The sequence below is a fragment of the Bradyrhizobium sp. Leo114 genome, from assembly GCF_055229415.2.
This window is the reverse complement of the sequence record NZ_JBUYEN020000046.1, coordinates 1-54,393: the sequence shown is the minus strand read 5'-3', so window position 1 is coordinate 54,393 and position 54,393 is coordinate 1. Positions and strand designations below refer to the sequence as shown.

The 54,393-nt window shown below is 64.2% G+C and carries 55 protein-coding genes and 1 pseudogene; 24 read left to right on the top strand and 32 right to left on the bottom strand.

Going from position 1 to position 54,393, the window contains the following annotated elements:
- Positions 1-121 (top strand): annotated as a pseudogene (locus tag ACZIRK_RS36365) (ISAs1 family transposase); the annotation flags it as partial.
- A gap of 28 nt (positions 122-149) precedes the next feature.
- Here the strand turns inward: ACZIRK_RS36365 and gpt are convergent.
- Both gpt and ACZIRK_RS36355 read right to left on the bottom strand, forming a co-directional pair.
- Positions 150-671 carry a xanthine phosphoribosyltransferase gene (gene gpt / locus ACZIRK_RS36360; RefSeq protein ID WP_208828533.1) on the bottom strand — a complete coding sequence of 174 codons (522 nt, stop codon included), beginning with the start codon at positions 669-671 and terminating at the stop codon, positions 150-152.
- Positions 672-701: 30 nt separating this feature from the next.
- Entirely contained in the window at positions 702-1,439 is a 738-nt protein-coding gene (locus tag ACZIRK_RS36355) for a competence/damage-inducible protein A (RefSeq protein ID WP_474419165.1), read from the bottom strand.
- A 228-nt stretch (positions 1,440-1,667) separates the two neighbouring features.
- Here ACZIRK_RS36355 and ACZIRK_RS36350 point away from each other — a divergent pair, with 228 nt between their 5' ends.
- From ACZIRK_RS36350 to ACZIRK_RS36300, 11 genes are all read left to right on the top strand, one after another.
- Positions 1,668-3,089, top strand: coding sequence for a circularly permuted type 2 ATP-grasp protein (locus ACZIRK_RS36350; protein WP_474419164.1), 1,422 nt, complete (start codon positions 1,668-1,670; stop codon positions 3,087-3,089).
- Between the two features lie 14 nt (positions 3,090-3,103).
- The gene (locus tag ACZIRK_RS36345) at positions 3,104-4,048 is read left to right on the top strand and encodes an alpha-E domain-containing protein (protein ID WP_474419163.1); all 945 of its coding nucleotides are present in this window, start codon (positions 3,104-3,106) and stop codon (positions 4,046-4,048) included.
- A 144-nt stretch (positions 4,049-4,192) separates the two neighbouring features.
- A complete protein-coding gene (locus tag ACZIRK_RS36340; protein WP_474419162.1) occupies positions 4,193-5,032 on the top strand; it encodes a transglutaminase family protein in 840 nt (279 codons plus the stop codon).
- 73 nt (positions 5,033-5,105) lie between these two features.
- Positions 5,106-5,375 (top strand): hypothetical protein, encoded by a 270-nt coding sequence (locus ACZIRK_RS36335; RefSeq protein ID WP_474419161.1) that lies wholly within the window; start codon positions 5,106-5,108, stop codon positions 5,373-5,375.
- 175 nt (positions 5,376-5,550) lie between these two features.
- Entirely contained in the window at positions 5,551-7,860 is a 2,310-nt protein-coding gene (locus tag ACZIRK_RS36330; protein ID WP_474419160.1) for a TonB-dependent siderophore receptor, read from the top strand.
- A 4-nt stretch (positions 7,861-7,864) separates the two neighbouring features.
- The gene (locus ACZIRK_RS36325) at positions 7,865-9,028 is read left to right on the top strand and encodes a PepSY-associated TM helix domain-containing protein (RefSeq protein WP_474419159.1); all 1,164 of its coding nucleotides are present in this window, start codon (positions 7,865-7,867) and stop codon (positions 9,026-9,028) included.
- 114 nt (positions 9,029-9,142) lie between these two features.
- Positions 9,143-10,357: an acyl-CoA dehydrogenase family protein gene (locus ACZIRK_RS36320; RefSeq protein ID WP_474419158.1), complete on the top strand. Its 1,215-nt coding sequence runs from the start codon at positions 9,143-9,145 to the stop codon at positions 10,355-10,357.
- Positions 10,358-10,430: 73 nt separating this feature from the next.
- On the top strand, positions 10,431-11,279 hold the full coding sequence (locus ACZIRK_RS36315; RefSeq protein WP_474419157.1) for an alpha/beta fold hydrolase: 849 nt from the start codon (positions 10,431-10,433) through the stop codon (positions 11,277-11,279).
- Between the two features lie 247 nt (positions 11,280-11,526).
- Entirely contained in the window at positions 11,527-12,288 is a 762-nt protein-coding gene (locus tag ACZIRK_RS36310) for a proteasome-type protease (RefSeq protein ID WP_028166309.1), read from the top strand.
- Positions 12,289-12,299: 11 nt separating this feature from the next.
- Positions 12,300-13,058: an SDR family oxidoreductase gene (locus ACZIRK_RS36305; protein ID WP_474419156.1), complete on the top strand. Its 759-nt coding sequence runs from the start codon at positions 12,300-12,302 to the stop codon at positions 13,056-13,058.
- Positions 13,059-13,270: 212 nt separating this feature from the next.
- Positions 13,271-14,530, top strand: coding sequence for a NupC/NupG family nucleoside CNT transporter (locus ACZIRK_RS36300; protein WP_474419155.1), 1,260 nt, complete (start codon positions 13,271-13,273; stop codon positions 14,528-14,530).
- 119 nt (positions 14,531-14,649) lie between these two features.
- On the opposite strand, the gene ACZIRK_RS36295 is transcribed toward ACZIRK_RS36300, so the two are convergent.
- Together ACZIRK_RS36295 and ACZIRK_RS36290 are read right to left on the bottom strand one after the other, a co-directional pair.
- Positions 14,650-15,180: a cupin domain-containing protein gene (locus tag ACZIRK_RS36295; RefSeq protein ID WP_474419154.1), complete on the bottom strand. Its 531-nt coding sequence runs from the start codon at positions 15,178-15,180 to the stop codon at positions 14,650-14,652.
- Positions 15,181-15,270: 90 nt separating this feature from the next.
- Entirely contained in the window at positions 15,271-15,561 is a 291-nt protein-coding gene (locus ACZIRK_RS36290; RefSeq protein ID WP_474419153.1) for an usg protein, read from the bottom strand.
- Positions 15,562-15,949: 388 nt separating this feature from the next.
- On the opposite strand from ACZIRK_RS36290, the gene ACZIRK_RS36285 reads away from it, so the two are divergent.
- Both ACZIRK_RS36285 and groL read left to right on the top strand, forming a co-directional pair.
- A complete protein-coding gene (locus ACZIRK_RS36285) occupies positions 15,950-16,264 on the top strand; it encodes a co-chaperone GroES (RefSeq protein ID WP_474419152.1) in 315 nt (104 codons plus the stop codon).
- Between the two features lie 43 nt (positions 16,265-16,307).
- Positions 16,308-17,948 carry a chaperonin GroEL gene (gene groL, locus ACZIRK_RS36280; protein WP_028166315.1) on the top strand — a complete coding sequence of 547 codons (1,641 nt, stop codon included), beginning with the start codon at positions 16,308-16,310 and terminating at the stop codon, positions 17,946-17,948.
- An 88-nt stretch (positions 17,949-18,036) separates the two neighbouring features.
- Here the strand turns inward: groL and ACZIRK_RS36275 are convergent, their stop codons facing one another.
- From ACZIRK_RS36275 to ACZIRK_RS36230, 10 genes are all read right to left on the bottom strand, one after another.
- On the bottom strand, positions 18,037-18,801 hold the full coding sequence (locus ACZIRK_RS36275; RefSeq protein ID WP_474419151.1) for a substrate-binding periplasmic protein: 765 nt from the start codon (positions 18,799-18,801) through the stop codon (positions 18,037-18,039).
- Between the two features lie 8 nt (positions 18,802-18,809).
- Complete coding sequence (locus ACZIRK_RS36270; protein WP_474419150.1) at positions 18,810-19,157, bottom strand: c-type cytochrome; 348 nt, start codon at positions 19,155-19,157, stop codon at positions 18,810-18,812.
- A 63-nt stretch (positions 19,158-19,220) separates the two neighbouring features.
- Positions 19,221-20,945: an outer membrane protein assembly factor BamB family protein gene (locus tag ACZIRK_RS36265; RefSeq protein WP_474419149.1), complete on the bottom strand. Its 1,725-nt coding sequence runs from the start codon at positions 20,943-20,945 to the stop codon at positions 19,221-19,223.
- A 414-nt stretch (positions 20,946-21,359) separates the two neighbouring features.
- A complete protein-coding gene (locus tag ACZIRK_RS36260) occupies positions 21,360-21,647 on the bottom strand; it encodes a GIY-YIG nuclease family protein (RefSeq protein WP_474419148.1) in 288 nt (95 codons plus the stop codon).
- 141 nt (positions 21,648-21,788) lie between these two features.
- Positions 21,789-22,946: a DUF2778 domain-containing protein gene (locus tag ACZIRK_RS36255; protein WP_474419147.1), complete on the bottom strand. Its 1,158-nt coding sequence runs from the start codon at positions 22,944-22,946 to the stop codon at positions 21,789-21,791.
- 272 nt (positions 22,947-23,218) lie between these two features.
- On the bottom strand, positions 23,219-23,914 hold the full coding sequence (locus ACZIRK_RS36250; RefSeq protein WP_130228397.1) for a DUF899 family protein: 696 nt from the start codon (positions 23,912-23,914) through the stop codon (positions 23,219-23,221).
- A gap of 200 nt (positions 23,915-24,114) precedes the next feature.
- Positions 24,115-25,617 carry a glycosyltransferase family 39 protein gene (locus ACZIRK_RS36245; protein WP_474419146.1) on the bottom strand — a complete coding sequence of 501 codons (1,503 nt, stop codon included), beginning with the start codon at positions 25,615-25,617 and terminating at the stop codon, positions 24,115-24,117.
- Positions 25,618-25,624: 7 nt separating this feature from the next.
- Positions 25,625-26,758, bottom strand: a complete 1,134-nt coding sequence (locus tag ACZIRK_RS36240) for a glycosyltransferase (RefSeq protein WP_130228399.1) — start codon at positions 26,756-26,758, stop codon at positions 25,625-25,627.
- Positions 26,759-27,006: 248 nt separating this feature from the next.
- A complete protein-coding gene (locus ACZIRK_RS36235) occupies positions 27,007-27,204 on the bottom strand; it encodes a hypothetical protein (RefSeq protein WP_028166323.1) in 198 nt (65 codons plus the stop codon).
- A gap of 240 nt (positions 27,205-27,444) precedes the next feature.
- Entirely contained in the window at positions 27,445-27,804 is a 360-nt protein-coding gene (locus ACZIRK_RS36230) for a hypothetical protein (protein ID WP_474419145.1), read from the bottom strand.
- 138 nt (positions 27,805-27,942) lie between these two features.
- On the opposite strand from ACZIRK_RS36230, the gene ACZIRK_RS36225 reads away from it, so the two are divergent.
- Both ACZIRK_RS36225 and ACZIRK_RS36220 read left to right on the top strand, forming a co-directional pair.
- Positions 27,943-28,758, top strand: a complete 816-nt coding sequence (locus tag ACZIRK_RS36225; protein ID WP_028166325.1) for a DUF72 domain-containing protein — start codon at positions 27,943-27,945, stop codon at positions 28,756-28,758.
- 11 nt (positions 28,759-28,769) lie between these two features.
- Positions 28,770-29,231 carry a DUF488 domain-containing protein gene (locus tag ACZIRK_RS36220; RefSeq protein WP_474419144.1) on the top strand — a complete coding sequence of 154 codons (462 nt, stop codon included), beginning with the start codon at positions 28,770-28,772 and terminating at the stop codon, positions 29,229-29,231.
- A 125-nt stretch (positions 29,232-29,356) separates the two neighbouring features.
- Here the strand turns inward: ACZIRK_RS36220 and ACZIRK_RS36215 are convergent, their stop codons facing one another.
- The 16 genes from ACZIRK_RS36215 to ACZIRK_RS36140 form a co-directional block, all read right to left on the bottom strand.
- Complete coding sequence (locus tag ACZIRK_RS36215; protein WP_474419143.1) at positions 29,357-30,271, bottom strand: PhzF family phenazine biosynthesis protein; 915 nt, start codon at positions 30,269-30,271, stop codon at positions 29,357-29,359.
- 9 nt (positions 30,272-30,280) lie between these two features.
- Positions 30,281-31,582 (bottom strand): adenylate/guanylate cyclase domain-containing protein, encoded by a 1,302-nt coding sequence (locus ACZIRK_RS36210; RefSeq protein WP_474419142.1) that lies wholly within the window; start codon positions 31,580-31,582, stop codon positions 30,281-30,283.
- A 119-nt stretch (positions 31,583-31,701) separates the two neighbouring features.
- Positions 31,702-32,868 carry an ABC transporter permease gene (locus tag ACZIRK_RS36205; protein ID WP_474419141.1) on the bottom strand — a complete coding sequence of 389 codons (1,167 nt, stop codon included), beginning with the start codon at positions 32,866-32,868 and terminating at the stop codon, positions 31,702-31,704.
- Positions 32,869-32,874: 6 nt separating this feature from the next.
- Positions 32,875-33,822 carry an ABC transporter ATP-binding protein gene (locus ACZIRK_RS36200; protein ID WP_474419140.1) on the bottom strand — a complete coding sequence of 316 codons (948 nt, stop codon included), beginning with the start codon at positions 33,820-33,822 and terminating at the stop codon, positions 32,875-32,877.
- Positions 33,819-34,604 (bottom strand): HlyD family secretion protein, encoded by a 786-nt coding sequence (locus ACZIRK_RS36195; protein ID WP_028166331.1) that lies wholly within the window; start codon positions 34,602-34,604, stop codon positions 33,819-33,821. The genes ACZIRK_RS36200 and ACZIRK_RS36195 overlap by 4 nt, the downstream gene beginning before the upstream one ends.
- Positions 34,601-35,314: a TetR/AcrR family transcriptional regulator gene (locus tag ACZIRK_RS36190; RefSeq protein ID WP_474419139.1), complete on the bottom strand. Its 714-nt coding sequence runs from the start codon at positions 35,312-35,314 to the stop codon at positions 34,601-34,603. Before ACZIRK_RS36190 ends, ACZIRK_RS36195 begins: the two co-directional genes overlap by 4 nt.
- Positions 35,315-35,467: 153 nt before the next feature.
- Positions 35,468-36,493, bottom strand: a complete 1,026-nt coding sequence (gene adhP, locus ACZIRK_RS36185) for an alcohol dehydrogenase AdhP (RefSeq protein WP_028166333.1) — start codon at positions 36,491-36,493, stop codon at positions 35,468-35,470.
- 226 nt (positions 36,494-36,719) lie between these two features.
- Positions 36,720-37,121: a DUF4189 domain-containing protein gene (locus ACZIRK_RS36180; protein WP_130229683.1), complete on the bottom strand. Its 402-nt coding sequence runs from the start codon at positions 37,119-37,121 to the stop codon at positions 36,720-36,722.
- Positions 37,122-37,346: 225 nt separating this feature from the next.
- Entirely contained in the window at positions 37,347-38,951 is a 1,605-nt protein-coding gene (locus tag ACZIRK_RS36175) for an NTP transferase domain-containing protein (RefSeq protein WP_130229682.1), read from the bottom strand.
- Positions 38,948-39,649, bottom strand: a complete 702-nt coding sequence (locus ACZIRK_RS36170; protein ID WP_464344993.1) for an XdhC family protein — start codon at positions 39,647-39,649, stop codon at positions 38,948-38,950. Before ACZIRK_RS36170 ends, ACZIRK_RS36175 begins: the two co-directional genes overlap by 4 nt.
- A gap of 2 nt (positions 39,650-39,651) precedes the next feature.
- Positions 39,652-39,975: an XdhC family protein gene (locus ACZIRK_RS36165; protein WP_027582816.1), complete on the bottom strand. Its 324-nt coding sequence runs from the start codon at positions 39,973-39,975 to the stop codon at positions 39,652-39,654.
- 13 nt (positions 39,976-39,988) lie between these two features.
- On the bottom strand, positions 39,989-41,191 hold the full coding sequence (locus tag ACZIRK_RS36160) for a vWA domain-containing protein (RefSeq protein WP_474419138.1): 1,203 nt from the start codon (positions 41,189-41,191) through the stop codon (positions 39,989-39,991).
- Between the two features lie 145 nt (positions 41,192-41,336).
- A complete protein-coding gene (locus tag ACZIRK_RS36155) occupies positions 41,337-42,245 on the bottom strand; it encodes an AAA family ATPase (protein WP_474419137.1) in 909 nt (302 codons plus the stop codon).
- A 37-nt stretch (positions 42,246-42,282) separates the two neighbouring features.
- The gene (locus ACZIRK_RS36150) at positions 42,283-43,089 is read right to left on the bottom strand and encodes an FAD binding domain-containing protein (protein ID WP_130229677.1); all 807 of its coding nucleotides are present in this window, start codon (positions 43,087-43,089) and stop codon (positions 42,283-42,285) included.
- A gap of 50 nt (positions 43,090-43,139) precedes the next feature.
- Positions 43,140-43,625: a (2Fe-2S)-binding protein gene (locus tag ACZIRK_RS36145; protein WP_028166340.1), complete on the bottom strand. Its 486-nt coding sequence runs from the start codon at positions 43,623-43,625 to the stop codon at positions 43,140-43,142.
- 170 nt (positions 43,626-43,795) lie between these two features.
- On the bottom strand, positions 43,796-44,242 hold the full coding sequence (locus tag ACZIRK_RS36140) for an SRPBCC family protein (protein WP_028166341.1): 447 nt from the start codon (positions 44,240-44,242) through the stop codon (positions 43,796-43,798).
- A 191-nt stretch (positions 44,243-44,433) separates the two neighbouring features.
- On the opposite strand from ACZIRK_RS36140, the gene ACZIRK_RS36135 reads away from it, so the two are divergent.
- The 3 genes from ACZIRK_RS36135 (at position 44,434) to ACZIRK_RS36125 (ending at position 47,300) form a co-directional block, all read left to right on the top strand.
- Entirely contained in the window at positions 44,434-45,792 is a 1,359-nt protein-coding gene (locus tag ACZIRK_RS36135; RefSeq protein WP_474419136.1) for a 3-carboxy-cis,cis-muconate cycloisomerase, read from the top strand.
- 141 nt (positions 45,793-45,933) lie between these two features.
- A complete protein-coding gene (gene pcaD, locus ACZIRK_RS36130) occupies positions 45,934-46,716 on the top strand; it encodes a 3-oxoadipate enol-lactonase (RefSeq protein ID WP_028166343.1) in 783 nt (260 codons plus the stop codon).
- 191 nt (positions 46,717-46,907) lie between these two features.
- A complete protein-coding gene (locus ACZIRK_RS36125; RefSeq protein ID WP_456644434.1) occupies positions 46,908-47,300 on the top strand; it encodes a carboxymuconolactone decarboxylase family protein in 393 nt (130 codons plus the stop codon).
- On the opposite strand, the gene ACZIRK_RS36120 is transcribed toward ACZIRK_RS36125, so the two are convergent.
- Together ACZIRK_RS36120 and ACZIRK_RS36115 are read right to left on the bottom strand one after the other, a co-directional pair.
- Entirely contained in the window at positions 47,280-47,807 is a 528-nt protein-coding gene (locus ACZIRK_RS36120) for a hypothetical protein (protein ID WP_028166345.1), read from the bottom strand. The genes ACZIRK_RS36125 and ACZIRK_RS36120 overlap by 21 nt on opposite strands.
- Before the next feature lie 191 nt (positions 47,808-47,998).
- Complete coding sequence (locus ACZIRK_RS36115; RefSeq protein ID WP_165435551.1) at positions 47,999-48,160, bottom strand: hypothetical protein; 162 nt, start codon at positions 48,158-48,160, stop codon at positions 47,999-48,001.
- A 267-nt stretch (positions 48,161-48,427) separates the two neighbouring features.
- Between ACZIRK_RS36115 and ACZIRK_RS36110 the strand changes: the two genes are divergently transcribed.
- From ACZIRK_RS36110 to ACZIRK_RS36090, 5 genes are all read left to right on the top strand, one after another.
- Positions 48,428-49,345, top strand: coding sequence for an ABC transporter permease subunit (locus tag ACZIRK_RS36110; RefSeq protein WP_028166346.1), 918 nt, complete (start codon positions 48,428-48,430; stop codon positions 49,343-49,345).
- Positions 49,346-49,356: 11 nt separating this feature from the next.
- Positions 49,357-50,682, top strand: a complete 1,326-nt coding sequence (gene livM, locus ACZIRK_RS36105) for a high-affinity branched-chain amino acid ABC transporter permease LivM (RefSeq protein WP_130229673.1) — start codon at positions 49,357-49,359, stop codon at positions 50,680-50,682.
- A complete protein-coding gene (locus ACZIRK_RS36100) occupies positions 50,679-51,512 on the top strand; it encodes an ABC transporter ATP-binding protein (RefSeq protein ID WP_474419135.1) in 834 nt (277 codons plus the stop codon). The genes livM and ACZIRK_RS36100 overlap by 4 nt, the downstream gene beginning before the upstream one ends.
- Before the next feature lie 214 nt (positions 51,513-51,726).
- Positions 51,727-52,467 (top strand): ABC transporter ATP-binding protein, encoded by a 741-nt coding sequence (locus ACZIRK_RS36095; RefSeq protein WP_474419134.1) that lies wholly within the window; start codon positions 51,727-51,729, stop codon positions 52,465-52,467.
- 160 nt (positions 52,468-52,627) lie between these two features.
- Complete coding sequence (locus ACZIRK_RS36090) at positions 52,628-53,746, top strand: branched-chain amino acid ABC transporter substrate-binding protein (protein ID WP_474419133.1); 1,119 nt, start codon at positions 52,628-52,630, stop codon at positions 53,744-53,746.
- Positions 53,747-54,393: the final 647 nt, after the last annotated feature.

The window sequence follows — 54,393 nt, the reverse complement described above, 5'->3', positions numbered from 1 at the left end:
GCGCAGGCTCGCGCTCAACATCCTTCGGTCTTGTCCTGGTCCCACCTCCATACGTCGAAAAATCAAGCGCGCCGGCTGGGACGACAGCTTCCTCCTCACCTTGCTCGGCCATATGCGATAGCCCTGCCGCCTGCGGGGAGAGGTAAGGGCTACGCCGCGCCGTCGCGGATCGGAGGTTGGAACGAGAGCGCGGTGTCCCAGGGGAAGAAGATCCAGGTGTCCTGCGACACCTCGGTGATGAAGGTGTCCACCAGCGGCCGGCCCTTCGGCTTGGCATACACCGTGGCGAAATGGGCATCGGGCATCATCTCGCGCACCATCTTGCCGGTCTTGCCGGTGTCCACGAGGTCGTCGACGATCAACAGCCCCTTGCCGGTGCCATTGCCAAGCTTGGCGGTTGCTTCGGAAATGCCTTTCAGGACCTGAAGGTCGCCCTGTTTGTTGTGGTCGTAGCTCGCGATGCAGACGGTGTCGATCACGCGCACGCCGAGCTCGCGCGCCACGATTGCCGCCGGCACCAGGCCGCCGCGGGTGATCGCGATCACCGCCTGGAATGGCCCGACCTCATTGAGCCGCCAGGTCAGCGCCCGGCAGTCCCGGTGGAACTGGTCCCAGGACACCGGGAAGGCCTTGCCTGCCCGTTCCTGTACGCTGAGGTTCGTATCCGCCATCTTTCTCTCCGAGAAGTCCTTCTCGCCGCTTTAACGCGTCACCTGCAGGTTCGCCAGCATCTCCTTCACCGCCCCCATTGCGGCGGCGAGCTTGTCCGGATCGCGGGAGCGGACGACCAGATTGGTGTTGGGACGCTGCTCTTCGTCCATGAACGGATAGCTGCCGATGATGGTGTCGGGATGGGCGATCGCGATCTCCTTTAAGGGTCCGCCGATGTCGCCTTCCCGCGCATTGGCGCGGACCGAATCAGAAAGCATCCGCACGCCCGACTTCAGGCGCGGCGCGACGATGTCCATCATCGCCTGCATGATGGTGGGTATGCCCGCCATCACGACGACATTGCCAAGCTTGAAGCCCGGCGCAAGGATGGTCGCGCTCTGGATCAGTTCGGCACCGTCAGGAATGCGTGCCATGCGTAGCCGCGCCTCGTTCAGGTCCTGGTCGCTCCAGCGCTCGCGGAAGCGCGCCACCACCTCCGGATGGTGATCGATGCCGACTCCGAACGCCTTTGCCACGGCATCGGCGGTGATGTCGTCGTGGGTCGGGCCGATGCCGCCGGTGGTGAAGACATAGCTATAGCGATGGCGCAGCGCATTCAGGGCTGCGACAATGTCATCCTCGTCGTCGGCGACGACGCGCACTTCCTTCAGGTCGATGCCGATATTGGTCAGGTATTCGGCAATGAAGCCGATATTCTTGTCCTTGGTCCGGCCGGACAGGATCTCGTCGCCGATCACCAGAAGGCCCGCCGTGACGATCTCGCTCATGGTCTCTTCCTCACCCTTTTCCGCCCCCCGGGCCCTGCCGAAGCAGCGCCTTGAAGTCGCAGGTTGTTGCTGCCGAAATAAGCAGGTGGCAGCCGGTTTTTCGAGCAGCCCCTTGAGACACCCATACCAAATGTCGCCAGCCAATGCATATCCTGCTGGCCCGCCCCTTGCTACCATCCCGGCAAGTCATGCACTGTGGCGTATGGTTTCGGAGGACGTTCAGGATTTATGGCAGTTGCATTCGATGAGATGAACGGCCAGGGCGGCACCGAAATCCGCCAAGCCTACCAGGAGCTCTCCCGCTGGCTGACGGAGACGCCCCCGGATGCGCTGGAATATCGCCGCCAGGAGGCGGAGCTCCTGTTCCGCCGCATCGGCATCACCTTTGCGGTCTATGGCGACGCCGCAGCCCAGGAGCGGCTGATCCCCTTCGACGTGATCCCCCGCATCCTGTCGGCCAGGGAATGGGCGCTGCTGGAAAAAGGGCTGAAGCAGCGCGTGCTCGCGCTCAACATGTTCCTGCGCGACATCTATCACGGCCGCGACATCCTGCGCGCCAACATCATCCCGGAAGACATGATCTTCCAGAACCCCGTCTTCCGCCCGGAGATGAACGGCCAGGACGTGCCGCACGACGTCTATGTGCATATCGCCGGCATCGATATCATCCGGACCGATCCGGAAAACTTCATCGTATTGGAGGACAACGCGCGCACGCCCTCGGGCGTATCCTACATGCTGGAAAACCGCGAGATCATGATGCGGCTGTTTCCGGACCTGTTCGCCCGCCACCGCGTCGCGCCGGTGGAGCGCTATCCGGACGAGCTGCTGGCCGCGTTGCGCTCCGTCGCGCCGCGCGGTGCCGCGGCCGAGCCGACGGTCGCGCTGATGACGCCCGGCATCTACAATTCCGCCTATTACGAACATTCCTTCCTGGCCGACAAGCTCGGCATCGAGCTGGTCGAAGGGCGCGACCTCATCGTCAAGAACGATGAAGTCTTCATGCGCACGACCGAGGGTCTGAAACGCGTCGACGTGATCTACCGCCGCGTCGACGACGATTTCCTTGATCCCCTGACCTTCCGCCCGGACTCCGCGCTCGGCGTGCCCGGGCTGATGTCGGCCTATGCCGCCGGCAATATCACGCTCGCCAACGCAGTCGGGACCGGGATCGCCGACGACAAGGCGATCTATTCCTACATGCCCGACATCGTGAGATTCTATCTCTCCGAAGAGCCGATCCTGAAGAACGTGCAGACCTGGCGCTGCCGCGAGCCGCAGGATCTCGCCTATGTGCTCGACCATCTCGACGATCTCGTGGTGAAGGAAGTGCACGGCTCCGGCGGCTACGGCATGCTGATCGGACCGGCTGCGACCAAGGCAACGATCGAGGCGTTCCGCGACAAGCTCAAGCGCGAGCCCGAAGGCTTCATCGCGCAGCCGACATTGGCACTGTCGACCTGCCCGACCTGCACCGACAAGGGGCTGGCGCCGCGCCACGTCGATCTGCGCCCGTTTGTGCTGACCGGCAGCGAGCACGTCACCATCGTGCCGGGCGGACTGACGCGGGTGGCGCTGAAGGAAGGCTCGCTTGTGGTCAATTCCAGCCAGGGCGGCGGCACCAAGGACACCTGGATACTGGCCGACTGAAGGTTATTGTTCGCATGCTATCGCGCACCGCCGAAAACCTGTACTGGCTCGCCCGCTACGTCGAGCGCGCGGAATATCTCGCCCGCACCATCGACGCCACCTTGCGCGTCACGGCGCTGCCGGCTGCCTATATCGGCAAGACCAATGAATGGGACTCGGCGCTGCTGACAGCCGGCGTCGGCGAGAGCTTTTACGGCCATTATCAGGAAGCCAACGAGGCCAACGTCGTCGAATATCTGTCGTTCGCACCGGACAATCCCTCCTCGATCAGGAACTGCATCGAGGCGGCCCGGCTCAATGCGCGCTCGGTGCGGACAGCGCTGACCAGCGAGATGTGGGACACCATCAATTCGGCCTGGATCGAATTGCAGGCGGTGTGGTCGAAGGGCACCGGGAGCCGCGAGGACCTGGCCAAGTTCCTGCGCTTCGTGCAGGAGACGTCGCTGCGTTTCGACGGCTCCGCCTATCGGACCATGCTGCGCAACGACGCCTACTGGTTCTCGCGACTGGGCGTGCATCTGGAGCGCGCCGATAACACCGCGCGCATCCTCGACGTCAAATACCACGTGCTGCTGCCCGAGGAGGAGCATATCGGCGGCCCGCTCGACTATTACCAGTGGACCTCGATCCTGCGCTCGGTGTCGGCGCTGACGGCCTATCACTGGGTCTACCGCGAGACGCTCAAGCCCTGGCTGATCGCGGACCTCCTGATCCTCAACGACACGCTGCCGCGGTCGCTCGCAAGCTGCTACGGCAATCTGGTGCGCAACCTCGACCAGATCGGCGTCGCCTATGGCCGCCAGGGCGCCGCCCAGCGCCACGCCCGCGGCATCCGCAACCGGCTTGAGCACAGCCATATGGACGATATCTTCCAGCACGGCGTGCATGAATTCATCCAGGAGTTCATCGCAGACAATTCACGCCTGGGTGAGATCATCACCAAGCAATATCTGATTTGATGGGCTAAGATGCCCGCAACCACACGCCCGTCATGGCCGGGCTTGTCCCGGCCATCCACGTCTTACTATGCCGGCCAAATGACGAGGGCGTGGATGCCCGGGACAAGCCCGGGCATGACGATCCCAACCTGATGTTGGTACGCCATGCGCCTGCGAATTGCCCATACCACGACCTATCGCTACGAGCCCCAGGCTTCCGGCGTGATCCAGATCCTCCGGATGACGCCGACGAGCCATGACGGGCAGTATGTGGCGGACTGGCAGATCGACGTCTCGACCGACTCCAGGCTCGACGCGCATGAGGACGCGTTCGGCAATGTCACGCATGTGCTGACCCACGGCCCGCTCGCCGACCTCACCATCCATTGCGAGGGGCAGATCGAGACCCACGACACCGGCGGCGTGCTGCGCGGCACCGACGAGCGCTTTCCGCCGAGCCTGTTCCTGCGCTCGACCGCGCTGACCGAGGTCAATCCGGCGATGGCGGCCCTCACCCGCGAGTCGCGCTCGGAGGCCGATGGCGACGTGCTCGGTTTCCTGCACGCGCTGATGGTGCAGATCTATGAAGGCATGGCGTTCGACGAGGACCCAACCAACAGCGGCACCACGGCGGCGGAGGCGTTCGCGCTGAAACGCGGCGTGTGCCAGGACTACGCGCACATCTTCATCACCTGCGCGCGCTCCGGCGGCGTGCCGGCCCGCTTCGTCTCCGGCCACTTCTTCCGTTCCGACGGCACGGTCAACCAGGCCGCCGGCCATGCCTGGGCGGAAGCCTATGTGCCCGATCTCGGCTGGATCGGTTTCGATGCCGCTAACGGCATCTGCACCACTGATGCCCACGCCCGCGTCGCCGTCGGCCTCGACTATCTCGGCGCCGCCCCGGTGCGCGGCACCCGTTATGGCGGCGGCACCGAGACGCTCACCGTCGCAGTCAAGGTCGAGCAGGCCGGCCGTCCCAGCCAGTGGCAATCGCAGTCGCAGTGAGACACGCAAGCGGGACCTGATCGATTCGCGCATCACCGAACTGCTCTCGCGCGACCAAGAATTCCCGCAATTCTTGCTGGTCATTCCCGACAAGAATCGTGGACGCAAGCATCGTAATACCTGCGCGCACGGCGCCGCCGTGTTCCATGCGCAACAGCGAGCGCCAATTGAGCGCGGTTGCATCACGGCTCGTCTTCTAGCGCGCGAGCCTGCATTCGAAGGATTCAACAGCGTCGTCGATCAGTTAGCCGACATATTAGAAGTCTTCGAAAAAATTGTTCTGCCGCAAATTTCGAGCGATTCAAAAACGCGACAACTCGACGCGCGCTGCGTTGACACATAACACGCGTACGGCTGCGATCGTCGCGTGAGGTCAGAACATCAACTCCGCCCACGGCGTTCGCCGGATGGGGCACTGACATATGTATTGCAATACGCACGGCGTTGCGCGCCGTACTATCTCTTTTTCACAACTCACGACTTTCAAGTGTACCGCAAGCATACTGGCGTTAGGCGGCTTGCTGATCGCCGGCTCGCCGGCGGGCGCGCAGAGCGCGGGGCAATCGGGCGCATCGGCGCTACCGCCCGTCAACATCGACGCGCCTGCGCAGCGCGCGCAGCGTCCAACCCAAGTCCGGCGCAACACCGCGTCGCGGCGCGATCCTAACCAGCGGCCGAATCAACGAGCCGACCACGCGGGGGCACAACAGCAGCAGGCGACGCCCGCGCTGGTTTCGACGGCCCAGCGCGTCAACGCCGGCACCAACGGCTTCGTCGCAAGCCGCGCCTCCGGCGCCACCAAGACCGACGCGCCGATCCTGTCGACGCCGGGCTCGGTCGCCGTCATCACCCGCAGCGAGATGGATGTGCGCCAGGCGCAGACCATCCGCGATCTCCTGCGCTATGCGCCCGGCGTCTATTTCAGCAACGATACCGACTTCCGCGCCCAGCCGATCAAGGCGCGCGGCTTCGACGTCGAGCAATATCTGGACGGTTTGCGTCTGCAGGGCGGGCCGTTCGGTACGCCGCGCGTCGACCCGTATCTGCTCGAGCGCGCCGAGCTCATCACCGGCCCGGCGTCGATCCTTTACGGCGCAGCTTCGCCCGGCGGCATTCTTAATCTCGTCAGCAAGCGCCCGACCGATAATCCGTTCGGCGAGATCCAGTTGCAGACGGGCACGTTCGACCGCATCCAGGGCGCGTTCGACGTCGGTGGCTCCGTGGACAAGGACAAGACCCTGCTCTACCGCGTCACCGGCATCGGGCTTAGCGCCAACACCCAGGTCGACAATATCGGCGAGGAGAAATACGCGATCGCGCCGGCCTGGACCTGGCGGCCGGACATTGACACCACCATCACCTTCCTCACGAGCTATCGGCAGGACCCGAAGGGCGGCGCCTTTGCGCTGCTGCCGATCCAGGGCACGCTGGTGCCGGGCACCTACGGGCAGATTCCCCGGAATTTCTTCGCCGGCGACTTCAACTATGAGAGCCTGAAATACAAGCAGGCGACCGTCGGCTACGAATTCGAGCACCGTTTCGACGACATCTTCACGGTGCGCCAGAACGTGCGCTATCTGCACAACGAGCTCAATTATATCGAGGTGCAGCCCGGTGCGTTCACGACAACGGGCGCCGGCCCCACCCTTCGCCTGGCCGACGGCCGCACCATCACGCGAAGCTATTTCTCGACCAACGAAAACCTCAACACCTTCGCGGCCGACAACCAGCTTCAGGCCAAGTTCAACATGGGCCCGCTGCAGCACACCGTGCTCGGCGGCTTCGACTATCAGCGCTTCGACTTCAACAACCTGGCGCGCTTCGCGCCCACCAACACGCTCAACATCCTGGCGCCGAACTACACCCAGAACATCGCGGTCCCGACCACGGTGTTCCAGAACCTGGATCAGCACCTGGAGCAGCGCGGGGTCTATGTGCAGGATGAGGCGAAGCTCGGGAAGCTGACCGTGCTCGGCGGCATCCGCTACGACTGGGCCGAAGGCAATACGCTCAATCTCGGCACGCGCGTCCTCAACAATGATGAGAAGTCGAGCGGCCGTATCGGCGCGATCTACAATTTTGACGTCGGGATTGCTCCTTACGTCAGCTATTCGACCTCGTTCCAGCCAACCACCGTGGGCTCGCTGCTCAACGGTCAGCCCTACAAGCCGACCATCGGCGAGCAGATCGAGGCCGGCGTCAAGTATCAGCCGGTGGGCTACAACCTGATATTCACCGCCGCGGTCTACGACCTGAAGCAGCAGAACGTGGTGAGCGCCATTGCCGGTCCCGGCATCCCGCCCAACTCGACCGCCCAGGTCGGCGAGGTGACCTCGCGCGGCTTCGAGGGATCGGTGGTCGGAAGTCCCCTGCCCGGCCTGAGCCTGCGCGGGCAATACTCCTACCTCGACAACCGGATCACCGCGCCACTGGACGTCAATTACGGCAAGGTGCTCGCCAACACGCCGATGCACACGGCCTCGCTCTGGGCCAACTACGTCGTGCAGGATGGTCCGGCGGTCGGCTTCGGCTTCGGCGGCGGTGTCCGCTACATGAGCGAGATGTACACGACCAACGCCAACAATCTCACGGTGCCGACTATCGTCGCAAACAGCCCCGCGCTGGCCAACATCATTCCCGCCAGCACGACCTTTGACGCGGCCCTGTCCTATGATTTCGGGATGCGGTTCAAGGAGTGGAAGGGATTGAGCGCGGCGGTGAACATCAATAACGTGTTCGACAACAGCTACGTCTCGGCCTGCACGGCCGGCGGCTGTCGCTGGGCGGTCGGCCGCACGGTGTTGGCAACAATGACCTACCGATGGTGACGGGATGACCGCGCAGTCCGTGAAATGGTGGTCGCTGGTCCATAAATGGACCAGCCTCATCTGCACGCTGTTTATGCTGATGCTGTGCATCACCGGGCTGCCGCTGATCTTTCACGACGAGATCGACGATCTTTTCGAGCCGGAAATGGTCGCGCGAGAGCTTCCACCCAACACCCCGGAGGCCTCGCTGATCAGGTTGATTGACGCGGCAAAGGCGCGCCATCCGGAACGCTACGTCCAAATCCTGAACTGGGATGACGACCACGCCAACGTCGTCAACGTCTTCATGTCGGAGACGCCGGTGCCGCCACCTGGACAGCGCTTCTTGAAGCTGTCCTTCGATTCGCGGACCGCCGAGATTCTCGGAGAAGACGCGCAGCAAGGCGGCCTGATGCGGACCATCCGCATCTTCCACCGCGATATGCTGATGGGATTGCCGGGCGAGTTGTTCCTCGGCGTCATGGGCTTGTTGTTCGTGACCGCCGTCGTCTCCGGCCTCATGCTCTACGCGCCATTCATGCGCCGGCTCGATTTCGGCGCGGTGCGACGCGCCCGCGCGCGGCGGATCAAATGGCTCGACCTGCACAATCTGATCGGCGCGGTGACGCTGGTGTGGGCGTTCGCCGTTGGCCTCACCGGCGTCATCAACACCATATCGCTGCCGCTGTTCAACGCCTGGCGCGCCCAGGTGATGCCGGAATTGATCGCGCCGCATCTCGGCAAGCCGCCGCTGCTCAAATTCGCCTCCATCGATGACGTCGTTGTCACGGCGCGCCAGGCGCTCGGCGACCACACGCCCGTCAGCCTCGTGCTGCCAACCGAAGCGCGATTCGGCACGCCGCGCCACTTCATCGTCTGGACCAAGGGGACGACGCCGATCACCTCGCGCCTGTTCACGCCGGTGCTCATCGATGCCGAGACCGCGCAACTCGTCACCGCAAAGGGATTGCCGTGGTACCTGCGGACGCTGCAGGTGTCGCGCCCGCTGCATTTCGGCGATTACGGCGGCCTGCCGCTCAAGATCATCTGGGCGCTGCTCGATCTCGCAACCATCGTCGTGCTCGCGAGCGGCATCTATCTCTGGCTCAGCAAACGCAAGCCCGCCCGCGCCGTCTCGGCGGTCTCGCCCCGGCCGGCTGTCGCGGCGACATCCGGGCTTCCCTCGTGAAACGGCGGCATCACGTTACAACCGTAATCGAGAGCGATCTCGCTGAAACCATGCCGTAGCGCCGCATCTCCATTCTCTCGTGCGACACCTTTGCCGCAAGAGAGATCGAGACAGATGCTCCATCAAGACCAATTTCGTGACCTTCGCACCCTGACGGCGCCGGACAGCAACAAAACGGTGCTCGCCGGCATCCGGAAATTGGCTCCCGAGATCACCGCTCGCGCCGCCGAGATCGAAGCCGCACGCTGCGTCCCGCCCGACCTGATCGATCGGCTGAAATCGATCGGTATCTTCAGGATGTTCGTGCCGAGAAGCTATGGCGGATTGGAACTTGCCTTGCCGGAAGGGTTGGAGGTCATCAGGGCTCTGGCCCGGCTTGACGGTTCGATCGGATGGACCGCGATGGTGGCTACCGGGGGCAGCCTTTTCGCGACCTGGGCAGTACGTGAAACCTACGAGCGCATCTATCGGAATGGACCTGACGTACCCATCTGCGGATCCGCGCAGCCGGGCGGAAAAGCGGAGCCGACGGCGGGCGGCTTCCGGGTGAGCGGCCGATGGCCATTCGCGAGCGGCTGCAAGCATGCCGATTGGATGGCGGGGTTCTGCATCATCACCGACGACGACGGCAAACCGCTCCCCGGTCCGCAAGGGCAGCCGGTGGTTCGCGGCTTTGCATTGCCGGCGCAAAACTGGGAAATCGAAGATACCTGGCATGCGGCCGGTCTCAGGGGAACCGGCAGCCATCACATTGTACTGCGCGATGCACTGGTTCCCGAGGCCAACTTCTTCGATGTCGCAAACGGCACGCCCTGCGTACCGGGCCCGCTCTATCCGGCGGTGCCGCAATTGGTGCCGATGTTTCACGGTGCGAACTCCGTCGGCATTGCCGAAGGCGCCGTCGACGAATTGGTGGCGCTGGCCCATACGGGACGGCAGCAGTTCCGGGCAACCACGCCGATGCGCGACTCCGAGATATTCCAGCTCGAACTTGGCCGCATTTCCGCTGACGTCAATGCAGCGCGGGCCGTTTGCGAGACGCAGATCGCAAGCCTTTGGCACCACGCCTTGGCTGGAACGCTGAACGACGAAAGCCTCGTCGTCGAGAGCACGCAGGCCGCGACCTGGATCGCCGCCACCTGCGTCCGGATCGTCGACGCGTGTTTCGCGCTTGCCGGGAGCAGCGCAGTCTATGAGACCTCGCCGCTGCAGCGGCGCTTGCGCGATATGCACGTCGCCGCCCAGCACGCCGCTGTGCAGCAACGACAGTATGTCGCGGTCGGCAAACTGCTCCTGGCACGCTCGGCGCAGGATGCCGGACAGACATGATGGTGATAGGCTACGCCAAACACATATCTGTCATCACCATCTGGCTGCAGGGCATCAGGAGCGCGCATCGATCATGAATCTGAATCGACGTCACTTCATCGTCGCCGCTTTCGCCAGCCTGGCGGCGCTTAACCGCGCCGCCGCTGCCGAGCGGTGGAAAAGCCTGCCTGCGACTCCGCCGCCGGTTGCGGGGCGCAGCGCGCGAGCGCAGGTGAACGGCATCAGCCTCTATTACGTCGAACTCGGCGAAGGAAGCCCCGTGGTCTTTCTCCATGGCGGGCTTTCCAACTCCGATTATTTCAGTCTGCAGGTGCCGGAGGTCGCGCGCCGGCATCGCGTCATCCTCGTCGACAGCCGCGGCCATGGCCGCAGCACGCGCAACGCGCAGCCGTTCGGATATGACCTGATGACGGATGATATCGTCGCGCTGCTCGATCATCTGCAGATTCCGCGCGCCGCGATCGTCGGCTGGAGCGACGGCGCCATCATCGGATTGGACATGGCGATGCGCCATCCCGATCGGGTCAGTCGGGTGTTTGCGTTCGGCGCCAACACCCAGACGTCAGGCCTGAAGCCTGACGTCGACAAGGACCCGACCTTTGCGCAGTTCATCGCGCGCGCAAAGACCGAGTATGAGCGCCTCTCGCCGACGCCTGGGGAATTCGACCAGTTCCTGCACCAGATCGAGAAGATGTGGGAGACCCAGCCGAACTGGACCGACGATCAGTTGCGCGCGATCCGCGCTCCCGTGCTGATCGCGGACGGCCAATACGACGAGGGCATCAAGCGCGAGCACACCGAATACATGGCCGCGACCATTCCGGGCGCCGGCCTGCTCATCCTTCCCAATGTCAGCCACTTCGCGTTCCTGCAGGACCCCGTGCTGTTCAACGCGGCGCTGCTCGATTTTCTGGAAGGCTAGCGGCCGGTTGCTTCACCTCTCCCGCTTGCGGGAGAGGTCGACGCGCGAAGCGCGGCGGGTGAGGGTTCTCTCCCCACGGAAAGTCCCATCGTGGAGACACCCTCACCCCGGCCCTCTCCCGCAAGCGGGAGAGGAGCGCAGCCTCCATCGCGGAGGCAATGCCGTTCCCTGGGGAATTGGGGTTGGATCACATCCCGAAATTGGCTACTAGTTTGGCGCCGAGACGTTCGGACTTTCGGGGACGGAAATGACCTATTGCTGCGGAATCCTGGTGCGCGACGGCCTCGTCATGATCGCCGACACCCGCACCAATGCCGGTCTCGACAATGTCTCGACCTTTCGCAAATTGCACATCTTCGCCCAGCCCGGCGAGCGGATCATGGCGGTCGCGAGCGCCGGCAATCTCGCCATCAGCCAGTCGGTGCTGTCGACGCTGACGGAGGGTATGGAAGATCCTGAAACCGGCGAGGTCGAGACGCTCCTGAACGCGCCGACCATGTTCCAGGCCGCGCAGCGCATCGGCCGCGCCATCCGCGCAGTGCACGCAACCGAAGGCGAGGCGCTGAGGTCGGAAGACGTCTCTTTCGACGTCTCGTTCCTGTTCGGCGGCCAGATCAAGGGCTCGCGGATGCGGCTGTTCATGATCTACACCGCCGGCAACTTCATCGAATGCACCACCGATACGCCGTATTTGCAGATCGGCGAGCACAAATACGGCAAGCCGGTGCTCGACCGCGCCATGCATTACGACGTCGAGCTCTATGAGGCGCTGAAGACCGGATTGATCTCGATGGATTCGACGATGCGCTCCAACCTCGGCGTCGGCCTGCCGATCGACGTGCTTGTGGTACGCAACGATGCCTGCGAGGCCGACCTCAATCATCGGATCGAGGCGGGCGAACCCTATTTCCACGATCTCCGCTCGCGCTGGTCGGCGGCGCTCCGCGCGGCGCATCAGAACATCCCGAGACCGCCGTACAAGACCGAAACCGAATCCAAGAAACAATAAGGAAGGAAACGATGGCCGAAGCAGGAAAGAGAATAGCCGTGGTCACAGGCGCCGGCACCGGCGTCGGACGCGCCGCATCGCTGGCGCTGATCAATGCCGGCTTCACCGTGGTGCTCGTCGGCCGGCGGCTGGACATGCTGCAGGAGACGCAGAAGCTCGGCGGCGATGCCAGTAAGAGCCTGTGTGTGCAGGCCGACATGACCGATCCCGACTCGATCGCGGCCCTGTTCGCCAAGGTGACAGACAGCTATGGCCGGCTCGACCTGCTCTTCAACAATGCCGGCATGGGCGCGCCGCCGGTGAATTTCGAGGATTTGCCGCTGGCGCAGTGGCAGGCGGTGGTGAACACCAACCTCTCCGGCCCGTTCCTGTGCACCCAGCACGCCTTCCGCATCATGAAGGACCAGACCCCGCGCGGCGGGCGCATCATCAACAACGGCTCGATCTCGGCGCACGCGCCGCGGCCGTTCTCCGCCGCCTACACCGCGACCAAGCATGCGATCACCGGCCTGACCAAGGCGTCCAACCTCGACGGCCGCATGTACGACATCGCGGTCGGCCAGATCGACATCGGCAATGCCGCGACACCAATGACCGACCGGATGGTCGACGGCGTGCTGCAGCCCGACGGCCGCAAGATGCCGGAGCCGCGGATGGACGCGAAGGCCGTCGGCGATGCGGTGGCCTATATGGCGAACCTGCCGCTCGACGCCAACGTGCTGTTCATGACGGTGATGGCCAGCAAGATGCCGTTTGTGGGACGGGGTTAGACACCCCACTCACCGTCGTTGCGAGCGAAGCGAAGCAATCCATCTCTCCGCCTGCGGATACAGTGGATTGCTTCGTCGCTTTGCTCCTCGCAATGAGGTGGCGGAAGCAGCGTCCACAGAAACCACATCCACAAGACGAAGTTCACCGCACCTGAACGGAGCGGCATTGCACTTGCAGATCGTGCTGCCATAATCGTTCGGGAGATCTGTGAATGTTACAACTGCAATCGGCGTTCGGCGTGGTGGCGCTGCTTTTGATCGCCTGGGCTTTCAGCGAGAAGCGCGGCGCGGTGTCGATCCGGCAGGCGATCGTCGGCCTCATCGTGACGCTGGTCACTGCGCTGGTGCTGATCAAGGTGCCGCTGGTGGCATCGGCTTTCGGCGCCATCAACGAGGCCGTCGGCGTCATCGCCGCCGCCTCGCGTGCCGGCACCTCCTTCGTGTTCGGCTATGTCGGCGGCGCGCCGCTGCCGTTCGACCTCAAGGCGCCGGGCGCTGATTTCATCCTCGCCTTCCAGGCGCTGCCGATCGTGCTGGTCATGAGCGTGCTGACCACGCTGCTGTTCTATTGGCGCGTGCTGCCGCCGATCGTGCGCGGCATGGCCTGGCTGCTCGAACGGACGCTCGGCGTCGGCGGCGCGGTCGGGCTCTCCACCGCCGCCAACATCTTCCTCGGCATGGTGGAAGCGCCGCTGTTCATCCGGCCCTATCTAGCGCAGCTCACCCGCGCCGAACTGTTCCTGGTGATGACGGGCGGCATGGCCGGGATCGCCGGCACCGTGCTGGTGCTCTACGCCACCCTACTGGCGCCGCTGATCCCCGATGCGGCGGCGCATTTCGTCATTGCCTCGGTGCTAGGGGCGCCGGCGGCGATCCTGGTGAGCCTGATCATGGTGCCGGAGACATCAGGCGGGCGCACCGGCGGCGCGCTCGACGATCGCAGCGATCCCGAGATGCACGCGTCCTCGACGATGGATGCCATCGTCAAGGGCACCGCGGCCGGGCTTGAACTGTTGCTCAACATCGTCGCGATGCTGCTCGTGCTGGTGGCGCTGGTCTATCTCGTCAACGCGATGCTCGGGATCCTGCCGGACATCGGCGGCGCCAAGATTTCTCTGCAGCGTCTGCTCGGCTATATCATGGCCCCGGTGTGCTGGCTGATGGGCCTGCCGTGGTCGCAAGCCATCACTGCGGGCAGCCTGATGGGGACCAAGACCGTGCTGAACGAATTGATCGCCTATGTCGATCTGTCGAAGCTTCCCACCGACGCGCTGGATGCGCGCTCGCGCCTGATCATGCTCTATGCGATGTGCGGCTTCGCCAATTTCGCCAGCCTCGGCATCATGATCGGCGGCCTCAACACGATGGCGCCGACGCGGCGCGAGGAGATCAATTCGCTCGGGCTGAAGTCGATCGTGTCGGGCACGCTGACAACCTGCCTGATGGGCGCGGTCGTGGGGCTGTTGACGTAGCCGCTCCGTCATTCCGGGGCGATGCGAAGCATCGAACCCGGAATCCATCGGGCCGCGGGCACAAGCGGAGGAATGGATTCCGGGTTCGCGCTACGCGCGCCCCGGAATGACAGCGAGTATTACGTCGTCAACTCCACCGTCTTGAACTCAGCCGGCAGGATGATCTCGAGCAGTTCGACGTCTTCAGAATAATCGAGGATCATGTGCCTGATCTTCGGCGGCTGGGTCCAGGCGCTGCCTTGCTGCATCAACGTCTCGCCCTGCCCTTCCATGTAGGTTTTCACCCAGCCCTTGAGCACATAGACCATCTGGAACTGGACGTCGTGATAATGCAGCTTTGACACCTCTTCCGGATTGCACGGCCCGACCAGCCGGATCACATGCGCCTGCGCAAGCCCGTGCGTGGCGTCGGCAAAGCCGAGATCGCGATATTGCGCATAAGCGCGCAGCCCGTCGGCCTTGAAGTCTTCTTCGCGATGATGGCTCACCGCAATGCGTTGCTTCGGCTGCGCCTTATGTGCCGCCTTGGATACGCGGCCCTTGGACTTGATCGCCTTGCGGGCGGTGGATTTGGCGGCGGTCTTGTGGCCCGTCCATTTCTTCCGGACCGCCGTCTTGGCCGCGGGTCTTGATGTCACCTTCTTAGCCATGGCCTGCCTCCCTGTTGCAGGCGTCCGCGACGCGGACGCGTCCAGGGAACGTTACCACCGTTCCGCCCGGCAGCAATTGGTCTTGGCGTCTCAGTGCAAGCGGAAGACGCCGTCGACGGCACGCAGCTCCGCCGGCTTGATCAGCTTGGAATGCGCAACGGTCACCGAGTGCAGCGGCCCCTCGAGCTGCTCCTGCCAGAAGGTGAGGAAATCCTGCAGCGCAGGGAATTTCGGGAAGAGGTCGTAATTCTGCCAGACGTAGGTCTGCAGCAGTGAAGGATGGTCCGGCATTCGGTAGAGGATCTGTGCCGTCGTCAGCCCATAACCCAGCATCTGCTTCCGGAAATCGTCGGAAGCAACCCCACCAACCCGCGAGACCATATGCCAACCTCCATTTTTTCGAAGGAGCGCATTCACGGGATGGCCTGCTAGCCGAGCCACCCCCGCGGAGATGCGCTCACATGAGGGAATTGTGACGCATAGGGCCAACTCATCACAAGCCTAAATGTTTAGGTGGCTGTTGAAAAATCGTGCATTAGCAGCAACTTAGCGCATCTGCTAATGCAGGTCTCGCCGCCGCTCGCTGCCCAGGTTAATGATGATAAACGATACTGGCAGGCGGCGATTTCGAGTGCCAATTTTTCTGCTACAAACCCTTGCTCCCACACAAAGTCTGGCCTATCTCCATCGCGGCTGGTTTGGCACTCGCCAAGACAGACTGCTAACGCTCCAGAATTCTACAGCATCCAGAATAGCTTAGGAGGACTGCATGAGTTTCCGTCCGCTTCACGACCGCGTCGTGGTCAAGCGCATCGACGCCGAAGAGAAGACCGCTGGCGGCATCATCATTCCAGACACTGCCAAGGAAAAGCCCTCCCAGGGCGAAGTCGTCGCCGTCGGCCCGGGTGGCCGCGACGAGGCCGGCAAGCTGATCCCGATCGACCTCAAGGTTGGCGATCGCGTGCTGTTCGGCAAGTGGTCCGGCACCGAAGTCAAGATCGACGGCCAGGAGCTGTTGATCATGAAGGAAGGCGACATCATGGGCGTACTCGACGTCCCCGCTTCCAAGAAGAAGGCGGCCTAAGGCCCTCCCTCCCCAGGATAAATCCCTCAAGGAAAAAACTCACATGGCAGCTAAAGAAGTCAAATTCTCCGTCGAGGCGCGCGACAAGATGCTGCGCGGCGTCGACATCCTCGCCAATGCGGTGAAGGTCACCCTCGGTCCGAAGGGCCGCAACGTCGTGCTCGACAAGTCGTTCGGCGCTCCCCGCATCACCAAGGACGGCGTCACCGTCGCCAAGGAGATCGAGCTCGACGACAAGTTCGAGAACATGGGCGCGCAGATGGTGCGCGAAGTCGCCTCCAAGTCCGCTGACGCGGCCGGCGACGGCACCACCACCGCCACCGTGCTCGCCCAGGCGATCGTGAAGGAAGGCGCCAAGTCGGTCGCCGCCGGCATGAACCCGATGGACCTGAAGCGCGGCATCGACCTCGCGGTCGAGGCTGTGGTTGCGGACCTGCAGAAGAACTCCAAGAAGGTCACCTCCAACGACGAGATCGCCCAGGTCGGCACCATCTCCGCCAACGGCGACGCCGAGATCGGCAAGTTCCTCTCCGACGCCATGAAGAAGGTCGGCAATGAGGGCGTGATCACGGTCGAGGAAGCCAAGTCGCTGGAGACCGAGCTCGACGTCGTCGAGGGCATGCAGTTCGACCGTGGCTACATCTCGCCCTACTTCGTCACCAACGCCGACAAGATGCGCGTTGAGATGGACGACGCCTACATCCTCATCAACGAGAAGAAGCTCTCCTCGCTGAACGAGCTGCTGCCGCTGCTCGAGGCCGTGGTGCAGACCGGCAAGCCGCTGGTCATCGTCGCCGAAGACGTCGAAGGCGAAGCCCTCGCCACCCTGGTCGTCAACCGCCTCCGTGGCGGCCTGAAGGTCGCAGCCGTCAAGGCTCCGGGCTTCGGCGATCGCCGCAAGGCCATGCTGCAGGATATCGCGATCCTGACCGGCGGCCAGGCGATCTCGGAAGATCTCGGCATCAAGCTCGAGAACGTCACGCTGCAGATGCTCGGTCGCGCCAAGAAGGTGATGATCGACAAGGAGAACACCACGATCGTCAACGGCGCCGGCAAGAAGGCCGACATCGAGGCGCGCGTGGCGCAGATCAAGGCGCAGATCGAGGAGACCACCTCGGACTACGACCGTGAGAAGCTGCAGGAGCGTCTGGCCAAGCTCGCGGGCGGCGTCGCGGTGATCCGCGTCGGCGGCGCGACCGAGATCGAGGTGAAGGAGCGCAAGGATCGCGTTGATGACGCGATGCACGCGACCCGCGCGGCTGTGGAAGAAGGCATCGTTCCGGGCGGCGGCGTCGCCCTGCTCCGTGCTTCCGAGCAGCTCAAGGGCATCCGCACCAAGAACGACGACCAGAAGACCGGCGTCGAGATCGTGCGCAAGGCGCTGTCGGCGCCGGCCCGCCAGATCGCGATCAACGCTGGTGAAGACGGTTCGGTCATCGTCGGCAAGATCCTCGAGAACAAGACCTACGCTTACGGCTTCGACTCGCAGACCGGCGAATATGCCGATCTGGTCAAGAAGGGCATCATCGACCCGACCAAGGTCGTGCGCGCCGCGATCCAGAACGCAGCCTCCGTGGCGGCACTCTTGATCACCACCGAGGCGATGGTCGCCGAGCTGCCCAAGAAGGGCGGCGCCGGCCCCGCAATGCCTCCGGGCGGCGGCATGGGCGGCATGGACTTCTAAGCAGTCCTCGCGTCCAGTCCACGAAATGCAAAACCCCGGCAGCAATGCCGGGGTTTTTGTTTGGCGGGATATCTCTCCACGCGTGGACTCATTTCGGCGGCTGCAGCTCGACGTCGTAGCGCTCGTAGATTCGCGCGAGCGTGCCGTCGGCCAGCAAGGCCTCCAGCGCAGCGTCGATGCCTTGTCGCAGCTTCTCGTCCGGACTGAGCATCCCGACAGCGACATTCCAGTTCAGGTCCGGCTCGTCCTCGAAGGCCGGGATGCGACGGACGCGTGCGTCGGGATGGGTCTGGTTGAACCAGCCGATGGTGGCGGGCGTGACCGCCGCGGCATCGATCTCGCCTTTGGCGAGGGCCTCCATGATGTCATCCTCGAACGCGAATGGCGACGTCTTGACCCCTCGCTTGCCGAGCATCATGGACACGATCGAGCCGACCTGCACGCCGACCCGCTGCTCCGATCCCAACTCCGCCAGTGACGCCGCGGTAGAGTTCGGTCCCACCGCCAGCACGACGCCGCTGCGCTGATAGGGCCGCGACATGCGTAAGCCCACCTCGGCCAGCACCGCGCGGTCGGCGATCGCATCGAGGATGACGTCGCAATCGGCGCGGCGGTACTGGAAGCTGTTGATCACCCAGTGCTGCTCCAGCGAGACCTCGAGCCGTTTCGCCAGCTCCCTGGCGATTTCGACCTGGAATCCCGGAACGTCGCCCTGCCTGCTGGCAAACGGCAGCGCGTTGGGATGCGCACAGAGCGTGAGCGCACCGCGCTGCCGGATCGCGTCAAGCGGGCGCGCCGCGGCGTCGGCGGCGCCGCACAAGGCCAGCAGGCTCGCGAGAACGACCAATCGCATTGCCGGCATCACTCCTCGAGCGCCCGGATATAGGCCACGATCGCCATGATCTGGCTCTCCGAAAAGGCGCCGCCGAAGGCCGGCATCGCGCCCGGTTTGCCCTTCCTGATCCGCTCCGCGAGAAAATCATCGTCGCGCTTCGTGCCGGCGAGCTTCGGTCCCTTGCCGGCGACGCGGCCGCCGTTCTGGTGACAGAAGCCGCAAGAGGTCGCGAACATGGTGCCGCCCTCGATGTCGCTCTCCTTGGCCGACTGATCCTGGTTAGGCGCCTGGCTTTGCTGCGCGCAGACGCCCAACGGCCACGAGGACTGCCACAACAGCGCAATGCCAGTGGCGAGAAAGATTGATTTCGACATTCGCATCAGGATTGCAGCAGTGGGACGCCACGGCGCCCCACCGCCTCCCCGTTCTTATTGTTGTTACTTCAGCGAAAAGACGACGAGCGCACCGGCATCCTTCGGCATGCTCTTGTAGGGCTCGCCGAACAGTGCCGGAAATTCATCGGCCACCATGCCGCCCCATCCGGCCGGCACCGCGATGTACTGCTTGCCGCCAGCGGTGTAGCTGATGATGCCGCCATTGTGGCCCACGCCATTGTAGTGCGACCACAATTCCGACCCGGTCTCGGCATTGTAGGCGTGCAGCACGCCGCGCGAGTCCGGCACGAATACCAGATTGCCGCCGGTTGCGAGCACGCTGGCGAGCGGCGGCTCGCTGAAGGTGACCTCCCACTTCTTGTCGCCGGTCACGGGGTCGCGGGCACTGAGATGTCCGCGCGCCGGTCCGTCCGGCGGCGGGACCAGCTTGAAGTTGGCGCCGATGTTGAGCTGCGCCATCGGCTCGGTGATCGGCGTGGTCTTCACCACGTCCACGTCCATGCACCATTCCTGTCCGAGCTTGTACCAGAGGCCGGTCTTCGGGTTGTAGGAGCCCGCGTTCCAGCTAATGCCACCGGCGATCGCCGGGCAGAGCGGCGAGTTCGTCTGGCCAAGCGACAGATCGCGCCGACCAATCAGTTCGCCGGTCTTTGGGTCGATATCCTTCACGAAGTTGATGTTCTTCGCGAGCCGCCACACGTTCTGCACTTTCCCATTGGTGCGATCGTAGACAAAGACGAAGCCGCCCTTGTTCGGATGCACGACGAGCTTGCGGCCGTCGCGGTCGATCATCAGGAATTCACCGACCGCCGAATCGAAGTCCCAGGCGTCGTGCGGCAGCTCCTGGTGATAGAACTTCAGCTTTCCGGTATCGGGATCGAGCGCGATGACCGAGGTGGTGTAGAGGTTGGTGCCGGGCCGCGGCCCGCTCTTCTGCCAATCCGCGCCCGACCAGTCGTAGAGCGGCGCGGGATTCGCCGTGCCCCACCAGATGGTGTTGGTCTCCTGATCGTAGCCGCCCGGCATCCAGGCGCCACCTCCGCCGGTGCGCCAGGACTCATTGCCCCAGGTCGCCTTGGCGTCCTCGGTGCCGGCGACCGTGAAGAACTCCCATTTCTTCTGGCCGGTCTTGATATCGACGCCGAACAGCGGCCCGCGCGAGGTCCACTCGCCGCCCTGGCTGCCGATGATAACGGTGTCCTTCACCACCAGCGGCGCGCCCGTGAAGCCCACGGTGAGCTTCTTGGAATCGACCAGCTTGGTGTCCCACGCTGGCTTACCGGTTTTCATATCAAGCGCGATGAGACGGCCGTCGACGGTGCCGACCAACACCTTGCCATCGCCGAGCGCGACGCCACGGTTGTACGGCGAGTGCGTTTGCATCGCCACCAGTTGTTCGTCGAGCTCGGGGAAATACGACCAGATCAGCTTGCCGGTCGCGCCATCGAGCGCGTAGACGCGGCTGTAGGAGCCCGAATAGTACAGCACGCCGTCAGCAGCGAGCGGCATCGACTGCAGGCCGCGCGTCGAGCGACCCGGCATATGGATCCATGCGACCTGAAGATTCTTGACGTTATCAGCGTTGATCTGATCGAGCGCGCTGTAGTGATACGACTTGTAGCCGCCATGGTAGGTCAGCCAATCGTTCGGCGTCTGCTCGGCCGCCTGCAGGCGCGCCGGATCGATCGCCAATGCGGGTGACGCAACAGCCACAGCGGCCAGCGCGAATGCCGCACCGCACGTAAGGTACTTGATACCGATTGCCATTGGATTCCTCCCCTTTGATTTTTGGTTTTCATGTCATCAGAATTGCATCCCGCCTGCTTCGCGCAGCGGTTTTGTCCTCCCTCTTGTGATTGTCGATTTGTCGTCGCGGCGCGTACATAGCTCTCCCTCTTGGCGGAGAATGTCGAAGCGCACCCGTGGATAGAAAATAGCCTAGAATGCCCTCTCGAACTGTCAAGCTTCAACACGGCCCTGAGCGCGGCCTTTTGTGTTCCCCGCCGAAACGCGAGCGTCTAGAAGTGGATCGATTTTGCCTGGAAATTGTGACCTGTCTTCTCGGATGAATGGATTCCGGGCTCGATGCTTCGCATCGCCCCGGAATGACGAGGGATCGACTCTCCTCTCGTCATTCCGGGGCGCGCGTAGCGCGAGCCCGGAATCCATTCATCCGAGAACTCAGGTCGCGATTTCGGCATAAAGATCGATCCATTCGGGATTCTTCTCCTCGATGAGCCGAATCTTCCAGTCCCTTCGCCACTTCTTCAGTTCTTTCTCGCGCGTGATGGCTGTAATCGGGTCATCGTAGATTTCGAACCAGACCAGCCTGTTGACCGCATATCGCTTGGTGAACCCAGCGGCCACCTTGGTCTTGTGCTCATGGATGCGGCGAACGATATCATTCGTCACGCCGAGGTACAGCGTACCGTATTTCTTGCTTGCGAGCAGATAGACGAAATAGGCCATAGTTCCGCGGCAAAATGGATTCCGGGCTCGCGCTTCGCGCGCCCCGGAATGACACCTGATGCTATTGCGGGCATGCGAGGGAGATCAAGGTCACAACACAAAACCGGGCCTGAGCTCAAATTCGCCGCAAGCGCGTCCGCGTCACTGCACCTTCGCCAGCACCGCGAGCCGGCGGATGCCCTTGTTCCGGTACGCATCCAGGAACGCATAGTAGTTCTTGAACGAGACGCAGCCGTTGGAATCGCCGTTGGGTCCGAGCATGTAGGTGTGCGCGAGCAGGCCGGAGCGGCCGTAGATCTTGTCCTCGCCGCCGATCGGCGTCAGGCGCAGCGCGGGCACGCCGTGAAACAGCGCTTCGCGCGGCTTGAGCTCGTAGATGTGCGGCGGCGTCACGCCCTGCATGCGGACATGCGCATAGCGGACGTCGTCGATCTTGGAGCCGAGGCCGGAATGCGCCTCGAGCCTGGTGCCGTCGGGCAGATACACCGTCGCGGCGGAGATGTCGTAGACCGCGGTCTGGCGGTCATAGGGCGGCGAGCCGCCGTTCATCGGGTTCTGGCTCAGCGTCGAGGGAATGCTGGCGGTGACGTTGGCATCCGCAGATGCGAACGACAGCAGCGAGCCCGAGGACTCGCGCTTGCCCCAGAGCTTCTCGACGATCGACTGTTTCTCGCCTGAGGCGATCGACATCACCGCCGCCTTGGCGCGTGCCGCCATGTCGCGGACACCGGACGATTTTGCCGCGGGCTTGGTGTCGACGGGCGCGGCCGGCGTGTTGAGCGCGACCTGCAATGAGGTCGCCGCTTCCTTCTTCGCCGCTTCAACCCCCTTCGGCGCAGCACCTGACTTGGCTTCGGCGAGTTTGGCTGCGGCGGCCGGCTTCGACGCTTCCGCAACCTTCGGCGCTTCCGCGGGCGGCGCGGCCTCGGCCGCCCGTGACTCCACGCCCTCCGGAGCGGCGGCCGCAAACCTTTCGTTAAACATAATCGAAGCCGAGCTTGGCTCAGGCTTCGACAAGGTCGGCGGCGGTGGCGGCAACGACGCGAACACGTCGTTGAAGGATGGCGTCGGACGCGCGGCGACCGCAGCCTCCCGGTTCACTGCGGGCGTCTCATAGGCGGCACCGCCCATCGTGGGATAGACGTTCGCCGCGAAGATATTGATGTAGACGGTCCAGGCGCAGCCGACGACGAGCGCCGCGACCGCGGCGCTGCCGATGAAATGGTGAGGGAGGACTTTCCGGGAAGATTTTTTGCAGGAGGGCGCCGCAAAGCCAAACGCACCGGTACTCGTACTCATTCGCCTTGCGTCCAGAACAGTTCCACTTCTTCCTCGTGTGAGAGTGCGGGACAATCGCCGGAGCATCTCGCAGAGGCGCGAAGCGTCATTAAGGCGACTTTTAGTTAAATGCGGATTAAACGCGGGCAGATCTGGGGCGTGAGGAACGGCGGGGAATTTCCTTGTGAATTACCCCGGAATCTTGCGGAAATAAGGCAGGATTTATCGCTGTCCCAAAGCGGGATTCGACGGCCCAAGTCGCTGCCCAAGTCGCTCGCTTCTAAGTCGCGCGCTCAGTAACTCAACTTCGGATACCAGTCCGTGCCGCGGCCTTCTGGCGTGGTGTCGAGGATGGTCCAGAGCGGATCGATGTCGGGCGCGCCGCGCGGGTCCTGGCCCGGGTCGGACATCTTCGATCCCATCTCGCCCGACCAGAAATGACGGATGGTGCCGTCGCGCCGCGTGAAGACATTGTAGCCGGGCATATCGGCATCATCAGCGCTGACGTAATCGCGCGTGTAGTCGCCGGACATATCCGAGAAGATCTTGTGCCGCGTCCAGCCGCGCGCCTGCTTCGCCGCGACCAGACGCTCGATCGGCGAGCGCGCCACGAACACGAAGGCGATGCGCTGCTCGACATCGGGCAGCTTGGCCTCCCAGGTCCCCATGAATGAGGTGCACATCGGGCACGGCTTCTCACGCTGCGGCCCGAACATGTAGCTGTAGATGACGAGCGTCTGCTTGTCGCCAAACAACTCCGGAAAGCCGACCTTGCCGCGCTCGCCGACGAACTCGTAAGCCTTCGTCACCTCGCCGCCCGGCGGCAAGGCCCGGCGCAGCGCGGCGACACGCTCGATCTGGCGGCGCAGCTCGATCTCCTCGACGAGCAGCGCCTGCCGTGCCAGGCGATAGTCCGCGCTCTCGTTCGGGCGGCGCGTGGTGTTGGCCGCGGCGAGTTCGGCGGCGGGTTTGAGGATGGAACTGGTCATAACGGAACCTCGCTGGTTGGCGATGTCTGTAGAAGACGTTTCCGGAGGCACGAAGACGACATGCTGGCCGGAAATTTCTGCGTACTCGCATCGCCCGCGCCGATCGTCATACGCGGGCTTGACCCGCGTATCCATCGATCTTCAAAGAACTCTTGAAATGATGGATTGCCGGGTTAAGCCCGGCAATGACGGGGCCAGCCCTACGGCAGTTCCGGCGGCGGCGAGCGATCGAAGACATCGCCCTTCGGTTCCTCCAGGACATACAGCGCGTAGCTCTCGATCACGAGCGGGCCGCGCTTGCGCTGCACCTCGGCGATCCTCTCCACATGGGAGAACATCTCCTTCAGGAACGGCGGATCCTCGGGCCTGATTTCATGGACATAGAGCAGCTTTCCGGCAAGCTCCGCCGCGCTCGGCTCTGATGCGTTGACCCAACGGTATCGCTGGGTCTGCTGCGCGACGCAGGTGCCCTTCGGCAGATAGAAGGCAAGCCAGCCCGTGGTGCCGTAATCCGGCGCCAGCACGCAGGTCGCGCCGATACGTGCGCGCGCCGCTTCGATTTCCGCCGCCGTCTCGTGCCAGCCGACGCCGACGCTGCGCACGGTGGCATCGCGGCGATAGAGCGAGAGCACGCCGGTATTGGCCTGCACGATCAGCAGCACGAACATCACGATCCCGGTCGGCGCCGCCCAGCGGCGGCAGAAATCGGCAAGCCGCTGCCAGCGTCCCTCCCACGGCACCATCGTCGCCGCTACCGCGGCCGCGACCATGAAGGGCGGATAGACCGGTGCGAACCAGTTGGCTTCGACGCGCGCATGCAGCGAGTGCCAGATGAAATAGACCACGATGATCCAGAACATCAGATTGACGAGCAGGCGCGAGGCGAAGGCGCCCGTGCGGCGGAACGCGAGCGCGTGCAGCCCCATCGCACCGAGGATGAAGACGAGCGGCGTCGCAAACGCGATCTGGGTCGGGATCAGTTCACCGATGAAGGGCAGCCTGAAATCCTCGATGCGCGCCCGCCCCATCTGCTTGATGAAGGAGACCCAGTGGTGATCGGCGTTCCAGAGGATGACCGGCGCGAACATCAACAGCGCGAGAAGGCCGCCGAGGTAGAGCCAGGGCGACAAGAACCAGCGCCGCAGCTTCGGCACCACAGCGAGCCAGATCAGGATCGCCGGGCCGAAGAACAGCGCGGTGTATTTTGACAGCAGTGCAGCGCCGGCAGCGGCGCCGACCGCAAGCCACCATGCGCCCTGCCCCGTCTCCAGCACCTTGGCGAGCGCGAACAGCAGGAGGCTTGCGGAAACCAGAAGCGGCGCATCCGGCGTCACGATCATGGTCCCGACCGCGGCCAGCAAGGTGGCGTTGAGCAGGATCGCCGCGCTAGCCGCCATACGCTTGCCGCCGAACAGGATCTCGGCCGAGCGATAGACCGCCCAGCTCATCGGCAGCGCCAGCAGGATCGAGACCAGCCGCACGCCGAGTTCGGTATCTCCGGCAATCAGCGTGCCGGCACGGATCACCAGCGCAACCATCGGCGGATGGTCGTAGTAGCCGCCGGCGAGACTCTTCGACCACATCCAGTAATAGGCTTCGTCGAAGGTGATCGGCGTAAGAGCGGCGGCGAGCAGCCGCAACAGGACGAGCCCGACGACGGTTACGACGGTCGTGCGGACGAGACTCGTCTCGTTCGGATTCATGTCCCAATCATCGCTTGCGCCAGACGAACAGTCCGGACATCGCGTAGTTCCAGACCACGCCCATCAGCGCGCCGGCCGCGCCCGCAAGCCACCAGATCGGTTCCTGGTCATAGACCGAGAAGGCGACGCCGACATTGGCGAGCAGGCCGACGCTGCAGACGAGGTAGAACAGCAACAGGCCGCGCAGGATCGCAAAGCCCTTCAGCCGCTGGTCGCGATAGGTCAGGAAATTGTTGAGGACGAAGTTGCTGGTCATCGCGACGATCGCGCCGGTTGCCTGCGCTTCAGGAAACGGCGCGCCGAATACTTCCAGCGCAACGTATAACGCGGCAAGATGCACGAGCAGGCCGAGCGAGCCGACCAGGCCGAACAGCACGAAGCGGAGCGAGATGACGTCATGCGTCAGCTTCGCGAGCACGAGGCCGAGGAAATCCAGCGCGACCATGGAATCGAGCTTGCTCTCGCCATGCTGCCGCGAGCCGAACGTATAGGGAATCTCCACCGCGCGCAGCTTGCCCTGGGCGGTGGCGACGACGTCGAGCAGGATCTTGAAGCCTTGGGTCGAAAGGTCTGGCGCCAGCTCCTCGAAGCGGTCGCGGCGGATCGCGAAGAAGCCGCTCATGGGATCTGCGATATCGACCCGCAGCAAGCGGCGCGCGATCTCGGTGGCGAACGCGCTGGCGCCGGCGCGCTGCTTGTTGAACCCCTCGGCGCGGTAGCCCCCGATATAGCGGCTGCCGACCACGAGATCGGCCTTCCCGCTCCGCAGCAGCTCGACCATCTTCGGCAGTTGCGTCTCGTCATGCTGCAAGTCGGCGTCCATCACCACGGCATAGGGGGCGCTGGAGGCGAGGATGCCCTCGATGCAGGCGCCCGAGAGCCCGCGCCGTCCGACCCGGCGGAGGCAGCGCACGCGGGAATCCTGCCGCGCCAGGCCGCGCACCACCTCCCAGGTTCCATCAGGGGAATTGTCGTCGACGAAAACGACCTCCCAGGGGATACCGGCGAGCGTCGTCTCCAACCGCCGGTACAGGACGGTGACATTGTCACGCTCGTTGAAGGTGGGGACGACAACCGAAACAAGTGGCAAACCAACGGCCTGCGACGGGATTTCGGGGCCCGGTTTGATGGCGTCATTCATGGCGGCCAAGCGTATATCCGCGCCGCCAAGCCGCGGGAAGCCCTAAACGCCGGCTGGAATGCGGGAAAACGGGCCTGGGGACGCCCAAAAATGCCAACGACCACGAACAACAGGCGCGCGTACATCCGGCGCTGCCGTGCTATTACGTGGTCGTCCCGGCGCCAGAGCCCTTGCAGGCTGCGACGGCGCCGTTAGAGGCTAGATAGGAACCGCTATGCGTTTCCGCAAGGGCTCCTAGGGCGCTTAGGCTAGTTCGGCACCTCCCGAATCACCGGCCCCCTCGGGGCCGGCTCGGCCGGTGCCGGTTGCGCCGCAGCCGGGGGCTGCTCCGCGGGCGGCTTAGGGGGCTTGCCCATCTGCCCGATCGGCCCATACACGACCGCCGCCCCCAACACGATGACGGCGACGATGGCGCCCAATAGGCCCCCGACCGATTGCGATGTCATACCCGATTGTCCCAGCAACTGGAGGGTCTCAGCCAAGCACCCTCTTGGCCCGATCATACCCTGACGGGTCGCTGATATCACGAACAATGGCAACCAAGGAATAGCGATGGGCGCCGCTCCCTGCCCCGTCATTGCGAGCGAAGCGAAGCAATCCATCGCGCCACTTGCGGAGGCATGGATTGCTTCGTCGCTATCGCTCCTCGCAATGACGGCCGGGGCGCTCTGGTGGCCTATTGCCTGCTATTTCGCCGCCGCCTTGCGTCGGACGAAAGCGGTGATGATGTCCTTTTGCGCAAGCTCGATGGCGCGGTTGGCGGTGGCCAGATGCGCACTCGCGTCCTGGTTCGGAAATTGCTCGGTGAGGAAGCTGATCAGCGAGGCCCGGAAGTTCTGCCGCTCCGAGGGACATGCGCTCGCCATCAGGGAAGCGAACTCCTGGTCCGACATGGTCTTGTTGCTGTCGCGGGGATATTCGCGGGCGAGGCAATTCCAGTAGGCGTCGCGGCCGATCACGGCGAGCTTGTGCGCATCGTCGAGATCGTCATCGGCGATCGCGGCCGAGGATATCAGAACCAGAAGGGCCGCGATCATCATGCGCATTGTTGTTCTCCTTTTTGGGTATCCTAGCGCGGATGACCTGGATCGATAAGCGTGGAAAGCTTGCCGCCGGCCAACTGGCCAATCACGATTTATTTGACTACTCTCGGGGGTGTCCCCTCCTCACGATGAGTTCTTCTCGTGGCCAAAGCCCCAAAGAAAACTGCAGGCAGCATCTATATCGGCATCGGCGGCTGGACCTTCGAGCCGTGGCGCGGCGTGTTCTATCCGGAAAAGCTCGCGCAATCGAAGGAGCTGTCCTATGCCGCATCGAAGCTGACCTCGATAGAGATCAACGGCACCTATTACGGCTCGCAGAAGCCGGAGAGTTTCCGCAAATGGGCCAGCGAAGTCCCTGATGGATTCGTGTTCTCCGTGAAGGGCCCGCGCTTTGCGACCAACCGCCGCGTGCTGGCGGAGGCTGGCGATTCCATCAAGCGGTTCTATGATTCCGGCGTGCTGGAACTCGGCGACCGGCTCGGGCCGGTGCTCTGGCAATTCGCGCCGACCAAGAAATTCGACGGCGCCGATTTCGGCAAATTCCTCGAGCTGTTGCCGCGCAAGCTCGACGGCCGCGCGCTGCGCCATGTGGTCGAAGTCAGGCACGACAGTTTCTGCGTGCCCGAATTCGTCGCGCTGATCCGCGAGTTCGAGACGCCGGTCGTATTCGCCGAGCACGGCAAATATCCGGCGATTGCCGACGTCGCGAGCGACTTCGTCTATGCGCGACTGCAGAAGGGCAATGACGAGATCAAGACCTGTTATCCGCCGAAGCAGCTCGACGCCTGGGCCAAGCGGTTCGAGGAATGGGCCGGCGGCGGCGATCCGGACGACTTGCCGCATGTCGAGAAGACAAAACCGAAGAAGGCGCCGCGCGATGTGTTCGCCTATGTGATCCACGAAGGCAAGGTGCGGGCGCCGGCCGGCGCGATGGAGTTGATTGAGCGCGTAAAGTGACTGGACGCCGGATGGCCAGGGCCAAGAAGCTCTTCACGATCGGCTACGAGCAGACACCGCCCAAAGCGGTGCTCGATGAGCTCGAGCATGCCGGGGTGAAGCTTCTGGTCGATGTCCGTGCGGTCACCTCATCCCGCCGGCCAGGCTTCTCCAAGAAGCAGCTTGCGGCGGCGCTCGACGAGCGCGGCATCGCCTATGTCCATCTCGCAGCGCTCGGCACCCCCAAGGAGGGACGCCTTGCCGCGCGCAGCGGCCAGCACCAGCTTCTCCGCACGATCTACGGAAGGCACCTGAAGACGTCGCAGGCAAAAGAAGAGCTCGACGAATTGTCGTCGCTGGTGAAGAAGGCCGGACCGGTGTGCCTCATGTGCTACGAGCGCGACCACACGCATTGTCACCGCCAGATGATCGCCGAGATCATCGAGGACCGCGACGGCGTGAAGGTGGAGAATTTGGCAGCGCCGCAGGTGTAGCCACCGCCGTCATTCCGGGGCAGCCCGCAGGGCCGAACCCGGAATCCATCGGGCCACAAGCGCAAGCGGAGAAATGGATTCCGGGCTCGCGCTACGCGCGCCCCGGAATGACGAGAGGGTGCATCTCACCCCTCCCCCTCCAACTCCAACGTCCCCTCCATCATCTTCACGCAGCCGCCGCCGACATGCACGGACGCCACCGTGCCGCCCTGCTTGCGAACACGGGTGAGCAACAGGCTCGGCCGGCCCATGTCGACGCCCTGGCCGATGCCCAATCTCAATTCACCGTCACGCCTCTCGTCGAGATCGGCAAGGAATGCGGCGGCGGCCGCGGTCGCGCTGCCGGTGGCAGGGTCCTCGGAGAGGCCGCTCGAGCCCGGATGGAACATGCGCGCCTGCAGGTCGAGCGGCTGCTCGCTTGCGGGCACGTCGCGCGTGTAGAAATAGACAGCATCCGAACCGTCGCAGGGAAACGTCCGCGCGAAGGCCCCAGCATCCGGACATGCCCGCTTCAGCGCATCGCGCGAAGCGAGCTCGAGCATCAGGAACGGCAGGCCGACCGAGACGATCTGCGGTGGATGCCGGTCCGTCTTCACGTCACTCGCCGAAAGCGACAGGCAGGCCGCGGCCTGTTCGACATCAACGCGCGACAGCCGCTGCAGCGGTTGCGGCGCGGTGAGCTCGGCGCCCGTGACCCTGCCCTGCTCGCTCAGGATCTCGACCGGCACGAGCCCCGCCTTCTCCTCGAATCTCAGCCGCGCCGGCGGCTTGGCCGCGAGCGTTGCCAGCACGAAGGCGGTGCCGACATTCGGATGGCCGGCGAACGGGATTTCGGATCGCACCGTGAAGATGCGGACCTGCGCGTCGTTCGCGCTGTTCTGCGGCGGCAGCACGAAGGTCGTCTCGGAATAGTTGAACTCGGTCGCGATCGCCTGCATCTGCGCGGTCGACAGCCCGGCGGCATCGAGCACCACGGCGAGCGGATTGCCGCCGAACGCGCGGTCGGTGAAGACATCAACGGTGATGTAGCGACGCTGCATGAAATCCTCCTATCCCAGTTGCCACACCGCAACCGGCTTCTCGTAGCCGCGGATCGGCACCTCGCCGCGCGGCACTGCATCGCCAGCGGCCTCGCCGATCGCCTCGCGCACTTCGGACGAGATCAGGAACTGCGAGTTGAGCTCCTTGTTGAGCGCCTCCAGCCGCGCAGCGAAATTCACGGTATCGCCGATCACGGTATATTCCTTGCGTCGGGGCGAGCCGATATTGCCGGCGACGACCTCGCCGATATGGATGGCGATGCCGATGCGCAGCGGCCAGCTCGTGGTCTCGTTGAAGCGCTCGTTGGCGAGCAGCATCTCGCGTGCCGCGGCCACCGCCTGATGCGCCGCGTCCTCGGCTTCGAGCGGCGCGCCGAACAGCGCGAGGAAACCGTCCCCCAGGAACTTGTTCACGATGCCGCCGTGGCGATCGAGGATATCAACCAGCATGGCAAAGGCACGGTCGAGCCGCTCGACCACTTCCTGCGGCGAGCGCGTCCGCGCGCCCGCGGTGAAGCTGCGGAAATCGACGAACATCACCGCGACACGGCGGGTATCGCTGTCGGTCGAGGCGCCCTCGGTCATCAGCCGTTCGACCACCTGCGGCGAGACGTGCTGGCCGAACAGGTCGGTGATGCGGTCGCGCGCCGTCGCCGCCGCGATGCTGGCCTCGAACTGCCGCCGCAACTGCATGCCGACCGCGCCCGCCAGCATGCCGCAGATCAGCACGATGAAGCTGCGCGCCGCATGATAGTAGAGGTTCGGCTCGGCATCGGGATGAAAGAACATCGCCAGACAGAACAACTGAGCTGCGGCAACGAACCCGGTGAAGGTCGAGAGCCAGAAATCCAGTCGCAGCGTCGAGAGGATGATAAAGATGAAATAGAGAAACGGCGCAGCGAATCCGAGCGCAGCGACCGATCCCATGCTGTCGATATGGAGCGCCAGCGCGACCGTGGGCAACGAGGTCTCGATCAGCGCGCCGATGTAGCGCCGCACCACGGGCAGGTCGCGCCCTCTGCGCATATGTCGGGTGATCGCACCATGCACCCACAATTCGAACAGGATGAACGGCACAGTGATGTAAAAGAGAAATGATACCCTGAGATTGCCGTGCCAGACGCGGCTTACGGCCTCGGGCGCAAAGAAGTCGATGCCCAAACCGATGACACCCAGCAGCACCGCTGTCCCGATCAGCGCCTTGATCCGGAGCAGCTCGGTCGTCATCACCTCGCGCATCAAGATCTGGTGGAATTCGGCCGATATGGCCGAATCCTGCGCCTCTTTTTTCCTTCCCCAGAAACCGGCCATTATCTCCGCCTGTCATTCCGGGACGGTCCGAAGGACCGGACCCGGAATCTCGAGATTCCGGGCTCGATGCTTCGCGTCGCCCCGGAATGACGTGGATAAATTGAGATCGATATATTGCCTCAATCGAGCGTGCGACGGAAGCGTGTCACGGCGATCGTCATCGCCGCCAGCATCAGGACAATGAGTGCAATCGTGTCGTATTGCAGGTTGGCGGGGCCCGCGCCCTTCAGCATGATGGCGCGGACGATGCGGACGTAATGGGTCAGCGGCAGGCCTTCGCCGAGATATTGCGCCCATAGCGGCATGCCCGCGAACGGAAACATGAAGCCGGAGAGCAGGATGCTCGGCAGGAAGAACATCATCGAAAGCTGCATCGCCTGCAACTGGTTCTGCACGATGGTGGAGAACGTATAGCCGATCGACAGGTTGGTGGTGATGAATAGCGTGGTCAGCGCCGCCAGGAGCAGCACACTGCCGAGAATCGGCACCCCGAACAGCAGCACGCCGATGCCGACGATCAGTGACGCCTGGATGAAGCCGACAATGACATAAGGAATGATCTTGCCGAACATCACCTCCACCGGCTTGATCGGCATCGACAAGAGGCTCTCCATGGTGCCGCGCTCGATCTCGCGCGTCACCGACAGCGCGGTGAAGATCAGCATGGTCATGGTCAGGATGGTGCCGACCAGGCCGGGCACGATGTTGAGCCGCGACTCGGCGGCGGGGTTGTAGCGGGCGTGCGTCCTGATCTCGAACGGCATGTCCGGGGGATCGCCGACGTGCAGATCGTGCTCCAGCGCGGTCTGCACCAGGGCGCCGAGCGCACCGAGCGCCGCGCTTGAGGCGATCGGATCGGTGGCATCGGCGGCGACCAGCAGCGCCGGCTTGTCGCCGCGCCGGACGGCGCGCTCGAAGCCGCGCGGGATCTCGACACCGAACAGCACCTTGCCGGATTTCAGGAGGTCGTCGAACTCGGCGACATCGTGCACTTCCCGGGTGAAGCGGAAATAGGCGGTGTTCTCCATCGCCTTCAGGATGGAGCGCCCGAGATCGCTGTCCTCCTGGATCAACACCGCCGTCGGCAGATGCCGAGGCGTGGTGTTGATGGCGTAGCCGAACAGCAAAAGCTGCATCACCGGGATCATCACGATCATGGCGAAGGAGACGCGATCACGGCGGAGCTGGATGAATTCCTTCACCAGCATGGCATAGCTGCGCCGCCAGAAGCCGAAGGCCGGCTCCCTTGCCTCGACCATAGGATGGACTGCATCGATCGCGCTCATTGGAAATTATCCTTGGAAATTATCCTTGGAACGCCCCATGAGATCGATGAAGACGTCTTCGAGCGACGGCTCGCTGTCCTGCCAGCGCCAGCGCGGATCGTTGCGATAGGACGCGACGGTCGCGTCCAGCGCCGCCTTGTCGCGGCCGGACACATGAAGGCTGGTGCCGAACGGCGCCACCATGTCGATGCCCGGCTTGCCGGTGAGTTCGTCGCCAAGTCCGTTGAGATCGTCACCGGTCACCGTATAGGTCGAGAGTGCCGAGCCCGCGATCACCTCTTCCACTGTCCCATGCGCCAACAGATGACCATAGGCGATGTACGCGATCTCATGGCAACGCTCGGCCTCGTCCATGTAGTGCGTGGAGACCAGCACGGTCAGGCCTTCGGCCGCGAGCGCGTGGATCTCGTTCCAGAAATCGCGCCGCGCCTTGGGGTCGACGCCGGCGGTCGGCTCGTCCAGCAGCAGAAGTTTCGGATTGGGCAGCGTGCAGGCGCCGAGCGCAAGCCGCTGCTTCCAGCCGCCGGAGAGATTGCCGGCAAGCTGCTCCTCGCGGCCCCTCAAGCCGATGCGCGCGATCATCTCGCGCGCCGCGCCGCGCGCGTCGGGCATGCCGTAGAGCCGCGCGACGAACTCCAGATTCTCGCGCACCGAGAGGTCCTGGTACAGGCTGAAGCGCTGGGTCATGTAGCCGACCAGGCGCTTGATGCGGTCGGCATCGCGGCGGATATCGTAGCCGAGGCAGGTGCCATTGCCGCTGTCGGGCGTGAGCAGGCCGCAGAGCATGCGGATGGTCGTGGTCTTACCGCTGCCGTTCGGCCCCAGGAAGCCGTAGATCGTGCCGCGCCTGACCTGCATCGACAGATCATGCACGACCTCGCGGCCGCCAAACGATTTGGTCAGGCCATGGACATCGATAGCGATCTCAGGCGTATGGTTCGCGACCGTGCTCATCGCCGATCCGCCACCGGCGTCTTCGGATTGAGATAGACGCTGATCGGCTGTCCCACGCGCAAGGCATCGGGCCGGCTCGGCCGCGCCTGGATCAGGTAGACCAGCTTGTTGCGCTCATCGAGGCTGTAGATCACCGGCGGTGTATATTCCGCCGTGGTCGCGATGAAGTAGATCTTGGCGGTGAGATCGGCGGCGCAATTGTCGCAGACGACGCGCACCTGGTCGCCGATCGAGAGCTTCGGCAGTTCGGCCTCGGGCACGAAGAAGCGCAGCTTCATGTTGCCCGGCGGCATGATCGAGAGCACCGGCCGCTGCGCCGCCACCATCTCGCCCTCGCGGAAATAGATCTGCTGGATGGTGCCGGCGACCGGCGCAAAGCCCTTGCGCCGCGCCAGCCGCGTCTCCGACGTGTTGACCTTGGCTTCGGCCACGCGCAGCGCCGAGACCGCGGCATCAAGATTGGCCTGCGTGCCCGCGCCTGTCCCTCTCAAGGAAGCGGCGCGGTCATAGGTCTGCTGCGCGTTGGCAAGCGTCGCCTTGTTCTGGTTGAGATCGGCCTGCTGCAGATCATCGTCGACGGAGTAAAGGAGATCGCCGACCTTCACCTCGTCGCCTTCGCGCACGTTGAGCTTCACCACGCGGCCGGCTTCATCCGGGCTGACAAAGATCATGTCGGCCTCGACCCACCCCTGGAAGCCGGGATCGCGCCGCTCCTGGCAGCCGGCCAGCGCCGCCGCCAGCGCCACCATCGCCAGGATCTTCGCCAGGCGCGACGAAGTCATGTCGTCCTCCGCTCGCCGAAGATCAGATCGAGATGGACGCGAAACATCTCGATCGCATCCAGTGGCGAATGCCGGCTGAACATGCTCTGCCAGATCACCGCGATCAGTGCCGGCGCAATCATGATCTGCGGGTAGCGCGCCAATTCCTTGTTGCGGATCTCGCCGCGCGTGATCCCAAGCTCGATCAAGGCGCGCATGCCGGCCATCCCGCGCGAGACCACTTCGCGGAAATAGAAATCGGCGATTTCCGGAAAGCGCGGCCCCTCGCTGACGATCAGGCGCACGATGTCGCCGCGCGATGTCGAAGCGACCTCCCGGATGAACATTTGCGCAAAGCCCTCCACCGCCTCGCGCACCGATCCGCTCAGCGGCGCCGGCGATGCCATGCGGTCGATCAGCGGCACCAGCGCGGTCCGGATCAATTCCTCGAACATCGATTCCTTGTCCTTGAAGTACAGGTAGATCGTGCCTTTGGCGACGCCGGCGCGCTTGGCGATATCGTCGAGCCGGGTCGCGGCAAAGCCGCGCGCGACGAACTCTTCCATCGCCGCCTCCACGATCGCAGCCCGCCGCTCCGCCGCGCGCTCGGCGCGGTTCGCCCCGCTGCCCGCGATCTTCGACGAGACCACTTTTGACACCTTGGCGCGCGCCGCCCTGCCGGCGGTCCGGCGCGCCTTGGGCGGAGCGGATGGTTTGGGGCGCTGCTTCATGCTCAAATAATGACTGACTGGTCAGTCATTGTCAAGGAACGCTCCTCGTCATTCCGGGATGCGCCGAAGGCGCAGGCCCGGAATCCATTCTTCCGCTTGCTCCCGCGGCCTGATGGATTCCGGGCTCGCGCCGCGGAATGACAAGGATGGGACTTAGGCGAAATCCAGCACCATGCGGCCGTCGATCTTGCCGGACTTCATCCGGTCGAAGATGTCGTTGATCTTCTCCAGCGGCACCTTGGTGATCTCGGCGTGCACCTTGCCGTCGGTGGCGAAGGCGATGGCTTCGTCGAGATCGCGGCGGGTACCGACGATCGAGCCGCGCACGGTGATGCGCTTCAAGACGACGTCGAAGATCGGCGTCGGGAATTCGCCGGGCGGCAGGCCGACGAGGCTGACCGTGCCCTTGCGCCGGACCATCCCCAGCGCCTGCGCGAACGCAGCCGTCGACACCGCCGTCACCAGTACGCCGTGCGCCCCTCCCCCGGTGGATGCCAGCACCTTCTCCACCGCCCTGTCAGACAGCGCGTTGACGGCGAGATCGGCGCCGGTGGTGCGAGCGAGCTCCAGCTTGTCCTCGGCGATGTCGACCGCGGCAACCTTGAGCCCCATCGCCTTGGCATACTGGATCGCGACATGGCCGAGGCCGCCGACGCCGGAGATGACGACCCACTCGCCGGGCCGCGCTTCGGTCTCCTTCAGTCCCTTGTAGGTCGTGACACCCGCGCACAGGATCGGCGCCACCTTTGCGAAATCGACATTAGCCGGCAATCGCGCGGCGAAGGCGGCCGATGCGATGACATATTCGGCAAAGCCGCCGTTCACGCTGTAGCCGGTGTTGTGCTGGTGCTCGCACAGGGTTTCCCAACCGGTCTCGCAATATTCGCAGCGCATGCAGGCATCGTGCAGCCAGGCGACGCCGACGGCGTCGCCGACCTTCAGATTAGTCACGCCGGGGCCGAGCGCGGCGACGATGCCGGCAGCTTCATGGCCGGGAATGAACGGCGGAACCGGCTTCACCGGCCAGTCACCGGACGCGGCGTGAAGATCGGTGTGACACACGCCGCAGGCTTTCACCTTGACCAGAACTTCGCCCGGCCCCGGTTCCGGCACCGGCACATTCTCGATCTCGAGCGGCTTGCCAAAATTTCGGACAACAGCGGCTTTCATGGTCGGCATCTGTCTACTCCTTCGCTTTGGAAAGCAGACTAGCGGTGACCACCCTCTCGCCCTTTGATCGGTATCAAAGGGCGCGCCGAATGTGCGCGTGTGTCAGCGCGATGGCAACTGCGACAAGTTGTAGCCCGGGTGGAACCAAGCGCAACCCGGGAAACTGTACCAGCGGCTCGAGCGCCCCCGGGTTACGCTGACGCTCCACCCGGGCTACGACGCTACAACGGCCACTCTAACCTTTGGCGTCGCAGGCCCAGGCGCGGATCACGCATTCCTTGCCGCCATATTCATAGCACTTGCGCGTGGCGGCGTTCAGCGAGCGCGAGATCTTCGGCTCCACGGCGTAGCCGTGGGCGCCGCAGGGATTCATCATGTCGATGGAGAGCGCAGCGCAGGCCCGCTTCATCGTGACGGTGGTGCATTCGCCCTTGCACTGCTTCAGCGCCGCGGCGCGCGCCTCTGCTTCGGCGGGATAGTCATAGGCCTGACCGTAGGCGCCGCATTTGCCAACCGCAAATGCGCCCGCCGCCCAGCTCTCGGTGATGAAACGCGTTAGTGCCAACAGCAACGTCAGCGCAAGAATGAACAGCGCGCGGCGTTGCGCGCGCCTCGTCGAGACAATCACTTTCCCCATCCCCCAGACAGCCGGCGGAACTCTAGCCGCCGGACGTTTCCACTTGGTGAACGGGAGGTTGAGAGAGAAGCAAATCACCGCGACCGTCATTGCGAGCGCAGCGAAGCAATCCATGCCTCCACAAGCGGCGAGATGGATTGCTTCGCTTCGCTCGCAACGACGTGGAGAGAGCGCCACGACTCCATCATCCGTCGTCCCGGGCTTGACCGGGACGACGGAAAGAGTTCACGCGCCGCGCGCGGCTTCGAGGGCTTGCGGGGTGTCGATGTCGAGGAAGGCGCTTTGGCCGTCGACGGGCACTTCGGCTACCGCTTCGGCATGCTTGGCGATCAGGTGGCGCGCGCCGATGTCGCCGTCGAGCGTCATCAATTCCTTGAAGAAGCGCCGCGACCACAGCACGGGATTGCCGCGCCTGCCTTCGCTGACGGGCACCGCGATCAAATGGCCGCGGTCGGGTGCAAAGGTGTCGATGAGCCGATCGATCAAGGACGCGTCGATCAGCGGCATGTCGCCGAGGCAGATCACGGCGCCGTCGACGCTGTCGGATACCGCGGAGACACCCGCTTTCACCGAGCTCGCGAGCCCGCCGGCGAAATCCGGATTGCGCACGAATTTCACCTTCAGCCCCTGCAGCGCCTGCTCGACCAGTTCGGCCTGATGGCCGGTGACGACGATCACCTCGGAGGCCTTCGACGCCAGCGCCTGCTCGGCCGCGATACGCACGAGCTTCTTGCCGTCGATCTCCGCAAGCAGCTTGTTGGGGCCGCCCATCCGCGTCGAACGGCCGGCGGCGAGCACGATGGCGGCGACGTTGCGATTGCCTTCGGTGTCGGAGCCCGTGCGCGGCTGCGGCCGCGTCACGATCTCCATCAAGAGCCCGCCGACGCCCATGCCGGTGAGCTCGGCCCGCGTGACCTTGATCCCCGCAAGCAGGCGCATCAGCACCCAGTCAAATCCATTCTCGACCGGAGAGCGCGCGCAGCCCGGCGCACCCAGCACCGGCACCTTCCCCGCGCTGCCGATCAGGAGCAGATTGCCCGGATCGACCGGCATGCCGAAATGCTCGACCGCGCCGCCGATCCCGGTGATCGCGGCCGGGATCACGTCGCGCCGGTCCGCGATCGCGGAAGCACCGAACACGATCACGAGTTCGGCGCCAAGCGCGAGCAATTCCTTGATCGAGGCGGCCAGGGCCTTCTCCTCATGCGGCACGCGGCGCTCGGCGATAATGCTGGCGCCCGCGGGGGCGAGCCGCTCGGCGGTCACGCGGAGCGTCTTCTCGATCACCTTTGGCGACAGGCCCGGCAGCATCGTCGAGACGATGCCGACCTTCTTGATGACGTAAGGCGCAACCCGCAGCGTCTCGCGCGCGGCGACGGCGACCGCCGCGTCGCGCAAGCTCGCTTCGACGCCGAAAGGAATGAGCTTGACGGTGGCGATCATCTCGCCTTCGACCACCGGCTTGAACGCAGTCAGCGTCGCGAGCGTGATCGCCTCGTCGACGCCGTTGATGCGATCGACCGCGGCACGGTCGACCACCAGCACGCCGGCGCGTCCCGCGAACAAATTGGCGCGGCCGGTAAAGGCGCGCTCGACATTGACGCCGTCGCCGGCAATGGCCTGCGCGATGCTGGCCGCGGCAACATCTTCGGAGACGTCACCCTCATCGAGCCGCACGACGACGATTTCCTTCACCCCGGCCTTATCCAAGGCCTCCACTTCGGCAGGGCCGATCGTGGTGCCCTTCTTCAGCACCAGCGATCCCTGCCGCAGGGTGTGAACGGTGACGCCGCCAATCGCGTCACGCGGACTGGCAGGCCCGAACTTCATGCTGCAACTTCTTTCTCTTTCGGCGGCAACCGCAGCGTCGCGGTGATCTCCGCCATGATGGCGACCGCGATCTCCGACGGCGATACCGCACCAATGTCGAGTCCGATCGGCGCATGGATGCGCGCGATGTCACTTTCCTTCGCGCCTTGGGCGCGCAGCCGTTCGCCGCGCTTGGCATGCGTCTTCCGCGAACCGAGCGCCCCGATATAGAAGCACTCGCGCTCGAAGGCATGCAGCAGCGCAGGATCGTCGATCTTGGGATCGTGCGTCACCGCGACGAAAGCCGTGTAGTGATCGACATTGAGCGGCGGCAGTGCGACGTCGGGCCATTCCGCGACCAGGGGCACGTCAGGAAAACGTTCGGGGCTCGCAAATGCCGTGCGCGGATCGACGACGGTGACATCATAATCCAGCGACCGCGCCAGCGGCGCCAAGGCCTGGCTGATATGGACGGCGCCGATGATCACGAGCTTTGCGGTCGGCGCATAGACGTTGAGGAACAGCTTCTTGCCGCCGACCTCGACGTTGGTGCTCTTGCCCATGCGCAATGCTTTGGAAAGCTCGGCATTGAGCGGATCGGCGGCAAAGTCCTTTGCCTTCACCAGCCGCTGCTCGCCATTGGCGGTATCGGTGACGACGATCACCGGGCGCCGCGCGGCGCGCTCGGCATTCAGCTCCTTCAGGGTTTCGAGCTTCACGGCTAGCCCACCTTCTCGACGAAGACGCGGATGGTGCCACCGCAGGACAGGCCGACATTCCATGCGGTCTCGTCAGCCACGCCGAATTCGAGCATCCTCGGCTGGCCGCTCGAGATCACGTCGAGTGCCTCAGTCACCACGGCGCCTTCGACGCAGCCGCCCGAGACCGAACCCAGGAACGTACCCTCGTCGTTGATGACGAGGCTCGATCCAGCCGGACGCGGCGCCGAGCCCCAGGTCTCCACCACGGTGGCCAGCGCCACCCCATGGCCGGCCTTCTGCCAGTCCTCAGCCGCCTTCAGGATGTCTTCGTCGCGATTGAGCATTTGAGAACCCTCTTCAAGCTATGGAGCGGATCAGGCTGCGATGATGAGGCGGCGGCGGGGCCGAAAGCGCCTCGATCAGCCCCTGGATGGAACTCAAGTTATGCACCGGGCGGAATTCGTCAACGTGGGGCAGCATCATTTTGATGCCCTGCGCCTTGGGCTCGAAGGCGCTGTAGCGCAGCAGCGGGTTGAGCCAGATCAGGCGGCGGCAGGAACGATGCAGCCGGTCCATCTCGAAGGCAAGCTTGGCGTCCGCCTCGCGCTCCAGCCCGTCGGAGATCAGCAGCACGATCGCGCCCTGCCCCAGCACCCGGCGAGCCCACAGCTTGTTGAAGGTGTGCAGCGAGGTCGCGATCCTTGTGCCGCCGGCCCAGTCCTCGACGCTCGAGGAGCAGCTTGCCAGCGCCTCGTCCGGATCGCGCTGCCGCAGCGCCCGCGTCACGTTGGTCAGGCGGGTGCCGAACAGGAACACCGAGACGCGCTTGCGGGCATCGGTGATGGCATGCAGGAAGTGCAGGAACAGGCGGGTATATTCGCTCATCGATCCCGAGATATCGAGCAGCGCCACGATCGGCGCCGGCTTGTCGATTCGGCCGAGCTTGCGGATGTCGACGATCTCGCCGCCGGTGCGCAAGGAATTGCGGATGGTGCGGCGCATATCGAGCCGGAGGCCGCGGGCGTCCGGCCGGTAGCGGCGCGTCTCCAGCTCGGCCTGCGGCAAGCTCATCTTGGCGATGGCGCGGGTGACCTCGGCGATCTCGGCCGCGCTCATCTGCGCAAAGTCTTTCTTCTGCAAGATCTCGCGGTCGGAGACCGAGAGCTTGAGTTCCTGCGCCTGCTCCTGCGGCCGCTCCTCGCGGCTCGCGGGCTGCGACAGCGCTTCCTGCACGCGGCGCGAGGCCGGCGGCGGCTTCTTCTTGGCGTGGTCGGGCAGCGGCACCGAGTCCAGCATGCTCTTCCACTCCTCGGCGGCGCGGAAGAACAGGTCGAAGGCCTGGGCAAAGATCAGCGCATGCTCATGGCGCTTGACGAAGATCGCTTCCAGCGTGGCGTAGAAATCGGCGCGGTTGCCGACTTCGATGAGCTGCAGCGCATTGAGCGCGTCGATCACCGAGCCCGGCCCGACCGGCAACCCGGCCGCCCGCAGCGCGCGGGCAAAGCCGACGACATTGTCGGCCATGTGCCCGGTCGGCGGCGCAAGGTGGTTGATGGGCATCTATCCTCACCTCACCGTCATTCCGGGGCGCGACGAAGTCGCGAGCCCGGAATCCATCCTACCGCAGAACAGGTGGCGAAATGGATTCCGGGCTCGCGCTGCGCGCGCCCCGGAATGACGACTGTCGTGTATGACGCGCGAGCAGCTACGTCTCGCTCGTCGCTTCCTTCAAAACCTTCTGCAGCGTATCGCCCTGCATGCGCGCGATGTCATCCTGGTACTTCAGGAGCGCACCGAGGGTCTCGCCGACCACTTGCGGCGTCAGCGAGCGGGCATCCAGCTCCGAGAGCGCGGTGGCCCAGTCGATGGTCTCGGCGACGCCGGGCGACTTGTAGAAATCCTGGTTGCGCAGCGCCTGCACGAAGCGGACCACCTGCTGCGACAGCTTGGCCGAAATATTCGGCACCCGCGACTTGACGATCGCGAGCTCGCGCTCGGCTGTGGGATAGTCGACCCAGTGATAGAGACAGCGCCGCTTCAGCGCGTCGTGGATCTCGCGGGTGCGGTTGGAGGTGATGATCACGATCGGCGCCGCCGGCGCCTTCACCGTGCCGAGCTCGGGGATCGTCACCTGGAAGTCCGACAGGATCTCCAGAAGATAGGCCTCGAACGCCTCGTCCGCGCGGTCGAGCTCGTCGATCAGGAGCACCGGCGGGCCGGCGACGTCAGGCTCCAGCGCCTGCAGCAGCGGCCGCTTGATCAGGAAACGCTCGGCGAAGATGTCGCTCGCGAGCTGGTCGCGGTCAGTGTCGCCGGAGGCTTCCGCGAGGCGGATCGCGATCATCTGCGCCGCGCTGCTCCACTCGTAGACCGCGGAGGCGACGTCGAGGCCCTCATAGCATTGCAGGCGGATCAGCTTCCGCCCGAGCGCTGAAGACAGCACCTTGGCGATCTCGGTCTTGCCGACGCCGGCCTCGCCTTCCAGGAACAACGGCCGGCCCATGCGCAGCGCAAGATAGGTCACGGTCGCGAGCGACCGCTCGGCGAGATAGCCGCGCGAGGTCAGGAGCTGGAGCAGCGCATCGACTGATTTCGGGAGCGTCGATGCGGTCATGGGAAAGCCGGTGTTGGAGCCAAAGCAGCCTGCACTATCACGCTTTAGCGTTAGCAGCTTCGACCGCCCGGCGCGCCAGCACCCCGATCAAATGCGCGCGATATTCGGCACTGCCATGCAGGTCGCTGTTCAGCCCTTCCGGGGATACGTTGATCCCCTCCAGCACCTTGGGCGAGAAGCGCTTCTGCAGGGCCTCCTCGAAAGCGGTGACGCGGAACACGCCGTCCGAGCCGGCGCCGGTAACGGCAACGCGGACGTCCGACGGCCGCCGTGCCACGAACACGCCGACCAGCGCATAGCGCGAGGCCTGGTTACGGAACTTGACGTAAGCCGCCTTCTTCGGAACCGGAAACTGCACCTTGGTGATGATCTCGTCGGCCTCGAGCGCGGTCGAGAACAGGCCCTGGAAGAACTCCTCGGCCTTGAGCCGCCGCTTGTTGGTGACGATGGTCGCGCCCAGCGCCAGCACGGCGGCCGGATAGTCCGCGGTCGGGTCGTTGTTCGCCAGCGAGCCGCCGATGGTGCCGCGATGGCGCACGGCGGGATCGCCGATCCCTCCCGCGAGGTCGGCGAGCGCCGGGATCGCCTCGCCGACGACGGCGGAGCTGGCGACCTCGGCATGCTTGGCGGTGGCGCCGATCGCAAGCGCGCGGCCTTTCATCTCGATGGTGTCGAGGCCTTCGACATGAGAGAGGTCGACCAGATGCGGCGGGCTCGCGAGCCGCTGCTTCATCACCGGCACCAGCGTGTGGCCGCCGGCGATCAGCTTGGCATCCTCGTTCTTCACCAGCAGATTGGCGGCCTGTCGCACGGTCGCCGGACGATGATACTTGAATTCATACATTGGAATGCCCCGGAATTTTCAACAGCGATCGCGATGCAATGCGCTGAGGTTCAAGCGAGATCGGACTTCGCCATCGCCTTGGCGCCGGCGGCGATCGAGGCGACGATGTTCTGATAGCCGGTGCAGCGGCACAGATTGCCTTCGAGCTCTTCGCGGATCACCTCGTCGGAAAGCTCGTTTCCCTTGCGGTGCACCATGTCGACCGCGGTCATAATCATGCCGGGCGTGCAGAAGCCGCACTGCAGGCCATGATTCTCGCGGAACGCTTCCTGCATCGGATGCAGCGGCCCGCCATCCGGCGCCAGTCCCTCGATGGTCTTGACCTCATGGCCGTCGGCCATCACCGCAAGCGTGGTGCACGACTTCACGGCCTTGCCGTCGAGATGCACGACGCAGGCGCCGCATTGCGAGGTGTCGCAACCGACATGGGTCCCGGTCAACCGCAGGTTTTCACGCAGGAATTGAACGAGAAGGGTACGGGGATCGACGTTAGCGGTGACGGGATTGCCGTTCACGATCAGGGAAATCTTGGCCATCAGCACTCTCTTGATCTGCTCTGCCGCATATCGACAGAGCAGGCGTTTATAACCGTTCCAAAAGCCATAATATGGGCCATCACCGCAATGGGCAACCTCGCCCCTCGCATGGCCGGATGACGTCGTGCCGTTCTGGCGCCGTTGTGCGGCGCCACTAGTCTTTATTTATTTCAGCCTTGCACGGCCTTGGCGAAATTCGCGAAGAATTCATCGGCCAGTTTCTTGGCCGCGCCGTTGATCAGGCGCTGGCCGAGCTGGGCGAGCTTGCCGCCGATCTGCGCCTCGACGTTGTAACTCAAGAGTGTGCCGCCATCCTTCTCGGCAAGCGCGACTGTCGCGCCGCCCTTGGCGAATCCGGCAACCCCGCCCTCGCCTTCGCCCGAGATCTTGTAGCCGTTGGGCGGATCGAGATCGGACAGCATGACCTTGCCTTTGAAGCGCGCCGAGACCGGGCCGACCTTCATCTTGGCAACGGCGCGAAAGCCGTTGTCCTCGGTTCTCTCCAATTCCTCGCAGCCGGGGATGCAGACCTTCAGCACCTCGGGATCGTTGAGCTTGGCCCACACGGCCTCGCGCGACGCCGCAAGCTGGACTTCGCCGGTCATTGTCATTGCCATGAGAGCCTCCCCGATCGCATCGAACCAACACCCAAGTAAAGCACGGCGGCCACAAAGGAAAGACCGGCATCCGACCACGAGCGATGCATATTCGCAGCGCAGCAAAACGGAGACCGCCCCTTGTGATGGCGCCGGGCTCGATCAAGAAGGGCCATTGGCAGCGGCAGCCGGGAATGATTAGGTCGCGCGCGATGAGCACATCCCTTTCCCCTCTGCTGGCACCGATGCTGTCAAGCGCCGCGATGCGCGCGGTGTGCGACGATGCCGCTTGCTTGCAGAATATGCTTGATTTCGAGGCAGCGCTGGCGCGCGCCGAAGCAGCGGTCGGCGTGATTCCGAATGCCGCGGCCGGCCCGATCGGCGCGGCGTGCAAGGCCGAATCATTCGACCGCGCGGCGCTCGCGGAAGCCGCCGTTCGGTCGGGCAACCTCGCGATCCCGCTGGTCAAGGCGCTCACCGCGGAAGCGGCCAAGGCCAGTAAGGAGGCCGCGCGCTATGTGCATTGGGGCGCGACCAGCCAGGACGTCATCGACACCGCGACGATGCTCACTCTGCGCGCCGGCATCGATGTGTTGCTCGCCCAACTCGACCGCGCCATCACAGGCTTTGCCAAACTCGCCCGCGAGCATCGCGACACCGCGGTGGTTGCGCGCACCTGGCTGCAGCATGCGCTGCCGATGCCGTTCGGCCTCAAGCTCGCCGAATATGCCGCAAGCCTGCACCGCTCGCGGAGGCGCTTGCAACGTCTGCGCCGCGAGGCACTGGCGCTGCAATTCGGCGGCGCGGCCGGCACGCTGGCTGCGCTCGGCGACAAAGGCATAGCAGTGGCGGAAAAACTGGCGCAGGAGCTTGGCCTGCCGCTGCCGGAGGCGCCCTGGCACACCCACCGCGACCGCATCGCGGACATCGCCTCTGCCTTTGCCATCGTCTGCGGAAGCTGCGGCAAGATCGCCCGCGACGTCTCCTTGATGATGCAGACCGACGTCGCCGAGGCGTTCGAGCCATCGGGCGAAGGCCGCGGCGGCTCCTCCACCATGCCGCACAAGCGCAATCCCGTTGCCGCCGCAACCGCGCTCGCCGCCGCCACCATGGCCCCCAATCTCGCCGCGACGATCCTTGCCGCGCAGGTCCAGGACCACGAGCGCAGCGCAGGGCCGTGGCATGCAGAATGGCCGACCTTGCCGACGCTGATGCTGGTCACATCAGGCGCGCTCGCCGCCATCGTCGACATCGCCGAGGGCCTGGAAGTCGACGCTGCGCGCATGCGCGTCAACCTCGATGCCACCCGTGGGCTGATCATGGCAGAAGCGGTGTCGATGGCGCTCGCCGAAAAGCTCGGCAAGAGCGAGGCGCATCATCTGATGGAAGCCGCCAGCAAGAAGGCCGTGGCCGAGCAGAAACACTTGCGCGACGTGTTGAAGTCCGATCCACGGATCACCGCGCATCTCGCCGCGGACAGAATCGAAAAACTGTTTGAACCAATGTCCTACCAGGGCGCCTCGCAGGCGCTGATCGACCGCCTGCTCGCCTCGCTTGAGGATTTGTCGTAAGACCTCCGCTGTCATTCCGGGGCGCGCAGAGCGCGAACCCGGAATCCATCGGGCCACATACCCGGGTGGTGAAATGGATTCCGGGCTCGATGCTGTCGCATCGCCCCGGAATGACAGGAAAGAAACGAGGGAACGCAGACCATGCCGATGATCGACGCCGACGGATGCCTACTCAACGTCCAGGTCGAAGGCCGCGACGGCGGACCGACGCTGATGCTGTCGAATTCGCTGGGCTGCACGTTGCAGATGTGGGAACCGCAGATGAAGGCGCTGACGCAGGTGTTCCGCGTCATCCGCTACGACCGGCGCGGCCATGGCAAGTCGCAGGTCCCTCCCGGCCCCTATTCGATGGAGCGTTTCGGCCGCGACGTGCTGGCGATCCTCGACGACCTCAATATCGAAAAGACGCATTGGTGCGGCCTGTCGATGGGCGGCATGGTCGGGCAATGGCTGGGGGCCAACGCGCCCGAACGCTTCGGCAAGATCATCCTCTCCAACACCGCCTGCTACTACCCGGACCCGACCAACTGGCACAATCGCATCAAGGCGGTGAAGGAAGGCGGCCTCGCCGCGGTCGCCGACACCGTGATCGCGGGCTGGCTGACGGCGGATTTCCGCGAGCGCGAGCCGCAGATCGCAGCCCGGATGAAGGCGATGCTGTTGGCCTCGCCCGCGGAGGGTTACATCGCCTGCTGCGAAGCCCTGAGCACGCTCGACCAGCGCGAGCTGCTCCCGAAGATCAAGAGCCCGACGCTGGTGATCGCCGGCCGTCACGATATGGCAACGCCGATCTCGGCTGGGGAATTCATCCGCAGCCGCATCCCGGGCGCCAGCATGACGATCCTCGATGCCGCGCATATTTCCAACGTCGAGCAGTCGCACGCCTTCACGGACGCCGTGGTCGGCTTCCTGACGCAACGCTAGTGCAGCGCACTCTGCACCACCTCTCCCATCGGGAGAGGTCGCGCCGAAGGCGCGGGTGAGGGGTTACGGTCCTTCATGGGCACCTGAGTCCCCTCACCCGGTTTGCGCTGACGATGCTTCGCATCGTCAGCGCAAACCCACCTCTCCCCGCCGGGGAGAGGTGAAGAGACGCCCGAGCAAGGAGAGGCATCATGGACGACGACAAGCGCCGCGACGAGGGCATGACCCAGCGCCGCAAAGTGCTCGGCAATGAATGGGTCGATAAATCGATTGCCAATCGCAACGCCTTCAACACCGACTTCCAGGACCTGATCACGCGCTATGCCTGGGGCGATATCTGGACGCGGCCGCATTTCGATCATCGCACGCGGCGGGTACTGGTGATCGGCACCATGGTCGCGCTCGGGCAGTGGGACGAATTCCGCCTGCATGTGCGTGCCGCCCTCACCGAAGGCGGCTTTTCGCCTGACGATATCAAGGAGATCCTGCTGCAGCAGGCGATCTATTGCGGCGTCCCCGCCGCTAACCATGCGGTGAAGGAAGCCTCGGCGATTATCGCCGAGCTAGGGCTGTTGAAGGGATAATTTGCCGGCCGGCACGCTGGTATCGGTCTCGTCGCGCACCTCGGCCAGCCGCGGCGCGGCGCCCTCGACCACCAGCACGATGCCGATGCCGACCAGCATCAACAGTTCGGTCGCGTGCAGCCGCAGCGCCTCGGCTTCGCCGGCCACGGACGCCGCCAGCATGCTGACGAAGCTGAGCACGCTGCCGAGCACGAGCGCCATACCGAGCGTCTCATCGCCGCCGCCGCGTTCGCGCACCGAGCGAAGCGAAAGCAGCACCAGATACAGCGTGAAAAAGGCAACTGTGGTGATCCGCACCAGCGCCAGCAGCCAGGCGATACGCACGCTCGCGATACCCGACAGATGCAGATGATCGCTGATGAAGAACCCGATCGACACGCTCGGCCGTTCATAGAGACCGCGGACCGGCGAGGCCATGATCTGAAAGGCGATGCTCGCCCACGCCGGGATGAAATAGGCCGCAAGCAGCGCGCCGCAAAATGAGCTGATCCGCCAGTTCGTCGACATCTGCCGCTCCCTGCTGTTCCGCTCGCCCGACGCCGCGATGGCGGGTATGTCGCGAGGTAACTTCGTTGGAACTGAAGCGGCAATCTAAACCCTTTATTAACCTTAATTGGGGCGGTCCGCTGTGGACGGCGTCCAAAAGAAAGTCCCGCCTTTCGGCGGGACTTCCCTTTTGCTCTCGCTTGGACGGGAAACTAGCGCACCTGCCCCGGATCCTGCGGTTGGCCGGGTTTCTGGCCCTGACGGTTCGGGTCTTGCTGCTGCTGGCCGGGCTTGCTGCCGCCGCCCTGCTGCTGGCCGGGCTTCTGGCCCGGATTTTGATTCTGCTGACCCGGGTTCTGGTTCTGACTGGCCATTCACAAACTCCCTGGTTGGACCTGGTCCCTTCGAACCAGGCACGGGCCAACGCGGGAACCAGGACGCCGTTTCGGTGGGAACCGTCACGTCACGGTGAGGCAAATGCTGGATCGGGAACCGCCGGTAAAACTACCTCTGTACAAGCCCTTGATGCCGCAGCTAGCGCTGTTGCCGCCCAAGGGGTTCCACTGTTAGAAAATGATACGACGCGTCGGACAAGGCTGCCGGGAGCCCTCGCCGCGTCGCTCTCTCACAAGCGGCAGCGCATGGATTATTTCGCCCAGCAACTCATCAACGGCCTCGTGCTCGGCTCGATCTATGGGCTGATCGCGATCGGCTACACCATGGTCTATGGCATCGTCGGCATGATCAATTTCGCCCATGGCGACATCTTCATGATCGGCGGTTTCATCGCGCTGATCTCCTTTTTGGTGCTGGTCTCGCTCGGCCTCACCGCGATCCCGCTGGTGCTGTTCATCGTGCTCCTGGTGTCGATGGCGATCACCGCGCTCTATGGCTGGACGGTGGAGCGTATCGCCTACCGGCCGCTGCGGCATTCGTTCCGCCTGGCGCCAATGCTCTCAGCCATCGGCATGTCCTTCGTGCTGACGAATTTCTCTCAGGTCGCGCAAGGCGCGCGCGTGAAGCCGGTGCCGCCGATCATCACCGGCGGCTACACGCTGCACGAGGGTGAAAGCGGCTTCGTGGTGCAGCTCTCCAACATCCAGATCATCGTCGTGCTTGCCACCGTGGTGCTGCTCGCGCTGTTCACCTGGCTCGTGTCGCGCACGCGGCTCGGGCGCGACATGCGCGCCTGCGAGCAGGACCAGACCATGGCGGCGCTGCTCGGCGTCGACGTCGACCGCACCATCTCCATGACCTTCGTGATCGGCGCCGCGCTCGCCGCCGTCGCCGGCATGATGTACCTGCTCTACTATGGCCTGGTCGATTTCTTCATGGGCTTCGTCGCCGGCATCAAGGCGTTCACCGCCGCGGTCCTCGGCGGCATCGGCTCGCTGCCCGGCGCGATGCTGGGAGGATTGGCGATCGGGCTGATCGAGACATTCTGGTCGGCCTATTTCTCGGTCGAGTACAAGGACGTCGCCGCCTTCTCCATCCTGATCGTGGTTCTGATCTTCCTTCCGACCGGCCTGCTCGGCCGGCCTGAAGTCGAAAAAGTCTGACGGGCGGCCGCGTGACCACGTCAGCGCTCGAGAAGAAGCCGGCGTCGCGCGCGAGCGGCGCCGCCTTCATCCTCAAGAAAGCCACCATCAGTGCCTTGGTCGCGCTGGTGCTGTTCTCGTTGATGATCGGCGTCCGCACCGAGGCCGGCCCGCAAGGCGGGCTGATCTACTGGACGCGGTTCGGCGATCTCGCCGCCATCGTCGCCGCCGTGTTCGGCGGCAGCATCGTCATCGAGCTGCTGCGGCAATGGTGGGGTCCCGCCGACAAGGTCCGCGTCGTTCCGCCGGCGGTACAAAATGCGCTGTCGCTCGCCGGACGCCTGATCGCGCCGGCGCTGCTGATCTTCACGTTCCTGGTGCCGGTGATCTTCTATGATCAGCGCTACATCCTCGATCTCGCGATCCTCGTGCTCACCTATGTGATGCTCGGTTGGGGACTGAACGTGGTCGTCGGCCTCGCCGGCCTGCTCGATCTCGGCTATGTCGCCTTCTACGCCGTCGGTGCCTATTCCTACGCGCTGCTCGCCACCAATTTCGGACTGTCGTTCTGGGTCTGCCTGCCGCTCGCCGGCATCCTCGCCGCGTTCTGGGGCGTGCTGCTCGGCTTTCCCGTGCTCAGATTGCGCGGCGACTATCTCGCGATCGTGACACTGGCGTTCGGCGAGATCATCCGCCTCGTCATCATCAACTGGCAGAGCCTGACCGGCGGGCCGAACGGCGTCTCCGGCATCCCGCGGCCGACCTTGTTCGGCATTCCGCTCTCGCCCGGCGAGGACGGGCTGGCGGCGCGGCTCGGCATCGAGTTCTCGCCGACGCACCGCATCGTGTTCCTGTTCTATTTGATCCTGGCGATGGCGCTGCTGACCAACTGGGTCACGATCCGCCTTCGCCGCCTGCCGATCGGCCGCGCCTGGGAGGCGCTGCGCGAGGACGAGGTCGCCTGCCGCGCGCTCGGCATCAACACCACCACGACCAAACTCACGGCCTTTGCCACCGGCGCGATGTTCGGCGGCTTTGCAGGCGCGTTCTTCGCGACGCGCCAGGGCTTCATCAGCCCGGAATCCTTCACCTTCCAGGAATCGGCGCTGGTGCTCGCCATCGTCGTGCTCGGCGGCATGGGCTCGCAGCTCGGCGTCGCGCTGGCTGCGCTGGCGATGATCGGCGGCTTCGAGCTGTTCCGCGGCCTTGACCAGTACCGCATGCTGGTGTTCGGGATGGCGATGGTGCTGCTCATGATCTGGCGGCCGCGCGGACTGATCGGTCATCGCGCCCCGACCGTCTATCTCGAGCGCAACCAGGCGATCTCCTCCGACCTCGTCAAGGAGGGACACGGATGAGCGGTGAGACCATCCTCTCCGTCAATGGCCTGTCGATGCGGTTCGGCGGCATCGTTGCCGTGAACGATCTCTCCTTCGATGCCGGACGGCGCAAGATCACCGCGTTGATCGGCCCGAACGGCGCCGGCAAGACCACCGTCTTCAACTGCATCACTGGCTTCTACAGGCCGAGCGGCGGCTCGATCGCGCTGACCCATGACGACGGCAAGACGATCCAGCTCGAACGTCTGAACGATTTCCGCATCTCCAAGCAGGCGCGCGTGGCGCGCACCTTCCAGAACATCCGCCTGTTCCCCGGCATGACGGCGCTGGAGAATCTGATGGTGGCGCAGCACAACGCGCTGATGCGCGCCTCCGGCCTGACCTTCCTCGGCCTGATCGGCGCGCCATCCTGGCGCAGCGCCGAAGCACGCGCGATCGAGCTGGCGCGCACCTGGCTTGCGCGCGTCGGCCTGCTCGACCGCGCCGACGATGCCGCCGGCAATCTTCCCTATGGCGACCAGCGCCGGCTCGAGATCGCGCGCGCGATGTGCACCGAGCCCGCGCTGCTCTGCCTCGACGAGCCCGCCGCCGGCCTGAACGCGCGCGAGAGCGCCGCCTTGAGCGAGCTCTTGCTCTCGATCCGCACCGAACAGGGCACCTCGATCCTCTTGATCGAGCACGACATGTCCGTGGTGATGGAGATTTCCGACCACGTCGTGGTGATGGATTACGGCGTCAAGATCGCCGAAGGCACGCCACAATCCGTTCGCGACGATCCCAAGGTGATCGCCGCCTATCTCGGCGCCGACGAGGAAGAAGCCATCGCCGTCATGGAGAGCGGCACGTGATCGCCCACGCTCTATCCCCGTCATGCCCGGGCTTGTCCCGGGCATCCACGTTCCGACGGCCCTCCGTCATTGCGAGGAGCGAAAGCGACGAAGCAATCCATGCCGCGGCGCGCGGAGGGATGGATTGCTTCGCTTCGCTCGCAATGACGACAGGCCGGAGAAAGCACGTGGATGGCCGGGACAAGCCCGGCCATGACGGCTGCGAGGTTGCCCTATGACCTCAACCTCTCCCCTCCTCGCGATCCGGGGCCTGCGCGCGGCCTACGGCAAGATCGAAGCCCTCAAGGGCGTCGATCTCGAGATCAATGCCGGCGAGATCGTCGCGCTGATCGGGGCCAACGGTGCCGGCAAGTCGACGCTGATGATGACGATCTTCGGCAAGCCGCGCGCCCGCGCCGGGGCGATCGAGTTCGACGGTGATGACATCACCGGCGTGCCGACGCACGAGATCGCGCGGCTTAGGATCGCGCAGTCGCCCGAGGGACGCCGGATCTTTCCGCGCATGAGCGTCGCGGAAAACCTGCAGATGGGCGCTGACGTCACCGAGTGCAGCGAAGCGGAACGCGCGGCCGTGCTGGAACGCGTGTTCACGCTGTTCCCCCGGCTCAAGGAACGCGTTAACCAGCGTGGCGGCACGCTCTCCGGCGGCGAGCAGCAGATGCTGGCGATCGGCCGCGCGCTGATGAGCCGCCCGCGCCTGTTGATGCTGGATGAGCCTTCGCTCGGCCTCGCGCCGCTGATCGCACGCCAGATCTTCGACGCGATCCGCACCCTGAACCGCCAGGATGGCCTGACCGTCCTGATCGTCGAGCAGAACGCCAACCACGCACTGAAACTTGCCCATCGCGGCTACGTCATGGTCAACGGCTTGATCACGCTGTCTGGAACCGGCAGCGAGCTGTTGCGGCGGCCGGAGATCCGCGCTGCCTATCTGGAAGGCGGCCGGCGGGGCTAGCTGATCGGCACCCATCCTGCGGCAAGATGCTGCGAAGGGAGCGTGCATTTGCCTGAAAAATGCCGATGACTTCACGGCAAATTCAGTCGACAATGCCGTCGGTTTCGTATCCGGCGGCGCGCCGGATGCTTCCCTTAAGCGATGACCACGGGGACTCCACATGAAATCACTCAAGCTGATTGGCCTTGCACTCGGCGCATCGCTCGCATTGTCGGCGAGCGCATTCGCGCAGGATATCACCATCGCAGTGGCGGGCCCGATGACGGGCTCCGAATCCGCTTTCGGCCGGCAGATGAAGAACGGGGCCGAACAGGCGGTTTCCGATCTCAATGCCGTGGGCGGCGTGCTCGGCAAGAAGCTCAAGCTCGAGGTCGGCGACGATGCCTGCGATCCCAAGCAGGCGCGCTCGGTCGCGGAAAAACTCTCCAGCGCGCGGATCCCCTTCGTCGCCGGTCATTTCTGCTCTTCGTCGTCGATCCCGGCGTCGGAAGCCTATGCCGACGGCAACACACTGCAGATCACGCCGGCCTCTACCAACCCGCTGTTCACCGAACGGAAGCTCTGGAACGTCGCGCGCGTCTGCGGCCGCGACGACCAGCAGGGCCTGGTCGCCGCCGAGTACATCCTGAAGAATTTCAAGGGTAAGAACGTCGCGATCCTCAACGACAAGACGACCTACGGCAAGGGCCTCGCGGACGAGACCAAGAAGGCGCTGAACAAGGCCGGCTTCCAGGAGAAGATGTTCGAGTCCTACAACAAGGGCGACAAGGATTTTAACTCCATCGTTTCGCGGCTCAAACGCGACAACATCGATCTCGTCTATGTCGGTGGCTACCATCAGGAGGCCGGCCTGATCCTGCGCCAGATGCGCGACCAGGGCCTGCAGACGGTGCTGATGGCGGGCGATGCCATGAACGACAAGGAGTTCGCCTCGATCACCGGCCCCGCCGCCGAAGGCACGCTGTTCACCTTCGGTCCCGATCCGCGCAACAAGCCGACCGCGAAAGCCATCGTCGAGAAGTTCAGGGCCAAGAACATCGATCCCGAAGGCTACACACTCTACACCTACGCCGCGATGCAGGTGTGGTCACAGGCGGTCGCCAAGGTCGGCTCCACTGATCCGAAGAAGGTGATGGACGCGATCAAGGCCGGCGAGTGGGACACCGTGCTCGGCAAGATGGCCTTCGACGCCAAGGGCGACATCAAGGCGATCGACTACGTCGTCTACAAGTGGGACGCCAAGGGCAACTACGCCGAAGTGAATCCGAAGGGGTCGTAGGCGTATCCACATCACCGCCGTCATTCCGGGGCGTCCGAAGGACGAACCCGGAATCCATTGGGCCACAGGCGCATGCGGTGAAATGGATTCTCTGATGTGCAATTGCACATCATAGCTCGACGCTCCGCATCGCCCCGGAATGACAGCCCCGTCATTGCGAGCGGAGCGAAGCAATCCACTCTTCCGCTTGCGGCGCTATGGATTGCTTCGCTCCGCTCACAATGATGATGTGGATGCCTTGGGTGCGACAAATCGATCCGACGGGCAAATCACCTAAAAGTCTGTCCAGACTATCAGCGAAAAATAAATCGCTTAACCCGTCGGGCAAATCAGTGATTTAACTCCGCGCGTCTCACGGCGGATGAGGGGCGGGTCGCGATCGTCACGAACGTTGCGGTGAGATGCGGTGGACGCGATGCGTGCGACTGACGAGCGCGCGTAACGCGGACGGCGAAGTCGTGTGGTCCTGGCGCCCCGACGCTGGCGCTAAGCTTCTTGTGAAGTGACGGTGGCAAAAGAGCCCGGTGACCGGCTATCTAATGCACACATCTTTGTTGCGAAGATCGGCGAAGACTGATTCCCTGGCGGGAGGCGGTCTTGTGGAGAGCGGTCGTATGTCGATGGAGGTGGGGCTGGGGCGATTTGGC

Excerpts from the sequence above, each read along its gene's own strand:
- gpt (WP_208828533.1), bottom strand. The coding sequence starts at position 671 with ATGGCGGATACGAACCTCAGCGTACAGGAACGGGCAGGCAAGGCCTTC.
- ACZIRK_RS36355 (WP_474419165.1), bottom strand. The coding sequence starts at position 1,439 with ATGAGCGAGATCGTCACGGCGGGCCTTCTGGTGATCGGCGACGAGATC.
- ACZIRK_RS36350 (WP_474419164.1), top strand. The coding sequence starts at position 1,668 with ATGGCAGTTGCATTCGATGAGATGAACGGCCAGGGCGGCACCGAAATC.
- ACZIRK_RS36345 (WP_474419163.1), top strand. The coding sequence starts at position 3,104 with ATGCTATCGCGCACCGCCGAAAACCTGTACTGGCTCGCCCGCTACGTC.
- ACZIRK_RS36340 (WP_474419162.1), top strand. The coding sequence starts at position 4,193 with ATGCGCCTGCGAATTGCCCATACCACGACCTATCGCTACGAGCCCCAG.
- ACZIRK_RS36325 (WP_474419159.1), top strand. The coding sequence starts at position 7,865 with ATGACCGCGCAGTCCGTGAAATGGTGGTCGCTGGTCCATAAATGGACC.
- ACZIRK_RS36320 (WP_474419158.1), top strand. The coding sequence starts at position 9,143 with ATGCTCCATCAAGACCAATTTCGTGACCTTCGCACCCTGACGGCGCCG.
- ACZIRK_RS36315 (WP_474419157.1), top strand. The coding sequence starts at position 10,431 with ATGAATCTGAATCGACGTCACTTCATCGTCGCCGCTTTCGCCAGCCTG.
- ACZIRK_RS36310 (WP_028166309.1), top strand. The coding sequence starts at position 11,527 with ATGACCTATTGCTGCGGAATCCTGGTGCGCGACGGCCTCGTCATGATC.
- ACZIRK_RS36305 (WP_474419156.1), top strand. The coding sequence starts at position 12,300 with ATGGCCGAAGCAGGAAAGAGAATAGCCGTGGTCACAGGCGCCGGCACC.
- ACZIRK_RS36300 (WP_474419155.1), top strand. The coding sequence starts at position 13,271 with ATGTTACAACTGCAATCGGCGTTCGGCGTGGTGGCGCTGCTTTTGATC.
- ACZIRK_RS36295 (WP_474419154.1), bottom strand. The coding sequence starts at position 15,180 with ATGGCTAAGAAGGTGACATCAAGACCCGCGGCCAAGACGGCGGTCCGG.
- ACZIRK_RS36290 (WP_474419153.1), bottom strand. The coding sequence starts at position 15,561 with ATGGTCTCGCGGGTTGGTGGGGTTGCTTCCGACGATTTCCGGAAGCAG.
- ACZIRK_RS36285 (WP_474419152.1), top strand. The coding sequence starts at position 15,950 with ATGAGTTTCCGTCCGCTTCACGACCGCGTCGTGGTCAAGCGCATCGAC.
- groL (WP_028166315.1), top strand. The coding sequence starts at position 16,308 with ATGGCAGCTAAAGAAGTCAAATTCTCCGTCGAGGCGCGCGACAAGATG.
- ACZIRK_RS36275 (WP_474419151.1), bottom strand. The coding sequence starts at position 18,801 with ATGCGATTGGTCGTTCTCGCGAGCCTGCTGGCCTTGTGCGGCGCCGCC.
- ACZIRK_RS36270 (WP_474419150.1), bottom strand. The coding sequence starts at position 19,157 with ATGTCGAAATCAATCTTTCTCGCCACTGGCATTGCGCTGTTGTGGCAG.
- ACZIRK_RS36265 (WP_474419149.1), bottom strand. The coding sequence starts at position 20,945 with ATGGCAATCGGTATCAAGTACCTTACGTGCGGTGCGGCATTCGCGCTG.
- ACZIRK_RS36260 (WP_474419148.1), bottom strand. The coding sequence starts at position 21,647 with ATGGCCTATTTCGTCTATCTGCTCGCAAGCAAGAAATACGGTACGCTG.
- ACZIRK_RS36255 (WP_474419147.1), bottom strand. The coding sequence starts at position 22,946 with ATGAGTACGAGTACCGGTGCGTTTGGCTTTGCGGCGCCCTCCTGCAAA.
- ACZIRK_RS36250 (WP_130228397.1), bottom strand. The coding sequence starts at position 23,914 with ATGACCAGTTCCATCCTCAAACCCGCCGCCGAACTCGCCGCGGCCAAC.
- ACZIRK_RS36245 (WP_474419146.1), bottom strand. The coding sequence starts at position 25,617 with ATGAATCCGAACGAGACGAGTCTCGTCCGCACGACCGTCGTAACCGTC.
- ACZIRK_RS36240 (WP_130228399.1), bottom strand. The coding sequence starts at position 26,758 with ATGAATGACGCCATCAAACCGGGCCCCGAAATCCCGTCGCAGGCCGTT.
- ACZIRK_RS36235 (WP_028166323.1), bottom strand. The coding sequence starts at position 27,204 with ATGACATCGCAATCGGTCGGGGGCCTATTGGGCGCCATCGTCGCCGTC.
- ACZIRK_RS36230 (WP_474419145.1), bottom strand. The coding sequence starts at position 27,804 with ATGCGCATGATGATCGCGGCCCTTCTGGTTCTGATATCCTCGGCCGCG.
- ACZIRK_RS36220 (WP_474419144.1), top strand. The coding sequence starts at position 28,770 with ATGGCCAGGGCCAAGAAGCTCTTCACGATCGGCTACGAGCAGACACCG.
- ACZIRK_RS36215 (WP_474419143.1), bottom strand. The coding sequence starts at position 30,271 with ATGCAGCGTCGCTACATCACCGTTGATGTCTTCACCGACCGCGCGTTC.
- ACZIRK_RS36210 (WP_474419142.1), bottom strand. The coding sequence starts at position 31,582 with ATGGCCGGTTTCTGGGGAAGGAAAAAAGAGGCGCAGGATTCGGCCATA.
- ACZIRK_RS36205 (WP_474419141.1), bottom strand. The coding sequence starts at position 32,868 with ATGAGCGCGATCGATGCAGTCCATCCTATGGTCGAGGCAAGGGAGCCG.
- ACZIRK_RS36200 (WP_474419140.1), bottom strand. The coding sequence starts at position 33,822 with ATGAGCACGGTCGCGAACCATACGCCTGAGATCGCTATCGATGTCCAT.
- ACZIRK_RS36195 (WP_028166331.1), bottom strand. The coding sequence starts at position 34,604 with ATGACTTCGTCGCGCCTGGCGAAGATCCTGGCGATGGTGGCGCTGGCG.
- ACZIRK_RS36190 (WP_474419139.1), bottom strand. The coding sequence starts at position 35,314 with ATGAAGCAGCGCCCCAAACCATCCGCTCCGCCCAAGGCGCGCCGGACC.
- adhP (WP_028166333.1), bottom strand. The coding sequence starts at position 36,493 with ATGCCGACCATGAAAGCCGCTGTTGTCCGAAATTTTGGCAAGCCGCTC.
- ACZIRK_RS36180 (WP_130229683.1), bottom strand. The coding sequence starts at position 37,121 with ATGGGGAAAGTGATTGTCTCGACGAGGCGCGCGCAACGCCGCGCGCTG.
- ACZIRK_RS36175 (WP_130229682.1), bottom strand. The coding sequence starts at position 38,951 with ATGAAGTTCGGGCCTGCCAGTCCGCGTGACGCGATTGGCGGCGTCACC.
- ACZIRK_RS36165 (WP_027582816.1), bottom strand. The coding sequence starts at position 39,975 with ATGCTCAATCGCGACGAAGACATCCTGAAGGCGGCTGAGGACTGGCAG.
- ACZIRK_RS36160 (WP_474419138.1), bottom strand. The coding sequence starts at position 41,191 with ATGCCCATCAACCACCTTGCGCCGCCGACCGGGCACATGGCCGACAAT.
- ACZIRK_RS36155 (WP_474419137.1), bottom strand. The coding sequence starts at position 42,245 with ATGACCGCATCGACGCTCCCGAAATCAGTCGATGCGCTGCTCCAGCTC.
- ACZIRK_RS36150 (WP_130229677.1), bottom strand. The coding sequence starts at position 43,089 with ATGTATGAATTCAAGTATCATCGTCCGGCGACCGTGCGACAGGCCGCC.
- ACZIRK_RS36145 (WP_028166340.1), bottom strand. The coding sequence starts at position 43,625 with ATGGCCAAGATTTCCCTGATCGTGAACGGCAATCCCGTCACCGCTAAC.
- ACZIRK_RS36140 (WP_028166341.1), bottom strand. The coding sequence starts at position 44,242 with ATGGCAATGACAATGACCGGCGAAGTCCAGCTTGCGGCGTCGCGCGAG.
- ACZIRK_RS36135 (WP_474419136.1), top strand. The coding sequence starts at position 44,434 with ATGAGCACATCCCTTTCCCCTCTGCTGGCACCGATGCTGTCAAGCGCC.
- pcaD (WP_028166343.1), top strand. The coding sequence starts at position 45,934 with ATGCCGATGATCGACGCCGACGGATGCCTACTCAACGTCCAGGTCGAA.
- ACZIRK_RS36125 (WP_456644434.1), top strand. The coding sequence starts at position 46,908 with ATGGACGACGACAAGCGCCGCGACGAGGGCATGACCCAGCGCCGCAAA.
- ACZIRK_RS36120 (WP_028166345.1), bottom strand. The coding sequence starts at position 47,807 with ATGTCGACGAACTGGCGGATCAGCTCATTTTGCGGCGCGCTGCTTGCG.
- ACZIRK_RS36115 (WP_165435551.1), bottom strand. The coding sequence starts at position 48,160 with ATGGCCAGTCAGAACCAGAACCCGGGTCAGCAGAATCAAAATCCGGGC.
- ACZIRK_RS36110 (WP_028166346.1), top strand. The coding sequence starts at position 48,428 with ATGGATTATTTCGCCCAGCAACTCATCAACGGCCTCGTGCTCGGCTCG.
- ACZIRK_RS36100 (WP_474419135.1), top strand. The coding sequence starts at position 50,679 with ATGAGCGGTGAGACCATCCTCTCCGTCAATGGCCTGTCGATGCGGTTC.
- ACZIRK_RS36095 (WP_474419134.1), top strand. The coding sequence starts at position 51,727 with ATGACCTCAACCTCTCCCCTCCTCGCGATCCGGGGCCTGCGCGCGGCC.
- ACZIRK_RS36090 (WP_474419133.1), top strand. The coding sequence starts at position 52,628 with ATGAAATCACTCAAGCTGATTGGCCTTGCACTCGGCGCATCGCTCGCA.